This window comes from Neorhizobium descurainiae, from assembly GCF_051400715.1.
Classification (GTDB): Bacteria; Pseudomonadota; Alphaproteobacteria; order Rhizobiales; family Rhizobiaceae; genus Neorhizobium.
Map to the genome: position 1 here is coordinate 110994 of NZ_JBLFFK010000008.1, position 53709 is coordinate 164702.

Consider the following 53709-nt stretch of genomic DNA (forward strand, 5'->3'; position numbering starts at 1 on the left):
CGATGATCGAGGGCAGGAGCGCCACGTAGAACATCATGATCTTCGGATTGCCGAGCGTCACGGTGAGCCCCGCGAAGAACATCTTCAACGCCGAGCGGCTTTCCGGCAGATCTTCGCCGGGACCGGCAGGCTCGGCGAACCACATCTTCCAGGCGAGGTAGAGCAGATAGGCGACGCCGATCCATTTGATCGCCATGAAGACGAGGTGAAAGCTTTCGGCGATCGCCGCAAGACCCGCGACCGCAAACGACAGCCACACGGCTTCACCCACCCACATTGCCGCCAGAAACGGCAGCACGTCGCGATAGCCCTTGGATAGCACGCGGGCGACAAGCGCGGCGATGCTGGGACCGGGCGAACCGGCCGCGACGAACAGTGCAGCCGCAAAGACGAGTATCGATGTGAGCGTCATCGGAACCTCCCCATTCCGTCGGATAGCGTAATCAAAACGGCAGCTTCATACCGGGCGGGATCGGCAGGCCGGCGGTCAGTTCCTTGGTCTTTTCGGCGGCGATCGCTTCGGCGCGTTCCTTGGCCGCCTTGTGGGCCGCGACGATCAGGTCTTCGAGAATTTCGACATCGTCTTCCTTGAAGAGCGAAGGGTCGATCTTGAGGCCGAGCATCTCGCCCTTGCCGTTGAGCCGCACGGTCACGAGGCCGCCGCCGGAGGTGCCCTCGACGTCGAGGGCGGCGATATCCGCCTGCATCTTCTCCATCTTGGCCTGCATTTCCTTGACCTTGCCCATCATGCCCATGATGTCGCGCATCTTTTCTGTCCTCTTCCTTATAGTACGATGTCGTCGCCGGGCAGGATATCGCCCTCTTCGGATTCCGCCGCTGCCGGCGCCGGCACTTCCTCGGTTTCGGTTTCTTCCTCCGCGGCGCGGATGCGCACGTCGGTGATCTTGGCGCCCGGGAATTGGGCGAGGATCGCCGCCACGTCCGGATCGGCGCGGGCATCGGTCAGCCTTGCCTCGCGGGCGGTGTTGTCCGCTTCGACCAGCGTGGCCTCGCCCGCTTCACGGGACAGGATCACCATCCAGCGGATGTCGGTCCATTCTTCCAGCCGGCGCTGCAGATCGTTCACCAGCGAGCGCGGCGCATCGCCGGAGAGGTTGATCTCCAGCCGCCCGGGCTCCAGCTTCACGAGCCGGACGAAATTTCTGAGCAGGGCTTTCAGCTTCGGGTCGCGATTTTTCGAGCAGAGATCGGCGATGTCCGAGAGCGAGTTGACCGGCACTTTCGGCACCGGCTTTTCGGCCGGGTGCTCCTCCGCGCGACCCACCGGCATCTCGTGCGGCTCCGGGTTCGGCACGGCCTGCAGCAGGGCGGTCGGCCCCCGCCCTGAAACTTCGACCGGAACGCGTGGCGCCGGCATTTCGGTGCCGCGAGCATTGACCGGCGACGGTGGCGGCGAGACCGGCCGGCCGCCGCCATTGTTGGATGACGGGACAGGACGCTGGCCATCGCCATTGGAGAAATCGGCAAGCCGGCGCGCGGCGTCCTCCGGCGAGGGAAGATGGGCGGCATGGGTGAGCCGGATCAGCACCATTTCGGCAGCACCGGCGGGCCGCGAGGAGTTTTCCGCTTCCGGAATGCCCTTGAGCAGCATCTGCCAGATGCGCGACAGCGTGCTGACGGCAACGCTGTCGGCGAATTCCCGGCCGCGCACGCGCTCCACCTCGCTGAGGGAAGGGTCGTTCGCCGCATCGGGAATGTATTTGAAGCGGGTGACGAGATGGGTGAAATCGGCAAGGTCGGTCAGCACGACGACCGGATTGGCGCCGGCCTCGTATTGCGCGCCGAATTCCGAGAGCGCCGCTTTCACGTCGCCGCGCACGATATGCTCGAAGAGATCGACGATGCGGGCGCGGTCGGCGAGCCCCAGCATGCCGCGCACGGTCTCGGCCAGCACGCTTCCGCCGCCATGGGCGATCGACTGGTCGAGCAGCGAAAGCCCGTCGCGGGCAGACCCTTCAGCCGCGCGGGCGATCATCGCAAGCGCTTCCGGCTCGGCCGGAATGCCTTCCTTCTCAAGGATGGTCGTGAACAGGCCGACGAGGTCGGCGGAGCTGATGCGGCGCAGGTCGAAACGCTGGCAGCGGGAGAGGACGGTGATCGGAACCTTGCGGATTTCGGTCGTCGCGAAAATGAACTTCACATGCTCCGGCGGCTCTTCGAGCGTCTTCAGGAGGCCGTTGAAAGCCTGCGTCGAGAGCATGTGCACTTCATCGATGATATAGACCTTGTAGCGCGCCGAGACCGGACGGTAGCGCACCTGCTCGATGATCTCGCGGATGTCGTCGATGCCGGTATGCGAGGCGGCGTCCATTTCGATGACGTCCACATGCCTGCCTTCCATGATCGCCTGGCAGTGCTCGCCGGGGATGCGCAGGTCGATGGTCGGCTTGTCGATCTCGGGCGTCTTGTAGTTCAGGGCGCGGGCAAGGATGCGGGCGGTCGTCGTCTTGCCGACCCCGCGCACCCCGGTCAGCATATAGGCCTGCGCGATGCGGCCGGTTTCGAAGGCGTTGGTGAGCGTTCTCACCATCGGCTCCTGGCCGACCATCAGGTCGGAAAAATCCTTGGGGCGGTATTTGCGGGCAAGCACCCGGTATCCGTTGCCGCCAGAGATGCTGGAAGTGGGGGTGCTCGTCTGTGTGGGCCCGGTATCGCTCATTCAGTCCTGCCAGCCTGCGCGGGCCATTCCAGCCACTTGACCGGACCGGAAGCTGACCAAGATGGTGTCACGTATTGAGGTGGGAGGCTGGCACGGCGACCCGTGCCGGGCTCGTTAGGGCTGCTTCCTTCCGGACCTGACCCGGTTGGCGAGTGGCTCGTCCACCACCAACCTCCCGCCGCACATATCGGCAATAACGCTTCCAAATGCAAGCCAACCCTGTAAAAAACTGCTATCGATTACAAAAACACAGGAGGAAAAGCTTGAGCGATTTCGAACTGGACGAGAGGCTCGCTCGGGATTCCGACCTGGTGACGGTGCTCGGCCTGTGTCAGCTGCGCATCCTGAAGGACAGCCGCTGGCCCTGGCTGATGCTGGTGCCGCAGCGGGGCGGCATGACCGAGATCTTCGATCTGACGCCGCTCGACCAGGCGCTTTTGACCTTCGAGACGAACATGGTGGGGGCGGCGCTGAAGAAGGCGACCGGCGCGACCAAGGTCAATGTCGGTGCGCTCGGCAATATCGTCCGCCAACTGCATGTGCATATTATCGCCCGGTTCGAGGGTGATCCGAACTGGCCCGGTCCCATCTGGGGCTTCGGTCAGCCGGTCCCCTATGACGAACAACGGAAGCAGGATTTCCTCAAGAAACTCGTTGAAGCCCTCTGATCATGACCAAGACCCTTTTCGAGACGGACGCCCCCCATCCAGAGCCCAGCGATCTTACTGCCTTTTCCGGCAACAAGCTGGACCGGCAGGCCGAGTACCGTGAGGACGATTGCCTCGAGAAGGCGCTTGCGGTCGAGGGCATGCATATCTTCGCATTCACCGGCAGTCGGCTGATCCTGAAGCATGACGGTCAGATCCTTGATCCGCTCTTCGCGCCCTATGAGCTTGCCGAACTGAATCCCGATTTCGACAACGCCATCCTGCTCGGCTACAAGGAAAACGGCGAGCCGCGCATCGCCGTGCCCGTCCTCATTCCCGCGGAGGAATTGGCAAGCCAGTACAAGCCGACGGAGGCGCGTGCGCTGTTCCGTGATTCGCTGATCGAAGGCGAACTGCAGGGCGAGATCGCCCAGGCCGTCGCGCTTTTGAACTGGAACGCCGCCAACAAATTCTGCGGCCGGTGCGGTTCTCCGACCGAAATGAAGATCGGCGGCTACAAGCGCCTCTGCACCAACTGCCAGCATCAGATGTTTCCGCGCACCGATCCGGTGGTGATCATGCTGGCAGTCGATGTCGAGCGCGACCGCTGCCTGCTCGGCCGCAGCCATCATTTCCAGGAGGGCATGTATTCCTGCCTTGCCGGCTTCGTGGAGCCTGGAGAGACGATCGAGAACGCCGTGCGCCGCGAGACCCTTGAGGAATCCGGCATCGAGATCGGCCGCGTGCGCTATCACGCCTCGCAGCCCTGGCCCATGCCGCATTCGCTGATGATCGGTTGTTATGCCGAGGCGATATCCACCGAGATCAGGATCGACCCGCAGGAAATGCAGGACGTCCGCTGGTTCGGGCGTGCCGAGGCCGCCGCCATGCTGGATGCCGGACCGGACAGTCCCTATTTCGCGCCGGTCAGGGGGGCGATCGCCCATCGCCTGCTGCGCGACTGGATCGAGTGGGGTGAGGAGCGGTCAGGCAAAGCCTGAGCAGCCGATCCGGTGAATCGATTGCTCCGGCTTTGCCTGACCATTCCTTACCCCTTCTGCAGCGCCCCGCGCATGGGGTGGCCCTTGTAGGTCCCAAGAATCCGCACTTTTTCGGAGAAGAACCGCAGTTCCTCCAGTGCGCGGCGCACCGGCGGATCGTCCGGATGGCCCTCGATATCCGCATAGAACTGCGTCGCCACGAACTTGCCGCCGAGCTGGTAGCTTTCCAGCTTCGTCATGTTGATGCCGTTGGTCGCAAACCCGCCCATCGCCTTGTAGAGCGCGGCCGGAATGTTGCGGACATTGAAGACGAACGTGGTGACGATCACGTCCGAAGGCTGGCTGCGCTGCACCCATTTCTCGTCGCGCGAGAGCACCACGAAACGGGTGACGTTGTCGTCCCGGTCCTCGACGTTCTCCGCCAGGATTTCGAGGCCATAGAGATCGGCGGCAAGACGTGGGGCGAGCGCCGCCATCGTCCGGTCGCCCTTTTCCGCCACCATCTTTGCCGAGCCGGCCGTATCGCCTGCGACGACCGCCTTCCAGCCGTTCGACCGGATGATCTTGCGGCACTGGCCGAGCGCATGGATATGGCTGTGGACGGTGCGGATCTCCTCGCGTTTCACGCCGGGCAACACCATGAGCTGGAAGCGAATCGGCATGAAGTACTCGCCGATGATGTGCAGCCGCGATTCCGGCAGAAGGTGATGGATGTCGGCGACGCGGCCGGCGATCGTGTTCTCGATCGGGATCATCGCGAGATCGGCATCGCCGCTTTCGAGCGCCTGGAAGGCATCCTCGAAGGTCGGGCAGGGCAGCGGCTCCATGGTCTGGAACATGTCGCGGCAGGCCATGTCGGAATTGGCGCCGAAGTCGCCCTGGAAGGCGATGCGATTGGTGAGAGCGTTCATGGGAAACATCCGTTAGGAGGCACGGGCGGAAAGGATTGCGCGGGCCTTTTCAAGGTCGGCGGGAGTATCGACACCGAGCGGCACCGAGTCAACGATCTCGGCGTCGATGCGCATGCCCGCTTCCAGCGCCCGGAGCTGTTCAAGCGATTCGCGCTTTTCGAGCACGGAAGGCCCGAGCGAGACGAACTTTTCGAGCGCTGCCCGGCGATAAGCATAGAGGCCGATGTGGTGATAGAGCGGGCCGTTGCCGTAGGGCGCGGTCGCGCGGGTGAAGTAAAGCGCCTTCAATCGTGTGGCGGAAAGCGGCGAGCCGACGATCTTGACCACGTTAGGGTTGGTCTTTTCGTGTTCGTCGGTGATCTCGACGGCGAGCGTCGCGATATCGGTCGAGGGGTTTTCGAGCGGGCGTAGAGAGGCGCGCACCGCCTCCGGCTCGATCGTCGGCAGGTCGCCTTGCACGTTGATGACAAAGTCCATCCGGGCGTCCGGATCGGCTTTCTGCACCGCCTCGAAAATGCGGTCGGAGCCGGATTGGTGGTCCTGCCGGGTCATCACCACGTCGAACCCTGCCGCCGCCACGGCGTCATGGACGTCCTGGTGGTCGACTGCGACGATGATTCGGCCTGCCTCGGCTTCCTGGGCGCGTTTTGCTACCTGGACGATCATCGGCAGGCCGGCAATATCAGCCAGAGGTTTCCCCGGCAGCCGCGTCGAGGCCATTCGGGCCGGGATCAGCACCAGCGTCCGGTCGAAAGCCGTGTTCTTCATGGAGAGACCCTTCTATTCCCGCCTGTACAGTGTCAAAAAGTCTCACGCGCGGAACGATTATCGTGTTGCAACAACAATGCAAAAGACATAGGTTCCGCGCAATTTCAAGATGCCCGCCCTGTGACGGCGGTGTGACAGGCGGTTGCGAAGGAGCGGTTGCGGATGAACCCCTATGTAAACATGGCGGCAGGCGCCCTGCTTGCTACGGTCTTCGTCATGATGTCGGTGTCGATTGCCTCGGAAGGCATCTTCCATTCGGAAGCTCCCGAGAAGGAAGGTTTTGCGATCGTTGCGGCTGAGGAGCCCGCCGCCGGTGCAGGGGGTGAGGCAGCCCCGGCGGCGGTTCCGATCGCTCAGCTTCTTGCCAGTGCCGATGCGGCTGCCGGCGCGACCGTCTTCAAGAAGTGTCAGAGCTGTCATTCGATCGAAAAGGGCGGCCCGAACAAGGTCGGCCCGGATCTCTGGAGCCTCGTCGATCGCCCGGTCGCCGCGCATGAAGGCTTCGCCTATTCCGCAGGCATGAAGGAATTTTCCAAGGGTGGCGAGGAAAAGTGGACCTTTGACAACCTGAACCACTTCCTGACCGCCCCCAAGGCTTTCGTGAAGGGCACCGCCATGGGCTTTGCCGGTTTGAAGAACGACACCGAGCGCGCCAACCTGATCGCCTATATCCGCGAACAGGCCGACAGCCCGGTTCCGCTTCCGGATCCGGCTGCAGCCGAGCCGGCCCCGCCGGCGACGAACTGATCGCGGTTCGGAACATCTCAAGCGGAAATGCCCGGCTTTCGACCGGGCATTTTTGTTTCTGGCGGATGCGGGTTGCGATCGCTCAGCTCAGAAGCCAGGCCCAGAAGCCGACGGTGAAGACGCCGAAGGCGGTGGTGATGCTGATCACCGATGCTGCGAGGCTATGGCCCGAGCGGAAGCGCTGCGCGATCAGCCAGGCGTTGATTCCGGTCGGTACCGAAGAGGTCAGGACGAGAGCCGCCGTCCAGTCCCCGGGAAGGCCGAGGAGATGGCTCATCAGGAAGACGACTGCCGGCAGCAAGATGAGCTTGAGCACTGCCGCAGTCCCCGAAAGGCCGATGTCGCCCCGGATCGGATATCTTGTCAATGCCATGCCGATCGACAGCAGCGCCACCGGACTTGCGGCCGCCGAGAGCTGATCGACGACGGTGGCGAGGGCGGGGGTCAGGTGCAGCCCCAGGAAATTGAAGATCAGACCGACGATCAGCGCAAGGACGAGCGGGTTGCGGGCGAGATTGGAGCCGACCTGTTTCAGGATGGCCGGAAGGCTGCGTTTCCCTCCGCCCTCTACCTTCGAGGTGGCGCCTTCCATGAGGATCGTGCCCGCCACCATCATCAGCGGCAAGTGGATGGCGAGCAGGATGGAAATTGCGACCAGTCCGTCCTTTCCCACGATATGGGCAACCAGCGGCAGACCGATGAAGACGTTGTTGGCGAACGAGGCGGACATGCCGGCGATGACGCCGATTTTTGCGTCCCGCCGAAATATATGCGTGGCGATGAGATGGCCTGTCCCCCAGGTGATCGCAACGCCGAGGAAATAGGCCGTCCAGAGCCGGAACGGAGAGGCGCCCTCGAAATGCGCGTCCGCCAGCGTCCGGAAGATCAGCATCGGCACGGCGATCTTGAAAACGAATTCGCCGAGCGCGTCGCCGGTCTCCTCCTTCAATATCCCGGTCTTGGCTGTCATCCAGCCGATCAGGATCAGGATGAAGACGGGCACGACGTTCACGAAGACGGAGGACACGGGAGGCAGGCTTTCGATAAGGGCTTTGCATGCGTCTAGCGCATGTCGGGGGCGACGACAAATGCGCTTGCTGCAAAAGAGACCTTCTCGAGCGGGGAACGTGGCGATCCGGCCAACAAAAAAGCGGGGCTGTTCCCCGCTTTCCCACCTGGTCTCGTCCAGGCACCCGGTGGTCAGCCGCCAGTTCATCCGTGGTCGGCAACACAACCGGATCGGTAAAGTGTATAACCTCGGATCGTGACAGCGAAATGACGGCCGGCAGAGGCCCCTGTTTTGCAGGCATTGCCCTTATTTCCGCTTCCAATCGGATCAAAACCCGAATACCGGTTTTCTCCTCAAACCTATTCGAGAGGATCAAGACCGGATGCCCAAATTCGACGTGCTCGCCATCGGCAACGCCATCGTGGATATTCTCGCCCGCTGCGAAGACAGCTTTTTGAGCGAGAACGCAATCAACAAGGGTGCGATGAACCTGATCGATGCCGAACGCGCTGAGCTCCTTTATTCCAAGATGGGCCCGGCCGTGGAAGCCTCGGGTGGTTCGGCCGGCAACACGGCGGCCGGCATTGCCGGTTTCGGCGGCAAGGCGGCCTATTTCGGCAAGGTCGCGGAAGACCAGCTCGGTGAGATTTTCCAGCATGATATCCGTGCCCAGGGCGTGCATTATCAGACGCGGCCGGAAGGCACCAACCCGCCGACCGCCCGTTCGATGATCTTCGTGACGCCGGACGGCGAGCGTTCGATGAACACCTATCTCGGCGCCTGTGTCGATCTCGGTCCGGAACATGTCGAGGAGGATGTCGTCGCGGAAGCCAAGGTCACCTATTTCGAAGGCTATCTCTGGGACCCGCCGCGCGCCAAGGAGGCGATCCGTGAATCCGCCCGCATCGCCCACGCCCATGGCCGCGAAGTGTCCATGACGCTCTCCGATCCCTTCTGCGTCGACCGCTACCGTGCCGAATTCCTCGACCTGATGCGCTCCGGCACGGTCGATATCGTGTTCGCCAACCGGCACGAGGCGCTCTCGCTTTACGAGACCGACGATTTCGAGCTGGCGCTGAGGAAGATCGGCCAGGATTGCAGGCTAGCGGCCGTCACGATGAGCGAGGAGGGCGCGATCATCATTCGCGGCGAGGAACGGGTTCGGGTGCCTGCCTATCCGATCGAGGAACTGGTCGACACGACCGGGGCGGGCGATCTTTTCGCCGCAGGTTTCCTGTTCGGCTATACGCAGGGCCGTTCGCTTGAGGATTGCGGCAAACTCGGCTGCCTGGCCGCGGCGATCGTCATTCAGCAGATCGGTCCGCGCCCGATGGCATCGCTGAAGGAGGCTGCGAAGCGCGAAGGCCTTATTTGAAGGCTTCGCCCGGATAGGCGCCCCAGACCTCGGCTTGCGCAACCCAGCCCTCAGCGCCGCTCGCTTCCGCACGGCACCAGTCGCCGTTGCATTCGTCGATCTTGAAGACGACGCCCGGCTCCAGCTTGGCGACGACGGGGGCGCTGTTTTGCGGATCGCGGCGCATGTTGACGTAGATGTCCTTGCCCTTGCCGCGCATCCACGGCGCGGCAACCGCCGTGCGTTCGCCCGAAAGCAGCGCCTGGTTCACCCAGCCTTCGGTGCCGTCCGCATCGCGAACGCGCCGCCAGTTCTCGTATTCCTGGATGATCTCCATCGGGGTTCCGGATTTCATATACATCCAGGAGACCGCATAATCGGTGCTCGGACCGATGCGGATGTTGACCTTCTTCGACTTGAGGCTGACGAAGCGCGGCAGCGGCAGGCCGCTCGGCCCTTTCGCGCCCTGGGCATGAACGGGCGCCGAAGCGGACAGAGAGGCGATGAGACCGAAGGAAAAAGCGACAAAGGAACGAAGAATGAGGCGACGCATGGGTTTGGGTCCGGCTGGGCTGTCTCGGGCTTTCCGAAACCTCGCGAGGTTTTGTTTGTCTTCGCTGACGGGTCTGGTAGAAAACGCCCTGGATGAACCGAATATCGCGCGACTTGGTTAAGGACCTCCTAAAAGGCGCCGGATAGAGAACCTCATGACGGCAAAGAAAAGACCCAAGGTCTATATCACCCGCAAGCTGCCCGATGCGGTGGAAACCCGCATGCGCGAGCTGTTCGACGCCGAGCTCAATATCGACGACGCGCCGCGCTCGCGGGACGAACTGGCGGCGGCGATGCGGACCGCCGACGTGCTGGTGCCGACGGTGACGGACAAGATCGACGCGGCGCTGATCGCGGAAGCCGGGCCGCAATTGAAGCTGATCGCCAGCTTCTCCAACGGCTTCGACCATATCGACGTGGATGCTGCCGCGAAAAAGGGCATCACGGTCACCAATACCCCGAACGTGCTGACCGAAGACACCGCCGACATGACCATGGCGCTGATCCTCGCGGTCAACCGGCGGCTGGCGGAAGGTTCGCGCATCCTGACCGACAACCCGGGCGACTGGGCGGGCTGGAGCCCGACCTGGATGCTGGGGCGCCGGATCTGGGGCAAGCGCATCGGCATCGTCGGCATGGGCCGCATCGGCACCGCCGTCGCCCGCCGCGCCAAGGCCTTCGGCCTCTCGATCCACTACCACAACCGCAAGCGCGTGAACCCGGCGACGGAAGAGGAGCTGGAAGCGACCTATTGGGACAGCCTCGACCAGATGCTCGCCCGCGTCGATATCGTTTCGGTCAACTGCCCCTCGACGCCGGCGACCTTCCACCTGCTTTCGGCCCGCCGGCTGGCGCTGATGCAGCCGAGCTCGATCATCGTCAACACCGCCCGCGGCGACGTCATCGACGAGGCGGCGATGATCCAGCTTCTCTGCGACAACAGGATCGCGGGGGCCGGCCTCGACGTCTATGAGAACGAGCCGGCGGTGAACCCGAAGCTCGTCAAGCTCGCCAACCAGGGCCGGGTCGTGCTTCTGCCGCACATGGGCTCGGCGACGATCGAGGGCCGGATCGACATGGGCGACAAGGTGATCATCAACATCCGCACCTTCTTCGACGGCCACCGCCCGCCGAACCGGGTGCTGCCCGGCCGCAACTGACATCAGGTTATCCGCTTCTGCATCTCGATCGAGGTGACGCGGGTAAAGCCCGGATGGGAGTTTTCGGCCGTCTTCGTAAAACCCCATCTTGCGAAGGTCGCATGGTTGCCGGCAAGCTCGATGCGGGTTTCGAGCCGGAGCGCCGGCAGGCCATTCTCCTTTGCGGCGTCTTCTGCCACAGCCAGCAAGCGGCGGCCGATGCCCTTGCCCTGATGGGCGGGCGCAATGGCAAGCTTGCCGAGGTAGAGAGAGCCGGGTTCGGGTTTCAGGAAGATGCAGCCGACAAGCCGTCCGTCCTTGTTCGCCGCGAAGGCGATTTCGTCATGGGCCTTCTGCGCCAGCGAAGCGGGCGTCAGCCGATGGGCCGAGGAGGGCGGGTCGATGACGCCGTCCATATAGGCGAAGGAGGAGAGGATGAGGGCGAGCAGCTCGTCCCAGCGGCCGAAATCCTCGCTTATTCGAATGATCTCGATCATTCGGCGGCGGCTCTCGCGGTGCGGCGCTTGTATTTGATGGTGTCGAAGCGGGCGGCAAGCGAATCGTAGAGCATCAGCCGGCCCACCAGCGGCTCGCCGATGCCGGTGATGAGCTTGATCGCTTCCATGGCCATCAGCGTGCCGACGACGCCGGTAAGCGCGCCGACGATGCCGGCCTCCGCACAGGACGGGATCAACCCTTCCGGCGGCTTTTCCGGGAAGAGGTCGCGATAGGCCGGATTGGGAACGCCGTCCGGACCGGTCTCATGGGGTTTCAGCACGGTCAGGGAACCGTCGAAACGGCCGACCGCCCCGGTCACCAGCGGGATTTTCGCCAGCTCCGCCGCATCGGCTGCGGCATAGCGAGTGTCGAAATTGTCGGAGCCGTCGATGAGAAGATCGAAGAGGGGAAGATGCCGCTGCGCCCATGTGAGCGAAAAGCGCTCCTCGAAATCCGCGACGCGCACATGCGGATTGAGACGCGCGATCTTTTCGCGGGCGCTTTTCGTCTTCATTTCGCCGATCGTGCCGGTGTCGTGGATGACCTGCCGCTGCAGGTTTGAGAGAGAGACGCGGTCGTCGTCGACGATGCCGATCGTGCCGACGCCGGCGGCCGCCAGATATTCGAGGATCGGCGCACCGAGCCCGCCGGCGCCGATCACCAGCACGTGGGCGTTCTTCATCTTCTGCTGCCCCGCGCCGCCGATTTCAGGCAGGAGGATATGGCGGCGGTAGCGTTCGATCTCGTCCTGGGTCAGGTTCTGTGGGGTCCGGTTTTCCATGGCTCTCATCTTAGCACCGGGAGCAGGGGCGGGTAAGGAGACTTTCAGCCGTCGATACCGCCCTCGATATTTCCATGCGCGACGGTGAAGAACTGCGCCCGGTCGGCGAGCGCGGAAAACATGCTCCTGTCGGTGCCGGTCATGAAGGACTGGCCGCCGAGGCCGTGGACGAGATCGAAAAGCGCCGCCCGCCGGCCCTCGTCGAGATGGGCGGCGATCTCGTCCAAAAGCAGGATCGGCGCATGGCCGGTCATGTCTGCGGTGAGGCGGGCATGGGCGAGCACGAGGCCGATCAGGAGCGCCTTCTGCTCGCCGGTCGAACAGCGCGCGGCCTCCATGTTTTTTTCGCGGTGGCGCACCAGGAGATCGGAGCGGTGCGGCCCGTCCAGCGTGCGGCCGGCCGCGGCATCGCGATTGCGGCCATTGCGCAGCATTTCCAGATAGTCCTCCTCCAGGTCGGCGGCGGGCCGGTCCATCAGTCCGTCCATGAAGCCCTGGAGCGCGAGCACGGGTGTCGGGAAAGGCGTCTCCCCGGAACCGGCCGAGAGCGTCCGGAGGAGCCCGAGCATTTCCTGCCGCGCGGCCGCCATGGCGATGCCGAGGCCTGCCATCTGCGCCTCGATGGCGGTGAGCCAGGCGGGATCGAAGCGGCCGTCGGAAAGCAGCTTGTTGCGGCTGCGCATGGCGCGCTCGAAATCGCTCGCCCGGCGTCCGTGCGCGGGATCGAGAGAGAGGACGAGACGGTCGAGGAAACGCCGCCGGTCGGAAGAGGGACCGGTGAAGAGCCCGTCCATGGCGGGCGTCAGCCACAGCACGCTCAGGTGATCGGAGAGCTCTTCGGTGGATTTCGCCGTCGTGCCGTTGATCCGCAGCTTACGGGTGACGTTCTCCCCGTCGCCGGGCTCGATGCCGGTGCCGATCGAGACCTCGCCCTCCATCCCGTCAATATCGGCGAAGATCGAAAAGCCGCCCGCGGCGCCGACGCGCGTGACGTCGGTGAGGACCGCGCGGCGGAGGCCCCGCCCGGGAGAGAGGAAGGAGACGGCTTCGAGAAGATTGGTCTTGCCGGCGCCGTTCTCGCCCGTCAGCACCACATGCCGCCCGTCGAGCGCCAGCGCCGCTTCCGCGTAGTTGCGGAAATCGGTGAGCTTGAGCCGGGAAAGGGAGGTCTTCTGCGCCATCGGGAATCTTCAAGTGTCGTTGAACAGGAGCTAAGGTTTCGGAGGCCGGAAGGCAAGCTTTCGTGTTTATGTGCTGGCTGCCCCTCACCCCTCACCCGCTCGCGGGGAGAGGTGAGACAGGGAGAGGGTGGCAGCAGCCGGATGAGGGGCAGATATACGTTCGCCTCCGCGGTGAGGTCATCACCCGGATTTTGGCTGGTCGGAGAGCCCACACGAATGCGGAACCTCATTGAATTTGTATAAGCGGCTCCGCATTCGCGTGACCTTCGGCGTTCTCCCGGGCTTCCGGCCCCTACAGGTGATCATCTCGTCTCGCTGCATGGCTTCGTTCGCGGTCTCCTTCGCGAAACACTCCGACGACGGAAACAGGAGAATTGTAGGCACAGGTTTGGAGGGCGGGATGCCGGCAGGGGCTAATTGCTTGTTTCCGTTGGAGCGCACCGCAATTCCGTCCCCGCGAGATCGGACATGGACCGGTCGGTTCCGGTCGGTTAATGTCGCGCAATTTCCGAAAGGAGACTGCGCCATGACCGACGAGGACCGACCTTCCTGCATCGCCCATTGGGCCGAAGTCGAAAGGCCCGTGGAGAGACATTACCGGGGCGATGACGAACTGATGGGCTTCGGCGCGGCGCTCGCGCGGCATTTCGGCCTGACGCGGCTCGGCATCCATCACCACCGCCTGCCGCCGGGCCGCCGTTCCTCCTTCCCGCATGCGGAGAAGCTGGAAGAGGAATTCGTCTATGTGATCGAAGGCACGCCGGATGTATGGCTGGACGGCGAGATCCATCGCCTGAAACCGGGCGATTCGGTCGGTTTTCCGGCCGGCACGGGAATTGCCCATACCTTCATCAACAACACGGACACGGAGGTGCGGCTGCTTGTTGTCGGCGAGGCTTCCACCCGTGCCAACCGTCTCTTCTATCCCAAGAATATCGAGCTAAAGCCGGTCCGGCCCGACTGGTGGGACGATGCGCCGGCGCGGCCGCTGGGGGACCATGACGGCATGCCCGATGCGGTGCGCGCCCGGAAGGCGGCGAAGACGGAAAAAGAGGAGACCGAACGTGGGTGACGAGGAAAGGCTGGTGAAGCTCGAAGAGCTTGCCGCCCATCAGGTCAAGGTGATCGAGGAACTGTCGGATCAGCTCGCGGAGCAGTGGAAGGTCATCGAGCAGATGCGCGCCAAGCTCGACCGGCTGACGGAGCGGTTCCTGACGCTGGAGGAGGCATCGCTGGAAGCGCCGCCGATTACCAAGCCGCCGCATTATTGAACGATTTTCCAAACGAAAAAGGCCGAAACCCGGGGCTCCGGCCTTCCGCTTGAACGATGACGGGGATCAGCCGTCGAAGAATTCCTTCATCCGGGCAAAGAAGCCGGTGGATTCCGGATTGTTTTCCTTTGACGAGAGGGATTCGAATTCCTGCAAGAGTTCGCGCTGCCGCTTGGTGAGCTTCTGCGGCGTCTCGATCTGGATCTGGATATAGAGATCGCCCGTCTGGCTGGAGCGAAGCACCGGCATCCCCTTGCCCTTGAGGCGGAACTGCTTGCCCGCCTGCGTGCCTTCCGGCACGGTGACGCGGGATTTCGTTCCGTCCAGCGTCGCCACGTCGAACGTGCCGCCGAGCGCCGCCGTCGTCATGGAAATGGGCACGGCACAGTAAAGATCGGCGCCGTCGCGCTGAAAGAACTGATGCGGCTTCACCGACAGGAAGATGTAGAGGTCGCCCGCAGGTCCGCCGCGCGCGCCGGCCTCGCCTTCGCCCTGCAGGCGGATGCGGGTGCCGTCCTCGATGCCGGCCGGGATGTTGACCGACAGCGAACGCTCTTCCGTGACGCGGCCCTGTCCGTGGCACTTGACGCAGGGATCGGTGATCGTCTGGCCACGGCCGTGGCAGGTCGGGCAGGTGCGTTCGACCGAGAAGAAGCCCTGGCTGGCGCGCACCCGGCCCGAGCCCTGGCAGGTGGCGCAGGTCTTCGGCTGCGTGCCGGGCTTGGCGCCCGAGCCCGAACAGACGTCGCAGGTGATCGAAGTCGGAACCCTGATCTGCGCCGTCTTGCCGGTGAAGGCTTCTTCCAGCGTGATTTCCATGTTGTAGCGAAGGTCGGCGCCGCGCTCGCGTCCGCCGGCCGAGCGTCGGGCGCGCCCGCCGCCCATCATTTCGCCGAAGATGTCTTCGAAAATGTCGGAGAAGCCGCCGGCCGACGAGAAGCCGCCGGAGCCAAATCCGCCGCCGCCCATTCCGCCCTGTTCGAAGGCGGCATGGCCGAAGCGGTCGTAGGCCGCGCGCTTCTGGGGATCCTTCAAGGTCTCGTAGGCCTCGTTGATCTCCTTGAACTTCTTTTCGGCTTCCGTATCGTCCGGATTCTTGTCCGGGTGATATTTCATGGCGAGCTTGCGAAAGGCGCTTTTCAGCTCCTTCTCGTCAGCCGATCTGCCGACACCCAGGGTTTCGTAAAAATCTGCTTTTGCCATGGAGGTAACCGGCTCCGGAAAGGGCTCCGGCTGCACGATGGCAGCCGGATACTTGGGTCAACTATGGTCGAGGTCTCGCCATCAGGCAACCGGCTATCAGGCGGACTTCTTGTCGTCCTTCACTTCCTCGTAGTCGGCGTCGACGATATCGTCGTCCTTGCTGCCGCCTTCGGAGGAAGCGCCTTCCGCCTGCTGGGCCTCGTAGATGGCCTGGCCGAGCTTCATGGAGACTTCCATGAGGGTCTGCGTCTTCGCCTGGATGTCGTCGGCATCCGGTTCGGAGGCTTCGACTGCCGTCTTCAGCGAAGCGATCGCATCCTCGATCGCCTTGCGGTCGGTCTCGGAGACCTTGTCGCCATATTCCTTCAGCGACTTCTCGGTCGAATGAACGAGGCTCTCGGCCTGGTTCTTGGCTTCGACGCCCGCACGGCGCTTCTTGTCGGCTTCGGCATTGGCCTCGGCGTCCTTGACCATCTTCTCGATCTCGGCGTCGGAAAGACCGCCGGAGGCCTGGATGCGGATCTGCTGTTCCTTGCCGGTGCCCTTGTCCTTGGCAGAAACCTGCACGATGCCGTTTGCGTCGATGTCGAAGGTGACTTCGATCTGCGGCATGCCGCGCGGTGCCGGCGGCAGACCGACGAGGTCGAACTGGCCGAGCAGCTTGTTGTCGGCCGCCATTTCACGCTCGCCCTGCGAAACGCGGATCGTCACGGCCTGCTGGTTGTCCTCGGCGGTCGAGAAGACCTGGGACTTCTTGGTCGGGATCGTCGTGTTTCGGTCGATCAGGCGGGTGAAGACGCCTCCAAGCGTTTCAATTCCGAGAGACAGCGGGGTCACGTCGAGCAGCAGCACGTCCTTGACGTCGCCCTGCAGAACGCCGCCCTGGATCGCGGCGCCCATGGCGACCACTTCATCCGGGTTGACGCCCTTGTGCGGCTCCTTGCCGAAGAGCTGCTTGACGGTTTCCTGCACCTTCGGCATGCGGCTCATGCCGCCGACGAGTACGACTTCATCGATCTCGGCAGCGGTGACGCCCGCATCCTTGAGGGCTGCCTTGCACGGAGCGACGGTGCGCTGGACGAGGTCGTCGACCAGGCTTTCGAACTTGGCGCGGGTCAGCTTCAGCGTCAGGTGCTTCGGACCGGAAGCGTCGGCCGTGATGAACGGCAGGTTGATTTCGGTCTGCTGCGAGGACGAGAGCTCGATCTTGGCCTTTTCGGCAGCTTCCTTGAGGCGCTGCAGGGCAAGCTTGTCGTTCTTCAGGTCGATGCCGTTGTCCTTCTTGAACTCGGCCGCGAGATATTCGACGAGACGCATGTCGAAGTCTTCACCGCCGAGGAAGGTGTCGCCGTTGGTGGACTTCACCTCGAAGACGCCGTCGCCGATTTCGAGAACGGAGATATCGAAGGTGCCGCCGCCAAGGTCGTAGACGGCGATCGTCTTGCCTTCCTTCTTGTCGAGGCCGTAGGCGAGAGCGGCGGCCGTCGGCTCGTTGATGATGCGCAGAACGTCGAGACCGGCGATCTTGCCGGCATCCTTGGTGGCCTGGCGCTGGGCGTCGTTGAAGTAGGCCGGAACGGTGATGACGGCCTTCTCGACCTTCTCACCGAGATAGGATTCGGCGGTTTCCTTCATCTTCTGAAGGACCATCGCGGAAATCTGCGAGGGGGAATAGGACTTGCCGTGGGCCTTTACCCAGGCATCGCCATTGTCGCCCCTGGTGATCTCGTAGGGGACCAGACCCTTGTCCTTTTCGACGGTCGGGTCTTCATAACGGCGGCCGATGAGGCGCTTGACGGCGAACAGCGTATTGGTGGGGTTGGTGACCGCCTGGCGCTTGGCCGGCTGGCCGACGAGGCGCTCGCCATCTTCCGTGAATGCGACCATGGAGGGCGTGGTACGCGCGCCTTCGGCGTTCTCGATCACCTTTGCGTCCTTGCCGTCCATGATGGCGACGCAGGAATTGGTGGTGCCGAGGTCGATGCCAATTACTTTTGCCATTTCTTCTCTCTCCTTTAAGCGAACTGTCGGAACCCCGAGAGGCATTCCGCTGACAGTTCCTCGACTGGGATGGTTTCGCAGCATCGGCTGCGGTCATGCCGCGTATATAAGGACGGGTTTTTCCGACTGCAAGGCGAGAAATCGCCCGTATCTCAGCAAAAAGAAGACTTTGCCGACTCGTGTTGCGGAACTGGTTTACTGGCCCATGAGGATGTCGAAAAGCGTCGTCTGCCGCGGCTGGCGGGTGGAGCCGGTTCCGCCCACTTCGCCGGGCGGGATCGGGCCTCCGCCGACGTCCGCAGGCGGCACGGGAGCGCGTGAATCGTAGGGGCCGCGATATTCGCGATAGTCCCGGGCCGGCACGTCTGCAGGCGGCACGATATCGCCATAGGGATATCGCCCGACCGAGGCGGAATCCTGATCGGGTGGCCGGGGCGGCGGCGGATAGTCCGGGGGGAGTTCCTCTTCGGCACGGCGGGCGGCGCGGGGCAGGATGCCCGAGATGATGTCGCCGATCGTCGTCGGCGCGGCGTCGGGCTGGGCTGCGGGCGGCGGCAGTTCGAGCGCGCGGCCGGTGCCGAAGAGCGGCGTCGGCGTATAGCCTTTCATGGCGGCGGTCATGTATTCCTTCCAGGCTCTGGCCGGCAGCCCGCCGCCCGTCACCTTTTTCATATAGGCGCCGTCGTCGTTGCCGAACCAGATGCCGGTCGTCATGATGCTGGTGTATCCGACGAAGAGCGCGTCGCGGAAGGACTGCGTGGTGCCCGACTTGCCGGCCGCCTGCCAGCCGTCGATCCTCGCGGCCCTCCCGGTGCCCTCGTCGATCACGCGGTTCATCATGCCGTTCATCGTCGCGGCGACCGGCTCGCTGAGGACGCGCGGCGGGTTGGTGTAGTCTGCCTCGTAGAGCGCCTTGCCGTCCGTGTCGGTGATGCGCTTGACGATATGCGGCGTCGCCTTGTAGCCGCCGTTCATGAAGGACGCGTAGGCCGAGGTGAGCTCGACCAGCGAGACTTCCGACGTGCCGAGCGCGATCGAGGCGTTCGCCTGGATGTCCGACTCGATGCCGAGCCGGTGGGCGAGGCTGACCACGTTTTCCGGCCCCACCTCCATGACGAGTTGGGCGGCAATGGTGTTCAGCGACTGCGCGAAGGCGGAAGCGAGCGTCACCGGCCCCCGGTACTTCTGATCGTAGTTCTCCGGCGACCAGTTGCCGATCCTGACGGGCGCGTCGTTGCGGACGGAATCCGGCCGGTCGCCGGCTTCCAGCGCCGCGGCATAGACGAAGGGCTTGAAGGCCGAGCCCGGCTGGCGCTTCGCCCGTGCCGCGCGGTTGAACTGGCTTTCGGCATAGTCGCGGCCGCCGACGACGGCACGGATCGCGCCCGTGGCGTCGACGGAAACCAGGGCCGCCTGCGAGGCGTTGAGCTTGCCGCCTTCCTTCTTCAGCACGTCGTTCAGCGCCTTTTCGGCGGCTGCTTCGAGACGCAGGTCGATCGTCGTCTCCACGATCACATCGACTTTGGGCTCGCCGATCAGGCTTTTGACCTCGTCCACCACCATGTCCGCCGCATAGTGCTGCGCGCCGGACCAGTAGCTTTTCGCTTGGGCCGGGGTTTGCGACATGGCGGTCTTGAGGTCGCTTTCGGTGATGTAGCCTTCCTCCTGCATGGCGCCGAGCACCACCTGCGCACGGGCTTCGGCGGCTTTGGGATCGCGTGCCGGCGACAGGCGGGAAGGCGCCTTCAGAAGGCCGGCCAGCGTCGCCGCCTCGCCGAGGTTCACGTCGCGCGCCGACTTGTTGAAATAGCGCCGCGAGGCCGCTTCCACGCCGTAGGCATTCGAACCGAAGAAGACCCGGTTCAGATACATGGCCAGAATCTGGTCCTTGGTGAATTTCGTCTCCAGCCAGAAGGAGAGCAGCACTTCCTGGATCTTGCGCTCGAAGGTGCGCTCCGGCGACAGGAACAGGTTCTTGGCGAGCTGCTGGGTAATCGTCGAGCCGCCCTGGAGCGGCTGCCCGGTCAGGTTGTTGATCACGGCGCGCGCCAGTCCGAAGGGGTCGACGCCGAAATGCGAATAGAAGCGCCGGTCCTCGATGGCGATCACCGCCTGAGGCAGGTAGGGCGACATCTCCTCGAGCGCCAGCGCTTCGCCGCCGGTCGAGCCGCGATTGGCGATGACGGAGCCGTCGATCGCGGTGATCTTCATGTTCGGCGGACGGTCGGGAACGGCCCAGGTGCTGGCGGCCGGCATCTGCGCGCCGTAATAGAGAACGAGGCCGCCGCCGCCGATGCCGCCCCAGATGGCGAGCACCACGCACCAGTACACGAGGGTACGCAGCGGACCGAAGAAGCCACCTCCGCCTCCCTGGCGCCGAGACGCCGTCCTGCGGGAGGGGCGAGAACGTTCGGACCATTCCTGGCGTTCGGCGCGGTCGTCTTCCCTTGCGGCTTTCGATGGGCGTTTGGCAGTTCTTCCCGTGCCCACGATGCGTTCGTCCGCGTCGAGACGGAAATCGTCACTCGCCCGTGAACCCTCGAAGGACGGTTCCACGCGCCTGTCTGATCTGCCTCTGGCTGCCATGATGAGCCGGCGTACCCCCGTATCTCGCCTGTCAAAACAGGCTGTTACTCGATTGTCTGATCGCCCAAGCTTTCGCTGGACTCTAAATGCGGCGATTTAAGGAGGGGTAAAAGCAAGTTCTGGCGACGGCCGTATTCCGGAATGACTTGACTTCGGTGATTTTTTATGAGAACAAAAAGTGAACATATGGAGGTATCGATGACCAGAGCAGAACAGGTGATTGAACGTGCCATGACCGCCGTGGCGGCCTCCCGGGCCATCCGCGAGGCGGAAGCAAAGCGCCGGCGCGAGACGTTCCAGAAGATCCAGATCGCCAACCAGCGCCGCCCGAATGTCCCGAAGGGCATTCAACTTCCGCTGGATCTTCATTGAGGTTTTGCCGAAAGACTTGACTGTCGCCTGCAAAGCGAATGCATGCGGATATATTGACAAACGTTCCGATAGGCTGCTTCCCTTTTCTTTGGAAAATCCGATTGGCATGGAACTATGGAGGAAGATCCATGTTGTGTCGGATTCCACCTTGGAGGAGGGAGGAAATGATCAAGATCGTCGAGGCGGTGGTCCGCAATGGGGACCGCCGTATTCCGGTCGGGTTGGTCAGCATCAAGCAGGCGCTTGAAATGCCCGAAAAGGAAACGTTCGAATTCAGTCACCCCGCCTATGAAGCCGGGAAGACCGATATATTCGTAAACCGCGAAACCCTTTCGAAGCTGATGTAGCCGCACCGGGCGAAGAAAACCGGCAGCATGATGGCATCCGAAAACGCAAATTCGTGATTTCGGGTTCATGACGTTGCGGGTTACCTTTCTCCTGCAACCGAAGCGAAGGAGAATGACATGAAGACATTTCTCGTAATCGCCGCCGTACTTGGTCTCACGTCGTCCGCAGCCCTTGCGGAATGCGCCGGCCACGTCACGGCTTCCGCCAAGGTGGATAAGGAAGCCACCACGGCCAGCATCGCCACTCCGGCGCCGGATCAGCCCCGCGAACAGGCTGCCGTCCTGAAGCGCCAGCAGGCCGAAGGACAGACGGAAGCCACGGAATGATCGTTTCGCCCGCGCCGGTCCCCGCCGGCGCGGGTTTTCGTTCCAACCTGCCCGGGTTGCGGAACCTCGCGCTCCGCCTGGGGTTATCTCAAGCAAAGGAGATAGCCATGGCCAGAAAAGCTCTCGATGCCGGGTTCACCGGCGACGTGGCGCAGGAAAAAGGCGTCGCCGCCAAAGCGAAAACCGCAGTTCATCGCGTCAGGGACGAAGCCGGCTCGGTCGCCGCCCATGCGGTCGATCACCCGGCTGCCACCGGCTCGGCGATCGCCGCCGTCGGGCTCCTGAGCTTTGTGGTGGGCTATATGCTGGGTGTGTCTTCCGCCTCGCGCGACCGCCGCTGGTATCACTAGCGCCCTGCCGCCAGTCCACCATATCAGGCCGCCAGTCCACCACATCAGGCGTCCGATTGCGGAACCGACACCGGCTTCACTCGTTCGACTCCTTGAACAGACAGGGAGAAAACGATGCCCAATCGAGATCCTATCCGCAATCCGGGTTCCGAGACGCCCCGCGGTCCCCAGCCCGAAGGCGGCATTCCGGATCGCGTCCAGGAAAAGCCGCCGCTGACCCCGGCACAGGACCCGGGTGACAGCAAGAACCCGCAGGACCCGACCCTCAACCCCGCCCTTCTGCCGACCGGCGATCCGGCCGGAATGGCGTGATTCGATAATCGGCTGTCTCCATGCGGATTCGCGGGCGCGGGATGGGTATCATCCGGCGCCCGCTTAATATTGCATTCCTCCTGTTGCCAATCTATTAGGGAAGGCTCAAACTAGGGACTTGCGGCCGGGAGGCCCTTGGCTCAGGTTCCGGCGAGGCCGGCGCAAGACTGTCGCAATAGAAGCCGTTGACGAGGTCTCCGGCTCGTTGCCAACAGGTCTGCCGATCAGACGCAATACGGTCGGGAGGTTTCATGCCTACACAAATGATCCGCAAACCCGTCAATCCGGAGCAGCTCAGCCTGCTGCAGCAAGTTTTTGACCAGGCCTGCGCAGAACACCGGATCGACAAGGACAGCCCCGATGCCGAGGCGCTCGCGCTGATCCTTGTGAACTCCCTCCAGAAAGGCTCGGACGACAAGGAAAAACTTGCCGCGCTGGCCGAAGCCCTGGCCAAAAGCCGGTAAGGGTTACGTCTCGGAGAGGAACCTATCCCGCCTTCGAAAGTTGACCGATCTCTCGATACGATCAACCAGAAGGAGGCCGGTATGGCAGAACCCGTCAGGAACCTGAAGACACCCGTGAAGTCGGACACGCCGTCTTTCGACGCCGAATCCAGCGAGAACTTCAACAACGAGATCGTGACCCTACGCTCCGAGATCGCATCCCTTCGCGAGCAGCTCGCGCAAAAGACGGGGGCCGCATATGATAAGGTCGCCGAGCGTGCCAGCAGCGCTGCGAACTATGTCCAGCATGAGGCCTCTTCCGTCGCCGGCACGATCCGCGAACATCCGGCCGCCACGACGACCCTGTTCGCGCTGATCGGGGCGATCGGGTTCGCGATCGGCTATGTCGTCGCAACCGCTTCGGCGGAAAGCAAGCAGGCCTGGTATCGCCGCTATCTGAGCGATCGTTTCTAGGCGGCGGTATCGCCGGCCGGCGCGGAATCCTGGCCGACATCGACCCAGGCCGCTCCGGCCAGTTCCGCCATGCGCGCCGGACCGATGCGGACGGCGGCATTGATGGCGCCGGCCGCCGGCACCACTTCCGGAAATTTCTTCAGCGAAACGTCGCAATAGACCGGGATCGGGGAGGGAAGTCCGAACGGACAGACGCCGCCGACCGGGTGGCCGGTGAGCGCCGTGACTTCGTCGCCACCCAGCATGCGTGGCTTGGCGCCGAAACGATCCCTGAACTTCCGATTGTCCAGGCGGATAGTCCCGGACATGACGACGAGCGCCGTCATTTCGCCTGCGCGCACGCAAATCGTCTTGGCGATCTGTTCGGGCGCCACGCCATGGGCGGCAGCGGCAAGCGGCACGGTCGCCGAGCTTTCCTCGGTGACGACGATCTGGATGTCGGGAGCGTGAGCGGCGAAGAAGGCGCGGACGGATTCGAGACTCATGGGAGGAAAATGACCCGGGAAAGGAGGAATCGCAAGCGAGGAGGAGAGCTATGCGATTTTTGCAATGCTGCGCTGCGAAATCATGGCTGTTTTTTAAGCTGTAATCCTGTATGTTCAGATCATCGAAGGCGCACTCCTCCTCCCAGCGCCTTCGATGGGACCAACGACACCTCCTCCTCCCGGTTGTTGGTCAGTTTCAGAAGCCCGGCGCACCTCCTCCCGCGCCGGGCTTTCTGCGTTCTGGGGCTTTGAAATCATTGCCGGTTTCGCCCCGGTAAGCCGCATCTGCTCTCGGCGATCTTGACCTTTCGCCGGTAAGGCCTTAGATGGTTGCCCATCGATATTTGTTTGATAGCCAGCACGACACGCCTACCGGCGTTTGCGACGATCTTTCTTCAAATACGAAACTCAAACGTTCCAAAGCGGCTTTCGTGAGGAACAGTCGGTCATATTTGCAAGGGAAAGGCATCGTTATGGCGACCGGTACTGTAAAGTGGTTCAATGCAACCAAGGGCTATGGCTTCATTCAGCCGGATGACGGTTCGCAGGACGTCTTCGTTCACATCTCCGCTGTCGAGCGCGCCGGTCTCGGCCAGCTCAAGGACGGTCAGAAGATCTCCTACGAGCTCGTCAGCGACAAGCGCTCGGGCAAGGTTTCCGCGGACCGTCTCCAGGCGGCCTGATCTGACGGAGATCGCAGCAGGCGATCATCGCGATCTTTCGAAAGGCCGGTTCGTCCGGCCTTTCTGCTTTTTAGAATGATTTTAAGTTTTCCCCTTGTAAACGAAGACCATCGTCACCATTTACCGGTCAATGGCGTTTCCGACGCACCGCATGGCTGGGCTAAGAAGCCCGGCGGCCATGCGCGTAACGGCAAATACGGGCGACCGTGCCGTTCTGAGGCAGTTTCCATATCCGCGTTAACGGAATGTTTACCGGCCGGCAGGACGATGATCGCTAGAGCCGCGTTGATCCTCAGAAGATCGAAAAGCGGCCGCGTCGAAAACGCTTGTCCCATTTCGAGTGACCACGGATGTACTGGCACCAATGAATGGGGTGGAAAGGTCGGGCGTGCCCGGCCTTTTTGTTTTTCAGGCCCTGTCGCGAAAGCGGCGGGGCCTTTTTGCGTTCGGTCTTGAGGCTTCAGCCCGCGAGCGCCGCCATGATGCGCGCCCAGGAACGGATGCCCTTGTGGAAGGACTTGAGGTCGTATTTCTCGTTCGGCGAATGGACCCGGTCGTCATTCAGGCCGAAGCCGACGAGCAGGGATTCCATGCCGAGCATCTTCTGGAAATCCCCGACGATCGGGATCGAGCCGCCGACGCCGACGACGAGCGCCGGCTTCGACCATTCTTCCGAAAGCGCGGTCTTGGCTTTGGTGAGCACGGGGGAATCGTAGGCGAGCTGGATCGCCGGCGAGCCGCCATGCTTCAGGAACTCGACCGAGCAGTCGGCAGGGATTTTCGACTGAACATAGGCGCGGAAACTCTCGCGGATCTTTTCCGGGTCCTGATGGCCGACAAGGCGGAAGGAAACCTTGGCCGACGCCTTCGATGCGATCACGGTCTTGAAGCCCTGGCCGGCATAGCCGCCGCTGATGCCGTTGATCTCGCAGGTCGGGCGCGCCCAGATGAGTTCGAGCAGCGAGCGTCCCTTTTCGCCGGCAAGTTCGGAAAGGCCCACTTCGCCGAGGAAGTCGTTGCGGCCGCCGGTGAGCGCCTCCCAGGCCGCCTTGATGTTGGAGGGCGTCTCCTCCACGCCGTCATAGAAACCTTCGAGCGTCACGCGGCCGGTCTCGTCGTGGAGACCTGCGAGGATTTTCGAAAGGATCTGGATCGGGTTGGCGGCGGCACCGCCATACATGCCGGAATGCAGGTCGCGATTGGCGGCAGTGACGATGATTTCCTCGCCGACGAGGCCGCGCAGCGAGGCGGTGATCGCCGGCGTATCCGTGTCCCACATGCCGGTGTCGCAGACGAGCGCGCAGTCGGCCTTCAGCTCCGCCGCATTGGCCTCCAGGAAAGGCTTCAGCGAGGGCGAGCCGGACTCCTCCTCGCCTTCGAACAGCACGGTGACGCGCACCGGCAGCTTGCCATGCACGTCCTTATAGGCCCGGCAGGCTTCGACGAAGGTGAGCAACTGGCCCTTGTCGTCGGAGGAGCCGCGGCCGGTGACGATCTTGCGCCCGCCGCCGATATCCTTGACCTTCGGATCGAAGGGATCGTCTTCCCAGAGCTCGATCGGATCGACCGGCTGCACGTCGTAGTGACCGTAGAAGAGGACATGCGGCGCATCGGCGCTCGCCCCGGGATGATGGCCGACGACCATGGGATGGCCGGATGTATCGCGCACCGAGGCCTCGAAGCCGAGGTCCTTGAGTTCCGCCGCCAGCCACTCGGCCGCCTTGCGGCAGTCGGCCTTGAAGGCGGGGTCGGTGGAGATCGACTTGATGCGGACGAGGCCGAACAGCCGCTCCAGGCTTGCGGGAAGGTTCTGGTCGGCGCGGTCGAGGACGGGGGAAAGATCGGTCATGAAAGAAATCCTGTCTTTGAAGTGCGAGACCCTTGGAGCCGGAAGGCAAGAAGCGGCCGGTCGTTCTGCTGCGTAACGTTGTTAGCAAGCCTGGGGGCTCCGGCACAATGGCAAAGAGAGCTGCCGTCGAACGAAGAGCAGGTGGAAATGCTTCCGGCAGCGCGGGACAGCGGTCAGCCGAGACGCGGCCTGTTCGAAATGAGGCTGCCGATGAGGCAGAAGGCGAGGACGGCGATCGCACCCAGCGCCACCGTGATCGCGAGGGACCACATGATGCCGATCCAGGTCATGGAGAGGGCGAGCACGAAGGGCGCTACGGCCGAGGCGGTCAGCCGGGCTGACATCATCCTGCCCTGCAGTTTTCCGTAACCGTCGCTGCCAAAGAGAGTCAGAGGCAGGGTGCCGGTGACGATGCTGAGCAGTCCGTTGCCCATCCCGAAGACCACGGCGAAGGCCATGGCACCCGGAATGGAGGGGGCGGCCACAAGCAGGATCACGACGCCGCCGGGGATGAGGGCTGCGCCGATCATCGCGAGGTAAAGCGACGGCAGATTGCGTCCGAACACCATATTGATAAGCCGGCTAAGAACCTGCGACGGGCCGAACAGCGTCCCGACCAGGGCGGCGGTGGCGCCGAGACCGAGGCCCGAGAGCAGCGGCACCATGTGGACGAGCACGGCCGAGCTGACCAGGGACTGTAGCGAAAATCCGGTCACCATCAGCGCGAACCCGACATGCCTGAGGTCGGGGCTCAGCATCCCGGCGACCGGGCTCGGCGGGGTCGAAGACGTCTGTCTGCTTTTCCTGGCCCCACGGGAGAGCCAGGCATGCAACGGCAGGCAGACGAGGAGATTGAGCGCGGCAAACACCAGATAGACGTCCTGCCAGGAAAGCTGCGCATGGAGGGCCGCGGTGATCGGCCAGAAGATAGTCGAGGCGAAGCCGGCGATCAGGGTCAGATAGGTGATGCTGCGCTGCGCGACCTGCGGCCGGAGCTGCACGAGGAGGGCGAAGGCGGCGCCGTATTGCACCAGATTGGCTGCAACCTCGATTGCGATCAGGGCGATCACGAAGGAGGCTTTTCCGGGCGCCATGGCGCAGGCCAACAGGGCGATTGCGGCCGCCGCGGAGCCGATGGTCATGACCCGGCCCGCGCCGATCCGGTCGAACAGCGCGCCAAGCCAGGGAGCGGTCAACCCGCCGATCAGAAGCGCTGCCGAAAGCGCGCCGAAAATCCATTCGTTGGACCAGGCGAAATGCGTCGCCATGTCCGGCGCGAGGATGCTGAAGCTGTAATAGAGGGTGCCGTATCCGATGATCTGCGTGACGCCAAGCGCCGCAATGGCCGCGACCGGCACCCGTTCAGACAAGGCGTCTGCCTTCCGCGTCCAGAACCTGCTCGCCGTCCTCTTTGGCGAACGGGCCTTTATGCGTGTCGGGGAGAATGTCGAGCACGACTTCGGAGGGCCGCGCCAGGCGGGTGCCGAGCGGCGTGATCACGAACGGCCGGTTGATCAGGATAGGGTCCTTCAGCATTGCATCGAGCAATTGATCGTCCGTCAGGGCCGAATTGTCCAGACCCAATTCCGCGTAAGGCGTGTCTTTCTGGCGGATCGCCTGGCGCACGGTGAGGCCTGCATCGGCGATCATCCTGACGAGCCCGTCGCGGGTCGGCGGGGTCTTGAGGTATTCGATCACGGTCGGCTCGATCCCGGCATTGCGGATCATGGCGAGGGTATTGCGAGACGTGCCGCAATCGGGGTTGTGATAGATGGTGACGTCCATGGTCATTCGGCGCCTTTCATGTTTTCGAGCGGGCGGGCAAGCGGCGTTTTCTCCGCCAGAAGCCAGCCGGTGAACAGCAGAGCCGCCAGCCCGCCGGCGGCCTGGGCCAGGATAAAGCCGGGCAGATCGGCGGGGCGGATTCCGGCAAAAGTATCGCTCAAGGCGCGGGCAATGGCGACGGCTGGATTGGCAAAGGATGTCGAGGCGGTGAACCAGTAGGCGGCGGTGATATAAAGGCCGACCAGCCCGGGGATCGCCTCGGAGCGGAAGCGCAGACCAAGAAGGATCGTGAGCAGCAGGCCGAAGGTGGCGACCGCCTCCGCCAGCCACTGGCCGGGTCCGGTCCTGATGGTCGCCGAAGCCTGCAGAAGCGGCAGATCGAACATCGCGTGGGCGAGGATCGTGCCGGCAATGCCCCCCGCCACCTGTGCGGCGACATAGGAAAATGCCGCGCGGGCGGCAATCTCCCGTTTCAGGGCGAACACCAGCGTGACTACGGGATTGAAATGCGCGCCGGATACCGGGCCGAAGAGCGTGATCAGGACGATGAGGATCGCGCCGGTCGGAATGGTATTGCCGAGAAGCGAGATCGCCATGTCCGAAGACAGCCGGTCGGCCATGATGCCGGAGCCGACCACGGTCGCCACCAGCATGGAAGTGCCGAGGGCTTCCGCCGTCAGTCGGCGGGAAAGATCGAACATCGCCGTCAGCCTGCCTTCGGCAATTCGCGGCCGATTTCGTCGAGACGCTTCTGCAGCGCGAGCTTGTCGAGCGTTGCCATCGGCAGGCTGGTGAAGATGGAAATACGGTTGTTCAGCATGCGATAGGTTTCCGCGAATGCGAACCGCCGCTCGGGCTCTTCCCCTTCGGCGGCGGCCGGATCCGGCACGCCCCAATGGGCCGTCATCGGCTGGCCGGGCCAGGCCGGGCAGGTCTCATGGGCGGCGTTGTCGCAGACGGTGAAGACGAAATCCATTTCCGGTGCGCCCGGCGCGGCGAACTCGTCCCAATCCTTGGAACGGGCAAACGCGGTGCTGTAGTTCAGGCCTTTAAGGAGGTCGATGGTATAGGGATGCACCTCGCCTTTCGGGTGGGAACCCGCGGAATAGGCCTTGAACTTTCCGGCGCCGACGCGGTTGAGGATCGCTTCGGCGATGATCGAGCGGGCGGAATTGCCGGTGCAGAGAAACAGGACATTGTAGACGCGATTTGTCATTGCAGGTTCTCCTTGACCAGAGGGGTGCAGCAGGCCGCGACGGCTGCTGCTGGGGCGCAGATTTCCGGGTGTCCGGCGCAGCAGTCCTCCATCAGGAAGCGCACCAGCTCGCCGAGGGCATCGTAGTTGGCGCTGTAGATGATCGAGCGGGACTCCCGCTCCTGGGCGATCAGACCCGCGTGTTCCAGTTCCTTGAGGTGGAAGGACACGTTGGAGGGAGAGACTTCCAGCTTCTCCGCGATCGCTCCGGCCGCCATGCCGGCAGGACCGGCGACGACGAGCATGCGGACGATCTGCAGGCGGGTTTCCTGCGAGAGCGCACCGAAGGACGCCAGGGCTTGACGTTGATCCATAATTCAACAATCCTTGAAATATTGAAATAAGGAGTAGCGGAAATGAACGCGATTGACAAGCAGCTTGTGAAGGAGGACGTCAGCCTGGGTTTTCTTCTCGATGCGCTCGGAAGCGCCGGGGACCTGCCGCTGGTGTTCCATTACGACGGGCAACCGGTAAAGCCCGGCTATCATGTCACCGAAGTGAAGGCCGGGCATTTCTCGGCGCTCGATTGCGGCGCTAATCCCGAAGCCTGGTCGGAGATCTTCGTGCAGCTCTGGGATATCGAGGAAGGCGATCGTACCCATATGCCGGCCGGCAAGTTCGCGGCGATCATCCGCAAGGTATCCGAGCATGTCGAGCTTGACGGCACCGCCAGACTGACGTTCGAGGTGAGCGACGGCGTGCGGCCGATGCAGCTCTATTGCGCCTCGGCTCCGGTCCCGCAGGGTGGCGCCGTGCATGTGCATCTTGCGGCGCGGCCGGCAAGCTGCAAGCCGCGTGATCGCTGGCTGGTTGAGGAGACGGCAAGAACGGCCGCCTGCTGCGGCCCGTCCGTCGGAAACAGCGCATGCTGCCCGTGACCGGAATGGCCCTTTCGGCGCCGGAAACAACCATGAGAAAACGGCACGTAATCAGAGCTTCCGGGCGTTTTCGACGATCATCCGCATGTATTCGATCATCAGTTCGCGTTCGAAGCGTTTGAAACCGGCAAACAGGGCGGCATCCGCTTCGGCCGCCGCTTCCAGGGCCTGGGCTTCAAGGGCGCGACCGAGCGAAGTGAGCGTGATGACCTGCGCGCGCCGGTCGCTGGGATGAGGACTGCGCTCGATGAGCCCGTCGCGCTGCATGCGTGAAAGCGTGTTGGCGAGGGTGGCCTGCTCCACCTCCAGCTTGTCGAGGAGTTGTTTCTGTGTGAGCCCGTCCTCCTGCCAGAGTTCCAGGAGTACGGGGAATTGGCCGGGAGAAAATCCGAGTGCCGACGACCGCCTCTGCAAAGAGCGCGCGAAACCCTTGGCCAACTGACCGGCAAGGTAGGTGGCCGAATGCGAGCGGTCGAATCCCATGGCTGGTCTCCATCCCTCCCTGAACGAGCCTTTGCGGGCATTGTCTTGCAGATATATCGCACGCCATGCTTTCGCCAAGCGTGTGCGAAGACATTCGGGATGACAAGCCTTTTTGCGCTGAAAAAAGTAAAACCGCCATGGCCGGGAGGGGGACGGCCATGGCGGTTCTGATGGAAGGGCAAAGACCCGGAGAGGGGGATAGGTCTTTGCCCGGTCTGGCGCGGCGGGGGACAGGCCAGCTACCAGACTGCGGCGTGATCAATTCGCCGGTACTGCTGAAATGTGGGGCCGAATGCGGCATTTCAAGGGACGCGCTTATTACAAATCGGTAACGTTCCGGTGAGACGTCCGACACGCCATGAAGGCGAAGTTTTCATGGACGGATCAAGTGCCCCACGCTATTGATTTGGCCCATGAAAAAAGGCGATCATCTTTTCCTTGTCGACGGTTCCGGCTTCATCTTCCGCGCCTTCCATGCGCTGCCGCCGCTCACCCGCAAATCCGATGGCCTGCCGGTAGGGGCCGTCTCCGGCTTCTGCAACATGCTGTGGAAGCTTCTGACCGATGCGCGCGATACCTCCGTCGGGGTGACGCCCACGCATTTCGCCGTGATCTTCGATTATTCGGCCAAGACTTTCCGCAAGGACATCTACGACGCCTACAAGGCCAACCGCTCTGCCCCGCCGGAAGAGCTGATCCCGCAATTCGGCCTGATCCGCGAGGCGACCCGCGCCTTCAACCTGCCCTGCATCGAGACGGAAGGTTTCGAGGCCGACGACATCATCGCCACCTATGCGAGACAGGCCGAGGCGGCCGGCGCTGACGTGACGGTGGTCTCTTCCGACAAGGACCTGATGCAGCTCGTGACGCAGAACGTCCACATGTACGACAGCATGAAGGACAAGCAGATCGGTATTCCCGATGTCATCGAGAAATGGGGCGTGCCGCCGGAAAAGATGATCGACCTGCAGGCCATGGTCGGCGATTCGGTGGATAACGTACCCGGCATTCCGGGCATAGGGCCGAAGACGGCTGCTCAGCTTCTGGAAGAGTTCGGCGATCTCGACCAGCTGCTCGCCCGTGCCGAGGAGATCAAGCAGGTGAAGCGGCGGGAGAATATCGTCGCCAATGCCGATCTCGCGCGCCTGTCGCGCCGGCTCGTGTCGCTTCGCACCGACGTGCCGCTCGATCTCGATCTCGACGCGCTGGTGCTCGAAATCCAGAACGGCCCCAAGCTGATAGCCTTTTTGAAGGCTATGGAGTTCACGACCCTGACGCGCCGTGTGGCGGCTGCCTGCGACTGCAACGCCGACGAGATCGAGCCTGCCGTCGTGAAGGTCGAATGGGGCGAGGCCGCCCGCGGGCCGGACCTCGATACAGGTGCTGCAGCGCCCGTCGATACCGGCGAGGCCGCTGCCGAGGCGCCCGCCAACCTGCCCAAGGCGCCGGTCGCGAAGGGCGCGGAGGCCGCTACGCCCGCGGGACTTGCCCGAACGCGCATCGAGGCCTTTGCGAACGCCAAGCTCGATCCGAGCTGCTACGTGACCATCCGCGATGTCGAAGTGCTGGACGACTGGATCCGGGCGGCGCAGCAGACGGGTCTCGTCGGCTTCGATACGGAGACCACCTCGCTCGATCCCATGCAGGCGGAACTGGTCGGCTTCTCGCTGGCGATCGCGGATAACATGGACAATCCCTCGGGCCTCGACGTTCGCGCGGCCTACGTGCCGCTGACGCACAAGACGGGTGTGGGCGACCTGCTCGGCGGCGGGATGGCGGAAAACCAGATTCCGACGCGCGAGGCGCTAGCTCGACTGAAGCCGCTGTTGGAGGACCCGTCGGTCCTGAAGGTCGCCCAGAACCTGAAGTTCGACTATCTCCTGATGAAGCGCCACGGCATCGCCGTCGAGAGCTACGACGACACGATGCTGATGTCCTATGTGCTGGAGGCCGGCAAGGCCAATCATGGCATGGACGCTCTTTCGGAGCGTTGGCTGAACCACAAGCCCATCACTTTCAAGGATGTCGCCGGCAGCGGCAAGGCGGGCGTCACCTTCGACTTCGTCGATATCGACAAGGCGACCGCCTATGCGGCGGAAGATGCTGACGTGACGCTGCGCCTCTGGATGGTCCTGAAGCCGCAGCTCGCTGCGGCGGGCCTCACGCGCATCTACGAGCGGCTGGAGCGGCCGCTGGTCGCGGTGCTGGCGCGGATGGAGGAGCGCGGCATCACGATCGACCGGCAGATCCTGTCGCGGCTTTCCTGCGAGCTCGCGCAGAAGGCGGCCGCCTTCGAGGACGAGATCTATCAACTGGCGGGCGAGAAGTTCACCATCGGTTCGCCGAAGCAGCTCGGCGACATCCTGTTCGGCAAGATGGGCCTGCCGGGTGGTGCCAAGACCAAGACCGGCCAGTGGTCCACCTCGGCGAGCGTTCTGGAAGACCTCGCTGCCGCCGGCCACGAGCTGGCGCGCAAGATCGTCGACTGGCGCCAGCTCACCAAGCTGAAATCCACCTATACGGACGCCCTGCCGGGCTACGTTCATCCCGAGACGAAGCGTGTCCATACCTGCTATTCGCTGGCATCGACCACCACCGGCCGTCTGTCGTCCTCCGAGCCGAACCTGCAGAACATCCCGGTCCGCACGGCGGAAGGCCGCAAGATCCGCACGGCCTTCATCTCGACGCCCGGGCACAAGCTGGTCTCGGCGGACTACAGCCAGATCGAGCTGCGCGTGCTTGCCCATGTGGCGGATATTCCGCAGCTCCGCCAGGCTTTTGCCGACGGCATCGACATTCACGCGATGACCGCTTCGGAAATGTTCGGCGTGCCGGTGGAAGGCATGCCGAGCGAGGTGCGCCGCCGCGCCAAGGCGATCAATTTCGGCATCATCTACGGCATTTCGGCCTTCGGTCTCGCCAACCAGCTGTCGATCGAACGGTCCGAAGCGGGCGAATACATCAAGAAATATTTCGAGCGCTTCCCCGGTATCCGCGACTATATGGAAAGCACCAAGAGTTTTGCGCGCGAGAACGGCTATGTGGAGACGATCTTCGGCCGCCGGGCGCATTATCCGGAGATCAAGTCCTCCAATCCGTCCGTCCGCGCCTTCAACGAGCGCGCCTCGATCAACGCGCCCATCCAGGGTTCGGCGGCGGACATCATCCGCCGTGCCATGGCGAAGATGGAACCGGCGCTTGCAAAGGCGCGGCTTTCGGCCCGCATGCTGCTGCAGGTGCATGACGAACTGATCTTCGAGGTCGAGGACGACGAAATCGAGCGGACGCTGCCGGTGATCATCTCGACCATGGAACAGGCGGCGATGCCCGCGATCGCCATGAAGGTGCCGCTGAAGGTGGATGCGCGGGCGGCCGCCAACTGGGACGAGGCCCACTGAGCGCGATTGCCCTCGATCCCTTTGGGCTCAGGGGTTATCTTGCCGTTGGGATGCAGTTGCGGAGGGCCGCGACCATCGCCTGGCCGGCTGCCTCGATCGAACCGCTGTTGTCGATCGTCACCACCCGATAATCGCCGGAGACGGTGAGCGAACTCCGCTCGAGCCGGCGGAGGATTTCCTCGCGCGTTTCCCGGCCGCGAGCCTCCAGCCGGGTGGCGAGAACGTCCGGACGGGCGGTGACGTTGATCACGACGAGGCACGGATAGGCTGCCTTGAAATGCGGCAGGGCGGAACGGGAGCCGTTGGCGACGACGAGCCGGCCTTCGGCGACGGCTTCCTTCGTCTCGGCAGGAATGCCGTAATGCAGCCCGTGGGCGCCCCAGGACACGGCGAAACGCCCGGCCTTTTCAAGCGCTTGGAATTCCGCTTCCGATACGCCGTCATGGTCTTCGCCGCCGGCTGCAGCGTCGCGGGTGATGATCCTGCGGACGAAGACGACATCGTCGCGGCCTTCGAAGAACCGGGCGGCATGCGCCATCAGCGTGTCCTTGCCGGCGCCGCTCGGGCCGACCACGGCGACCATGCAGCCACCTGAGGCCGGTTTCGTCTCTGCCGGTCCCGGATCCATCAGGCGACCCGCCGGCCTTCGCGCCAGACGGCACGGGCGACCGGGACGCCCTGAACGCGGTGGACGCGGACGAGATCGGCGCGCAGGCCCGTTTCGATCCGGCCGCGGTCGTTAAGGCCGACGGTGCGGGCCGGCGTCGCGGTGACCATGGCGAGCGCCCTCGGCAGCGAGATGCTCTCCACTTCGTCGGCCAGCACGAAGGGCGCGTGCAAGAGGCTCAGCGGCACGTAGTCCGAGGAAAGCACGTCGAGCACGCCGCGTTCTGCGAGATCGCGGGCGGCGATATTGCCGGAATGGGACTTGCCGCGCACGATGTTCGGCGCCCCCATCAGCACGCTCATGCCCGCTTCGTGCGAGGCCTTGGCGGCATCGAAGCTGGTCGGGAATTCCGCCAGCCTGACGCCGTTCCCGATCGCTTCGTCCACATGGTTGAGCGTGGCGTCGTCATGGCTTGCGACGGTGATGCCGCGCTCGGCGCAGACCTGCGAGATCGCGATGCGGTGCGGGGTCGAGTTGCGGGCCGATTCTCCCTGACGCTTGGCCACGAAGGCGGCGAAAGCCTCGTCGCTGAGGCCGCGCTTCTTTTGATAATAAAGGGTGTATTGGTCCATCGTCTGGAACTGACGCTGGCCGGGAGCATGATCCATCAGCGAGACGAGCCGGACATGCGGGTCGTTCTCGAAATCGGCGAAATGCTCCATCACGTTGTCGGCGGAGACTTCGCAGCGCAGGTGGATGAAATGCTCGGAGCGCAGGCGGCGCTCGCGGCCGGCGGCCTGAATGGCATCCGCCATCTCGCGCATCTCGCCCCTTTCGAAACCCCCGTCCTCGTCGGCGCCCATGCGCAGGCAGTCGAAGACCGTGGTGATGCCGGATGTCGCGACCTGGGCGTCGTGGGCCTGGATCGCGGCCGTGGTGTTCCAGCGCACGCCAGGGCGCGGCGAATAGTGCTGTTCCAGATGGTCGGTATGCAGTTCGACCAAGCCGGGAATCAGGTAGTCGCCCTCGAAGTCTTCGCCGGTCCGGACGCTGCCTTCGCAGATGTCGGCGATCCTGCCGTCGCGGATCTGGACGGAGCCGTGGATCGTGCCGTCCTCCAGCACGATGCGGGCGTTGGTGAGCACGAGTTCGGCGGTCATGATGCGATCTTTCTATTTTCGGAAGCAGGCGCAAGCGCAAGCCAGCGATGGACGATGAAGGGCGCGCCCCGTTCGGGTTCGATGAAGAGGGCCAGGCCGTCGATGGCAAGCGGCGCGTTCGTGAAGGCTGAGAAGCGGCGGTCGAGCTCCCGGCGCATGACGGGCGCCTGTTCCGCCGGCACCTGGCCGGTCAGCGTCATATGGAAGCGGAACTCGTCCATGACATAGGGGTAGCCCCAGCGCTCGAGATTGGCGCGATGCTCAGCACTCAGGTTCTCCGGCTTGCGGCGCGCAATATCCGCTTCCGATAGCGGCGCTCGGAAAGGTTCGAAATCCTTAACGACGCGCGCGGCGAAATGCTGAAGCTCCGGATAGACCGTATCGGGAACGAGCGCGAAGAAGCGCCCGAGCTGACCGACGATCATATTCGGAATATCGAAAGCGGAGGTTTCGACCGCAAAACGCTCGAATGCGGCGATGAGTTCCGCCTCGGTCCGGTCCGGATTGAGCTCGAAGGGCGCCTTCAGGGTCGCGTGGAAACCGTAGCGGCGCGGATCGTCGGTCAGCTCATGGACGATGTCGCTGGCAAGCCCCTCGACATCGGGTGTCGGAAACGTTTCGCCGGTGAAGGCGTCGCGGCCGAGCCAATGCGTTGCCGCTTTCGTCAGCGGATGGTTTTCAGCGGGCGAAAAATACAGAGCGTAGCGCAAGACAGGATTCCGGAATCAAGAGGGGCCGGTGGAAGAATAGCCTCCCGCCGCACGCCGAAACAGGACCTCCGGCTAAAAGATTTCCATGACAGAATGATGATGGAAACGGCTTCTCAGTGGCTCTTTCTTCCGATGAGGCGGGAGCGCAACGCATTGGACATATTGTCGAACACGAAAACGACCAGAAGGATGAGGAGCACCATATAGGCGACCTTGTCCCAGTCGGCGTTCGTCTTCATCGATTCGAGCAGCTTGAGGCCAATTCCACCGGCGCCAACGGCGCCGATGACGGTCGCGGAGCGGGTATTCGACTCCCAGAAATACAGCGATTGAGAGACGAAAACCGGCAGAACCTGCGGCACGGTGCCGTAACGCTGGACGATGACGGGAGAGGCGCCAACGGATTTTACGCCCTCGCGCTGCTTGTCGTCCGCATTTTCCAGCGCTTCGGAATAGACTTTGCCGAGAGCGCCGGTATCGGTGAAGAAGATCGCCGCGATGCCGGGGATCGGTCCGGGGCCGAAGGCGCGGGTGAAGAACAATGCCCAGATCAGCATGTCGATCGACCGCAGGAAGTCGAAGACGCGCTTCATGCCCCAGTTGACCGGCTTACTGCGGGTGATGTTGCGCGCCGCGATGAAGGCGAGCGGGAAGGCGATCAGCGTCGCGAACAGCGTGCCGACAAAGGCCATGACCAGCGTCTGCATCAGCTTAGAGAGAATGTCGGCATGCTGCCAGCTCGCATTGTTCAGGAAGTTGTCGAGCGCCAGGGATGCGTTGGACTGGTTCGGGTCGAGCCGCTCTCCGGAAAACATCAGCCCTGCGACTTCGGGAAGGCTGCGGCCCCAGAAGGGCGATTGCGTATCGAAGAAGAAATTCGCCCAGCCGAGGAAACGACGCTGGATATAGACCTGGCTGGAGCGGATTTCCGCTTGGCCCTCGAAGCCGAAATAGACCATCACCTTGTTGCCGTCCTGCTCTATCGCCGCCGGTGCGCCGGGCGGGAGGACGGCCTGGTCGGAGGTTATCTCGATAGGATAGGATCTGCCGTCGAGATAGACGTCGACGCGGGCGGGGGTGATGTCGAGCCGGTCGCTGCCGCCGAAGGAGACGGTGTAGCCGCCACCCGGCATCGGCTGCATCCATGGGATATTCGCCCCTTGCGGATATTGCCCGCGGCTCGTCCACTGCGGTACGACCTGGCCGTTCTGGAAGCGCAGGCGCGGCTGGGCGCGCCAGGAATACCAGTCCTGCAGATAGATCGACGCGCGATCCCAGTTGCCGTTCACGAAGGTCGGAATGACGTTGAAGAACGCGAAGCAGAAGGCGAGATAGACGACGACCACGGCGGCAGAGATGGCCAGCCCCCAGCGCTGCATGAAGCTGCGGTGGAAGACTTGCGGATAGGCTGCCAGAAGGCGGTCGCGCTCAGCGGCGTTGATGGTCGGAACGGATGACATCAGGCTGCTCCTCGGCCGAATTCGAAGGATTGGTGACCGATCAGCCGGCGGCGCAGCCAGGCGGAGAACTGATCGACGCAGATGACGGTGATCAGGAGAAGGATGATGATCGCATAGGTCTTGGCCGCATGGTCGCGGCCGATCGACAGGCTGAAGACCTCGCCGATGCCGCCGCCGCCGACCGCACCGATGATGGTCGAGGCGCGCACGTTGATCTCGGTTCTGAGCAGCGTATAGGAGACGAAGTTCGGCAGAACCTGCGGCAGGATCGCGAACCGCACGCGCTCCACCCAGCTCGCACCGGCTGCCCGCAGGCCCTCGTCGGGCTTCATGTCGGCATTCTCGACCACTTCGAAGAACAGTTTCCCGAGCGCCCCGACCGTGTGGATCCAGACGGCGATGATCGCCGAAATCGGGCCGATCGAAAGGATGGCCGCGAGAAGTCCGGCGACGACGATCTCCGGGAAGGCGCGCATGATTTCCATCACGCGGCGGACGAACCACCGCACTGCCCGCGACCCGACCATGTTGGACGCGGCGAAGAAGCAGAGCACGAACGCGCCGCTGGCGCCGAGAATGGTCGAGACGATCGCGATATTGATGGTGATCGCCAGCTGATAGAAGAAATTCGGGATGTAGAAGCTGTCGGTGATCCAGATACGGTCGCTGGTATAGTCGTATTTGATCGATCCGTCGGCATAGGGCGACGGCAGGTCGAACATCGCGCGGAAGATTTCCAGCGGACTGTCCGGCACGAAGCTCTTCATGAAATCGAAAAGATAGGGAAGCCGCTCGAAGAATTTGCCGGAGTTGGCGCTATTGGCAAAATCGAGCGAGGCGCCGAGCACGATCAGGAAGACCACGATCGAGACGATGGTATAGATGCGCCGGGTCCGCACCTGGCTCTGGTAATGGTCGAGGATGGTGCGGGAGCTTGCCTGTAGCCCGCTCGGGTGATCGGCTCCGGCCGCGTGCGCCATGTGGGGCTTCCTTCTTAAACGAGCGGCGGCATCGTCATGATGCCGCCGCAGGAGTGTTCAGGTGAAAGATCAGCCGCCGATGACCGACTTACGGGCGTCGATGATCGTCTGGTAGAAGCTCTGGTCGACCGGCGCCCAATCGACATAGCCGCCGCCCGTGAAGTTGTCGAAGCAGGCCTTGTCCGTCTTCGGCAGTTCGGCGAAATAGGCGGTGACCTTCTTCTGGATGTCGGCCGGCAGCTTCTGGGAAACCATCAGCGGGCCGTTCGGGATCAGCGGCGACTTCCAGACTTCGACGATATCGTCCATGTCGAGCAGGCCCTTGGAGACCATGATGTGCAGGTTGCCGGAGGAGTAGCCCTGCGACCAGTCGCCGGTGCCGGAGCCGAACGTGGTGCCGACGTCGAACTTCTTGTCGAGAACGCCGAGAACGAGGTTTTCATGGCCGCCGCCGAAGTCGGACGAAGCGAAATACTGCTTGACCGGCATGCCGATGTCCTTGGGCAGCGAGACGTTCGGGACGAGGTAGCCCGAGGTGGAGTCCGGATCGGCGAAGCCGAGCTTCTTGCCCTTGGCGTCGGCGAGCGTCTTGATGCCGCTATCCTTGCGGGCGACCATGATCGAGTAGTAGCCGGTCGAGCCGTCGGCCTGCTTGGTGGTCAGGACCGGGGTGACGGCGTTCGGGTCCTTGAGGTAGATCGAGGCGTAGGAGGAAGCGCCCATGACGGCGAGGTCGATCGTGCCGCCGAGCAGGCCCTGGATGACGCCGTTGTAGTTCGGCGACGGGAAGAGCTGGACTTCGGAAACGCCTGTGGCCTTGATGAGGCCCGGCTTGACGCACTCGGTGCGGCGAACCTGGTCGGCTTCGTTTTCACCGCCGTCGAGGCCGATGCGCAGGACCTTGACGTCCTGGGCGGCAGCGTTGCCGGCGAGAGCAGCGACAGCGATCGTCGCCATCAGGATCTTGCGGAATGCAGACATGGAAGTCTCCTTTAGTGACATGGTTTTGTCAGTGTTACGGCCGTCGTCCCCCTCGGCCGTAAAGGGGTCAGCGCGCGACGGCTGCTTCGGCCATCGCGCCGGAAAGAACGACATCGGCGCGCTTCGTCGAGGCGAGACTGGTCGATGTCATGGACTCGTCGATACCAGCCCCGTCTTTGTCGGAACCGTAGATTTCACGGACGGCCGTGGCATCGAGAGCCTGCGGCGGGCCGTCGAAAACCACGCGGCCGCCGGCCATGCCGATGATGCGCTCGCAATAGTGCCTGGCGGTATCGAGCGTGTGCAGGTTGGTGATGACGGTGATGCCTTCGCGTTCGTTGATGTCGCGCAGCGCATCCATGACGATCTTGGCATTGAGCGGATCGAGCGAGGCGATCGGCTCGTCGGCGAGCACCATTTTCGGCGCCTGCATGAGGGCGCGGGCGATCGCGACGCGCTGCTGCTGGCCGCCGGAAAGCGTTCCGGCCGGCTGCAGCGCCGTCTGCTCGATGCCGAGCCTTTCGAGCGCGGCCATCGCCATGACGCGTTCGTCGCGGCTGAAGATTTTCAGGAGGCTCATCACTGTCGAGCGGTGATTGAGGCGGCCGAGCAGCACATTGGTCATCACGTCGAGGCGCGGCACCAGATTGAACTGCTGGAAGATCATCGCGCAGTCGCGCTGCCAGTTGCGCAACGAGACGCCTTTCAGCGCCGAGACCTCGACGCCGCCGAAATGGATGGAGCCGGCGCTCGGCTCCTGCAGGCGGTTGATCATGCGCAGGAGGGTGGATTTACCGGCGCCGGAACGGCCGATGACGCCGACCATCTGGCCTTGGGGAATCTCGACGTTCACGGCGTTGACCGCGATACGATCGCCGAAGCGGCGGGTGACATTCCTCAGCTCGAACTTCATGCTCTCTTGCCCGTCCAATCCTGTTATACCGTTTCGATTAGCGGGGCTTCGTGAAGCCTGAATGTCGGTTTTATGTCGGTATTGTTACAATCCCCCGATGTTCGTAACGGTTATGTTACGACGCATGGCGCGACAGGAATTCCTCCGCCGAAAGTGCCCGGAAATCCTCAAGGGCAGCCCTCAATTTCCGATGGTCCCAATCCCACCAGGCGAGCCTGTCCATCGCCTCGCCGACCGCTTTTGTGAAACGCTCGCGGATGAGCTTTGCCGGCACGCCGCCGACGATCGTATAGGGGGCGACGTTCTTCGAAACGACAGCGCCGGCACCGATCACCGCGCCATTGCCGACGGTGACGCCCGGCAGCACGGTCGCGCCGTGGCCGATCCAGACGTCATGGCCGATGACGACGCGATGGTCTCTCCGCCATTCGAAGAAGCTCTGCTCGTCTTCGGCATCGTCCCAATAGTTCGCGGCACGATAGGTGAAGTGGTGCAGCGTTGCGCGCCAGGTCGGATGGTTGGTGGCGTTGAGGCGCACCGAAGCGGCCATGTTGACGAACTTGCCGACCGTCGCGCACCAGATCGAGCCGTCCTGCATGATGTAGGAATAGTCGCCGATCTCGGCCTCGGAGATACGGCAGCGCTCGGCGACTTCCGTATAGCGGCCGAGCGTGGAATTGGTGACGCTGGCGCTCGGATGGACCAGCGGCTCGATGCCAAGTTTCTTGCTCATGCCGCAACCGCCTTTCGGGGAGAAAACTGCGCCACGTCGAGAATGCGGTCGGCGACGGCCTCGCGCACTTCCTCGTCGTGGAAGATGCCGAGGAGGGCGACGCCCTCGCGCTTCTTTTGCGTGATCATCTCGACGACGACCCGCCGGTTGACGGCGTCTAGCGAAGCGGTCGGCTCATCGAGAAGCAGGATACGGTGGCTGGTGATGAAGCCGCGGGCGATGTTGACGCGCTGCTGCTCGCCGCCGGAAAAGGTCGCCGGCGGCAGCGACCAGAGCTCCCGGGGCAGGTTGAGTTTCGCGAGCAGTCCGGAGGCTTTTTCCCTTGCCTCCGGAGCCTCGACGCCGCGGGCGACGAGCGGCTCGGCGACGACATCGAGGGCCGCGACGCGCGGCACGGTGCGCAGGAACTGGCTGACATAGCCCATCGTATGCCGGCGCACGTCGAGAATGGTGCGCGGATCGGCGCCGGCGATGTCGACGAGCCGTTCCTTGTGGTCCACGAGGATCTGGCCGGCGTCGACGGCATAGTTGCCGTAGAGCATTTTCAGGATCGAGCTCTTGCCGATGCCGGAGGGGCCGCCGAGAACGACGCATTCGCCGCTGGCGACGGAGAAATTGACGTCGTTGACGACCGGCAGCCGGATGCCGTCGCGCAGGTGCATGATGAAGCTCTTGAAGACTTCCGAGACGACGAGGGGGGTGGCCATGACGATATCTCCCTCAAACCTGCAGGATCGAAGACACGAGAAGCTGGGTATAGGGCTCGCGGGGGTCGTCGAGCACCCGGTCGGTAAGCCCGTGCTCGATCACGTGGCCGTCCTTCATCACCATCATCCGGTGCGATAGCAGGCGCGCGACAGCGAGATCGTGGGTGACGACGATCGCCGACAGGCCGAGATCGTTGACGAGGCCGCGCACCAGGTCGAGCAGGCGCGCCTGGACCGACACGTCGAGGCCGCCGGTCGGTTCGTCCATGAAGACGAGGCGCGGGCCGGTGACGAGATTGCGGGCGATCTGCAGGCGCTGGCGCATGCCGCCGGAAAAGGCGCGCGGCTGGTCGTCGATACGGTCGGTGGAAATTTCCACCCGGGTGAGCCAATCGCTCGCCGTCTTGCGGATATTGCCGTAATGCCGGTCGCCGATCGCCATCAGCCGCTCGCCGACATTGGCGCCGGCTGAAACCGTCATGCGCAGCCCGTCGGCCGGGTTCTGGTGCACGAAGCCCCAGTCGGTGCGCATCAGGAAGCGGCGCTCCGCCTCGCTCATATGGTAGAGGTCGCGGAAATTGCCGTCGCGCATGCGGTACTCGACGCTGCCGGCCGTCGGCATGAGCCGCGTGGAAAGGCAGTTGAGCAGCGTCGTCTTGCCCGAACCGGATTCGCCGACGATCGCGAGCACCTCGCCCGGCCAGAGCTCGAAGGACACGTCCTTGCAGCCGATGCGGTTGCCGTAGAATTTCGAGACGCCGCCGACTTTGAGAAGAGGGGTGTCGGTCATGGCAAGGCTCTCTTTGTCGATTGGCGTCCAAAAACCCCCTCTGGCCTGCCGGCCATCTCCCCCACAAGGGGGGAGAGGACCCGCGGCCCGGCCCTGTCTTTTTTTTTCGCAAGGCGGCGCGGCTGGTTAAGCCCCTCCCCCTTGTGGGGAGGGGTTGGGGAGGGATTTTTGCAAGAAGATAACCTCATTCCGCAGCCTCCCTGCTCGTCGCAAGCATCTCGCCAATATGACCCTCTTCCCGGCGTTCCTCGCAATGGTCCGTATCGGAGCAGACGAACATGCGGCCGCCCTTGTCGTCGAGAACGACCTCGTCGAGATAGACGCCGTGTGCGCCGCAGAGCGCACAGGGCTGCTCGAACGTCTGGATCTCGAACGGGTGGTCTTCGAAGTCGAGGCTGACGACGTCGGTATAGGGCGGCACGGCGTAGATGCGCTTCTCGCGGCCGGCGCCGAAGAGCTGCAGCGCCTCGGACCTGTGCATTTTCGGATTGTCGAACTTCGGCGTCGGCGAGGGGTCCATCACATAGCGGCCGGCGACCTTCACCGGATAGGCATAGGTCGTGGAGATCCGTCCGTTGCGGGCGATGTCCTCATAGAGCTTCACATGCATGAGGCCGTATTCTTCCAGCGCATGCATCTTGCGCGTCTCGGTCTCGCGCGGCTCCAGGAAACGCAAAGGCTCCGGGATGGGCACCTGGTAGACGAGCACCTGGCCTTCGCCAAGCGTCTGTTCCGGGATGCGGTGGCGGGTCTGGATGATCGTCGCATCCTTCGTGCGGGTGGTGACGGCGACATCGGCCACCTTCTGGAAGAAGGCGCGGATCGAGACCGCGTTGGTGGTGTCGTCGGCGCCCTGGTCGATCACCTTGAGCACGTCGTCCGGGCCGATGATCGAGGCCGTGACCTGCACGCCGCCGGTGCCCCAGCCGTAGGGCATCGGCATTTCGCGCGAGGCGAAGGGAACCTGGTAACCGGGGATGGCGATCGCCTTCAGGATCGCGCGGCGGATCATCCGCTTCGTCTGCTCGTCCAGATAGGCGAAGTTGTAGGTGGCGAGATCGGTCACTCGGCGGCCTCCTGCATGTCCTTGCCGCTGCTGCGGGCGGTCTCGATGTCGGCGCGCATCCTGCGGACAAGCGCGAGTTCGGCCTGGAAATCGACGTAGTGCGGCAGCTTCAGGTGTTCGACGAAGCCGGTCGCCTGCACGTTGTCCGAATGGGAGATCACGAATTCCTCGTCCTGCGCCGGCGCTGTGATGTCTTCGCCGAGTTCCTCGGCGCGCAGCGCGCGGTCGACCAGCGACATCGACATCGCCTTTCGCTCGCTCTGGCCGAAGACGAGGCCGTAACCGCGGGTGAACTGCGGCGGCGCCTTGGACGAGCCCTTGAACTGGTTGACCATCTGGCATTCGGTGATGCGGATGCGGCCGAGCGGGACGGCAAAGCCGAGTTCGGCGACCTCCAGTTCCACCTCCACCTCGCCGATGCGGATTTCGCCGACGAAGGGGTGGGTGCGGCCGTAGCCGCGCTGGGTGGAATAGCCGAGCGCCAGCAGGAAACCCTCGTCGCCGCGCGCAAGCGCCTGCAGGCGCAGATCCCGGCTCATCGGGAATTCCATCGGCTCGCGGGTGAGGTCGCCGGCCTGGTGGTCTTCGGCGAACTCTCCATCGGGCTCGATCAGGCCCTCATGGGCGAGAATGTCCGACACCCGCATGATGCCCTCGTCCGAGGCTTCCTTGCGCATCGGTTCCTCGACCTGTTCGTCGGCCAGAAGCGAAGGATCGAGCAGGCGGTGCGTATAGTCGAAGGTCGGCCCGAGAAGCTGGCCGCCGGGCAGATCCTTGTAGGTCGCCGAAATTCTGCGCTCGATTTTCATGGCCGTGGTGTCGAGCGGGACCGAGGTGCCGAAGCGCGGCAGCGTCGTGCGATAGGCGCGCAAGAGAAAGATCGCCTCGATCAGGTCGCCCCGCGCCTGGCGGACGGAAAGGGCCGCAAGCGCCCGGTCGTAGAGGGAGGCCTCGGCCATCACCCTGTCGACCGCAAGGCCCAGTTGCTCGACGATCTGCCCGATGGTGACGGAGGGAAGCGAGCGCTCTCCCCGGCGCCGGTCGGCCAGCAGCCGATGAGCGTTGGTGATGGCGGCCTCGCCACCCTTGACGGCAACATACATCCTTCATTCTCCTGCCCTTGTATCCCGCGTCTCTTGCAGATGCCGGAAAGGGGTGGTCACTTTGGTCCAGGACCGAAAATCAGCCCCGGTTCACTGGATCGCGATTCTTGTCGTCCGAGGCAGGCACAACAGGTTCTTGCCGGCGGTCAGGATGACGTCGACGCCGCGCGGGAACAGCGCCCGGTTGTCGGCCCAGAGCCGCGGGAAGACTTCGGGCAGGCCTTTCACCTCGACGGTCGTCGCCTGCTGGATGCCGGGGCCGGTCAGCGTGAGCGCCTGGCCTTCGCCGAGTGCGGCGATTTCGATGACGAGCGTCGTGGAGCGGTCCGGATATTCCTGCGTACCGGCCGCAAAGAGACCGAAGGAGACGAGTGCTGCGCCTGCCTCCACGAAAGCAAAGCGGGCTTCCGCCTTCTCGCGGGTGATCGGCGCTCCGGTGTGGAAGCCGATCCACTCGCCGGCGGCAGACTTCGCAAGGCCGGCGCTGAGCCATACCGGGGTCTCATGGTCGCAAAGCGTGAGCGCGATCGCTCCGGCCGCTCCTCCAAGCGGCTCGGGCTGACCGGCGTCGGGAGCCACTGTGCGGATCGTGCCTGGGCGCGCCATGCCGTCCATCAGCATGCGGAAAACGCTCTGGGATTCGAATACCGGCGTTCCGAACCCGCCGGAAAGGGCCTGCGCCTTGATGTTCATCAGTCCTCCCCCCGTACCATCGTGAAGAAATCGACGCGGGTGGCCGCCGTTTCCTCTGCCTTTTGCCGATCCTCCGCCGCGATGCGCGCCTCGATCGCGCCGAGCAAGGCGGTCTCCACGAAATCGCACGTCTCGGTTTCCTGCCAGAGGGCGTCGAAAACGGCCGCGAGCCGCACTTTTTCCTTGTCGGTGCCGAGCGCATGCGCGTGTCCTGCCGTGCCGGAGGCAAGCAGCACCGTCGCGCGCGTCACCGTCGCCTCGCCGAGGTTGAAAGGCGCTCCGCCGCCGCCGATGCGGCCACGCACCATCACGAGCCCGGTTTCGGGTCCGCGAACCGGTTTCACATCCGGTTTTGTCGGAAGCCTGTCCCATGCGGCTTGCAGCTCGCCGGTCGTCGCGCGCGCAAGAAGCCCCGCGGCGCGGCGGCGACCGGCGGTGTCTGTGTTCGGCCCGATTTGTTCTGCCAGGTCCATTGCCAAGCCCTCAAATGTCTATTAATATAGACAACCATACAAATCACATTATTCATAACTCTCGGATATAACAAGCGTGTGACATGGACGCGGGACAGATAAACGTCCAACGGCAGAACGGAGTGGCTCTCTGGCGGCAGATCGCCGACCGCATCCGTACGTCGATCTCCGACGGTGAATATGACGCCACCGGCAAGGTACCCCCGGAATTCACGCTTGCGGCGCAGTTCGGCGTCAACCGCCACACTGTGCGGAGCGCGCTTGCCGCCCTGGCCCAGGAAGGCATCGTCCGCCCGGTGCAGGGACGCGGCACGCTGATTGTCCGCAAGGAGCGTCTCAATTTTCCGATTTCCCGGCGCACCCGGTTCAGCCAGGGGATCGGCGATCAGGCACGGGAGAAGGAGGGGCTGCTCCTCCGTTCGGCGGAAGAGCCGGCATCGGCCGATCTTGCGGCGCGCCTCAATATTCCCGAGGGCGCCGTGGTCATCCGGCTGGAGGCGCTGAGGAAGGCGGACCGGCGCCCGGTCTCCCGCTCCACCAACTGGTTTCCGGCCGAACGGTTTGCCGGCATCAAGGAGGCCTATCAGGCGAGCGGCTCGATCACCGTCGCGTTCCGGACGCTGGGCCTTTTCGATTACCTGCGTGTTTCGACTGAGATCACCGCGACTCATGCCGATGGGGCGGATCTCGCCGATCTGCAATTGTCGCCGGGCGCCATCATTCTCGTGGCCCGCGCGCTGAACACCGATCCGGAGGGCGTTCCGGTGCAATACGCCGTCAGTCGTTTCCCGGCCGATATGGTTCAGTTCACCATCGAGAATTGATCAGTCACTCGGTGGCCATTGGCGCGCAGTGTGGATGACATTGAGGATGCGCACAGCATCCTCCTTGACGTCATAGATCAGTAAATAGCTGGGATGGGCGAGCAGTTCGCGCGTATCTGTGACACGGCCTGCGCGGCCGGATAGCGGATGGCGCGTCAGTTGATCCGCTGCTTTCCTGAACTGATGATCCATGGCAACGGCTGCGATCGGATTTTCACGTCGGATGTAGTCAAAGATAGCTCGACGGTCGAGACGGGCTTGCCGTGTCCAGAAAAGCTTCATTGAGCAGAGGACTTTCGCACCTCTTCGCGTAATGCAGCGAACTCGGCTTCAACGTCCTCTCCCGAGATCAGGTCGCCGGCATCGGCTGAAGCAATCGCCTTCTGTACCTTTTGGTGAAACCATTTATCGTATTCTGCAGCTTGCTGCCGCTGGACATAATCACGCATGAAAGCACGCAACAATTGTGCGTCGGTTTGATCCTGTGCTTTCGCTGCTTCGCTGAATGCCGCCTTCAGCTCTTCCTCGACGCGAAACGTGAATGTCGCTTCAGCCATAGCTCGATCCATGTATTTGTAGTGCCTAAACACGATAACACATGGATCGTTCAAAGCTAAGATTCAATGCGCGCCGGACATGTCGCCGAGGACGTCCTTGGAGACGACGGTCGAGTCGGCGTTGAGTTTGTAGACCATCGGTACGCCGGTCGCGAGGTTGAGCTTGAGGATCTCCTCCTTGCTCAGCCGATCGAGCACCATCACCAGCGCGCGCAGCGAATTGCCGTGAGCCGCGACCAAGACCTTCTGGCCGCGCAGCACGCGGGGCAGGATTTCCGTCATGTAATAGGGCCAGACGCGGGCGCCGGTGTCGCGCAGGCTTTCGCCGCCGGGCGGCGGCACATCGTAGGAACGGCGCCAGATATGCACCTGCTCCTCGCCCCACTTGGCGCGTGCGTCGTCCTTGTTGAGGCCGGAAAGGTCGCCGTAGTCGCGTTCGTTGAGCGCCTGGTCGCGGATCGTCTCGAGGTCCGGCTGGCCGACCTTTTCAAGCACGATGCGGCAGGTCTCCTGGGCCCGCTTCAATGCGGAGGTGAAGGCGATGTCGAATTTGATGCCGGTGTCGGCGAGCGCCTGGCCGCCCGTCTCTGCTTCCCGGATGCCGAGGGGGGTGAGCTCCACGTCACGCCAGCCGGTGAACAGGTTTTTCAGGTTCCAGTCGCTCTGGCCGTGGCGAACAAGGACAAGGGTTCCGCTCATGCGATCAATTCCTCCGGGATGATGTTCAGGAAAGCCCGAGCACGTCGAGCATGGAATAGAAACCGGGCTTCTTGTCGCGTGCCCAGAGCGCCGCCGCCACCGCGCCGCGCGCGAAGATCGAGCGGTCGCGCGCGCTGTGCGAGAGCGTCACGAGCTCTCCCTCCGCCGCAAGCATGACGGAGTGGTCGCCAACGACCGAGCCGCCGCGCAGCGTCGCGAAGCCGATCGTGCCGGCGGGCCGCGGACCGGTATGGCCGTCGCGCACGCGAACGGATTGGCTGGCGAGATCGATGCCCCGCCCCCTGGCCGCCGCTTCGCCGAGGAGCAGCGCGGTGCCGGACGGCGCATCGACCTTGTGCTTGTGGTGCATTTCCACGATCTCGATGTCCCATCCCGCAGCAGGCAGGGCTTTCGCTGCCTGTTCGACGAGCACGCCGAGCAGGTTGACGCCCAGGCTCATATTGCCGGATTTGACGACGCGCGCATGACGGGCGGCCGCCTTGAACTTTTCCTCGTCCTCCGCCGAGCAGCCCGTGGTGCCGATCACGTGCACGATACGCGCCTGCGCCGCAAGGCCGGCAAAGGTGACGCTGCCCGCCGGCGCGGTGAAATCGAGCACGCCTTCGGCATCGAGGAACGCCTTGAGCGGATCGGTGGTGACGGGAATGCCGAGCGTTCCGACGCCGGCAATCTCGCCCGCGTCCTTGCCGACGAAGGCTGATCCTTCTCGTTCGATGGCGGCGTGCAGCGTCACGCCGCCCGTTTCGTGGATCACGCGGATGAGGGCCTGGCCCATCCGGCCCGCCGCGCCAACCACCACGAATTTCATGTCATTTGCGGTCATGTCCGGCGCAGTCCTTATGTTCGTCAGGCGCTCTCTTCGGGCGATTGCAGATTGTTGAGACGAGCGTAAAGACCGTCCTTGCGCTGCGCAAGCACCTCGTGGGTGCCTTCTTCCACGACGCGGCCCTCATTCATGACGATGATCTTGTCCGCCTTGACGACCGTCGAGAGGCGATGGGCGATGACGATCACGGTCCGCCCGCGCATGGCGGTGTCCAGCGCCTTCTGCACGGCGGCTTCCGACTCGTTGTCGAGGGCGGAGGTCGCTTCGTCAAGGAGCAGGATCGGCGCGTCGCGGACGAGCGCCCGCGCGATCGAAAGACGCTGGCGCTGCCCGCCGGACAGCGTCACGCCGTTCTCGCCGACCGGTGTGTCGTAGCCCCACGGCTGAGCGAGGATGAAATCATGCGCGTAAGCCAGCCGCGCGGCTTCTTCGACTTCCGCATCCGTCGCATCCGGACGGCCGTAGCGGATGTTGTCGCGGATCGTACCTTCGAAAAGATAGGGTTGCTGCGAGACATAGGCGAGCTGGTGGCGCAGCGATGCCTTGGTGACGTCCGCAATGTCCTGTCCGTCGATCAGGATCTGGCCTTCGGTAGCATCGTAGAAGCGCGGGATGAGGTTGATGATCGTCGATTTGCCGGCGCCTGATGGGCCAACCAGTGCCGTCGTCTTCCCGCCCTCCGCGATCATATCGACGCCGTGCAGGATGGGGCCGCCGCTGGCGTAGGAGAAGACGACGTTCTTCAGTTCGATGCGCGCATGAGTGACGACGAGGTCCTTCGCATCGGGCTTTTCGCGCTGGTGCGGCTGCATGTCGAGCAGCGCGTAGATCATCTGCGCATTGACGACAGCGCGGTCGAGCTGGACCTGCAGCTTGGCAAGCCGGCGGGCCGGGTCGTAGGCCATCAGAAGCGCGGTGACGAAGGCGAAGAAGGCCCCCGGCGGCACGTCGTTGTAGATCGACCGGAAGGCGGCGTAGGCAAGCACGCTGGAGATCGCCAGCCCCGCGAAGGTTTCGGTGAGCGGCGAGGTGCGTTCCGAGAGACGGGCGATACGGTTGGCACGCCGCTCGGCCGTGCTGATGATGCCGTTGACCTTCCGCTCGAGCTCGTTCTCCATGGTGAAGGCCTTGACGATGGCGATTCCCTGGGCCGTTTCCTGCATCGCGCCGAGCACGCGGCTGTTGACCTCGACCGCTTCCCGGGTTGCGGCGCGCAGGCGACGCGAGACGTAGCGCAGCGCATAGAGAAGCGGCGGAGCGACCGCGAAGACGATCAGCGACAGGATCCAGTCCTTGGCGACCATCACCCCGATCAGCGAGATCATCGTCAGGAAGTCGCGCGCCGTCGAGGTGACCGTCAGATTGAGCACGTCGCGGATGCCGTTGACGTTCTGGCTGATCTGTGCGGCCAGATGCGCCGATCGTGCCTCCGCGAAAAAGCCGACCGAAAGCGTCATCAGATGCGAATAAAGCCGGCGCTGATAGCGCGCGACGATGTTGTTGCCGATCTTCGCCAGCGTCACCGCCTGCCCGTAGGTCGCCAGGCCGCGCAGGATGAAAGCGGCGAGGATCGCTCCGCAGATCAGCCAGACGACATCGGCGCGCCGGTTGGCGAAGGCTTCGTTGACGACGGATTCCATGATCCAGGCGGTGAACGCCGTGGTGCCCGCCACAACCACCAGACAGAAGATTGCGAAGGCATATCCACGGATGTGGTCCCGGCCGTTTTCGGCGATCACCCGCTTCAATACGGCAACGACCGTGTTCGGATCGACTTGTCGCTTTTTATCCTTGGCAGCTCTCAAAAGGGTTTCCCGTTTCGGCACGGACGCCGACATTTCCTTGTGCGGCGCGTATTAAACGCTGAAAGACGCTTTTGAAAGCCGCCAGGACCAAGATTCGGGATAGCTGTTGCATTCCGGCATGGGTAAGACAGGGGTTGGGACTTTCCAATCTCGATTACCGCTCGCCTTCCTGGTTACGAACCGCGGAGAACTTTGGCCATGGTGGTGGTGAGTTCGCCCTGGCTGAAACTCTGCACGTCCTTATAGGTCAGGCGGCCGGAAGCTATGGCATTGTAATACCGCTGGCAGACGATCCGCGGATTTTTGGTGTCGGTGGCATTTGCAAACCATCCGAGCGCCTCGCGCATTTCGGCATTCCAATCGAGCGGCTTGCCGACGCAATCTTCAATCGCTTTCGCTCGCAATGTCGGGTTCGATTTCAATGCCGCTACGATATCCTTGAACTCTTTTTCAGTCGTGCAGCTCGCAAAGCCTGCGCAGATCGCGACAATGCCTAGCGCACGAAAAATATTAGAAAACATGCGGATAGCCCCTTGATGATGGGGAACCGTGTCCACCAAAAAGGCCGGAAAGGCAAGAGGTTACTTGAGCCAGCGGCGGCCATCCATCGCGATCCCGTAGGCTGCGGGCGTTCGGGCAAAGCTTGCGAGGCCGGCGAGTGCTGCCTGCGGATGGGTCACCACGAAGGTCGGGATCGTGCCCATCAGTTCCGTATGCGGCGCCTTGTCCTCGAAGGCGGCGCGGAACTCGGGGCCTTTGAGGGCCGGGATGATCTTCTGGGAAATGCCGCCGGCGAGATAGACGCCGCCGCGCGCCATGAAGATCAGCGCCATGTCGCCCGCCACGCGGCCGAGATAGGTGGCAAAGAGCGCAAGCGTTTCGACGGCCTGCGGGTTCGCGCCGCTGAGGCCATGCGCGGTGATGTCGGCAGGATCGGAAAACGCCGGCGCCAGCCCGTCGGCGGCGCAGACGGCCTGATAGATGTTCACGACACCGCGGCCGCTGAGGATCTCTTCGGCGGAAACGCGGCCTTCTATTCTTCTGAGATGCGGAAAGATCTCGAAATCCCGCTCCGAGCGCGGACCGACATCCACATGGCCGCCTTCGCCGGGCACCGGGAACCACATGTGCCGGGCATAGACGAGGCCGGCGACGCCGAGGCCCGTTCCCGGCCCGAGAACGACGCGGGAGGCCATGTGCGGCTCGCTGTTCTTGCCGAGCGCCTCGCGGTATTCGTCCGGGAGCGCTGCGACGGCAAGCGCCTGCGCCTCGAAATCGTTGACGACCAGCACGTCCTCGAAGCCGAGGTCCGCGATCATCGCCTTCGGCCGTACGATCCAGTCGCAATTCGTAAGGTCGATCTCGTCTCCGTCGATCGGTCCGGCGATGGCGAGAATGGCAGACCGCGGCTGCACGGAGGTCTTGTCGAGCACCACGTTCTGGATCGCTTCGTCGATCGTGGGGTAATCGGCGGTCCGGACATTCGGGAACGGCTTCGGCTCCGCATAGGCGTCGATGAGGATGGAGAAGCGGGCATTGGTCCCGCCGATATCGCCGATCAGGATCGGAAAGGGCAGCTTTTCGGTCTTCATGCCATCGGCCATCGGGGAGCTCAGTCCTTCTGAAAGTCGATCAGTTTCTCGGCGGTGGCGCGGTTGAGCGCCATCGGTATGTCGTAGACGGTCGCAAGCCTTGTCAGCGCCTTCACGTCGACGTCATGGGGAAGCGCGCTCAACGGGTCGATGAAGAAGATCAGCATGTCGACCTCGCCGGTGGCGATCATCGCGCCGATCTGCTGGTCGCCGCCGAGCGGTCCGCTCTTCAGCCGCGTGACTTCAAGCTCCGGACAGGCATCCTGGACCCGCCCGCCGGTCGTGCCGGTCGCGACGATGCGGAAGCGCGACAGCGCCGCCTGGTGGTGGCGGGCGAAATCCGCCATGTCGTCCTTCTTCTGGTCGTGCGCGATGAGCGCGATGCAGGGCTTGGCCGACATGTCCTTCGTGTCCTCGCCAGGAACGGTTTCAATCGATTTGCACTGCTTCTAGCGTGCCGCTTCGTCCTTGGGAAGGTGGCGGAGAGGCCGGCGCTTTCAACAGCCGGCCTAAATCGTGATTATTGCAGCGGGCGCGGTGTCGGGATCGGCACGGCCATGGATGCCGACAGGGGCTCGCCGATGATCGCCTCGATATTCTCTGCAGGGGAAGGCGCGGCAGGCTGGGACGTATAGGCCATGGCGCTGCCGCCGAATGTAGCATCCTCTTCCGGGCGGGAAGGGGCGGCCAGCACGGCCGCGCAGGCCTTCGGCAGATCGGACAGCATCACCGGACGCGGCTTGACCGGCTTCTTGTTGGGGTCGGGCTTCGGCGGCGCCCAGGGCTCCTTGGTGAACCACCAGGCGAGCGACTTGTCGCAGCCGTCGCCCTTGGCGACCGGAGCCTGCCGCTGGCAGTTCGCTGCGCCTGCGGGGCAATGGATGCGGATGTGGAAATGCTCGTCGTGGCCGTAGATCGGCCGCACCTTGCCGAGCAGGCTGCGGTCGCCGGTCCAGGTCTCGCAGAGCTTCTTCTTGATCGCCGGATTGACGAAGACCCGCTCCACCTGCGGGTAACTTGCTGCCTGCATGACGACATTGGCATGGGTATTCGTCCAGCGCCGCGGATCGACGGTCAGGAATTTGCTTTTGTCGAGCATGGAGGTGAAGGGCAGGTCCTCGCGCTGCTGTGCGGTCAGGGGCTGGGCGGGCTTCGGCGTGAACCATATGTCCGCATCGAGCCCGATTTGATGCGAGGCATGGCCAGTGAGCATCGGACCGCCGCGCGGCTGCGAGATGT

Annotated in this window: 62 protein-coding genes and 1 other RNA gene (2 of these 63 running past the window's edge); 18 read left to right on the forward strand and 45 right to left on the reverse strand. The window is 63.4% G+C overall.

The annotated features are described in order from the left end of the window. From ACMGE0_RS15890 to ffs, 4 genes are all read right to left on the reverse strand, one after another. Window positions 1-412, reverse strand: partial view of a LysE family translocator gene (locus ACMGE0_RS15890; RefSeq protein WP_436816841.1) — the 5' portion only. It extends 200 nt beyond the left edge of the window; only the first 412 of its 612 coding nucleotides appear in the window; it begins with the start codon at window positions 410-412; the stop codon falls past the left edge of the window. Window positions 413-443: 31 nt separating this feature from the next. Continuing rightward, a complete protein-coding gene (locus tag ACMGE0_RS15895; protein WP_436816842.1) occupies window positions 444-767 on the reverse strand; it encodes a YbaB/EbfC family nucleoid-associated protein in 324 nt (107 codons plus the stop codon). Between the two features lie 17 nt (window positions 768-784). Then, window positions 785-2680 (reverse strand): DNA polymerase III subunit gamma/tau, encoded by a 1896-nt coding sequence (locus ACMGE0_RS15900; protein ID WP_436816843.1) that lies wholly within the window; start codon window positions 2678-2680, stop codon window positions 785-787. 79 nt (window positions 2681-2759) lie between these two features. Next, an RNA gene (ffs, locus tag ACMGE0_RS15905) (signal recognition particle sRNA small type) lies at window positions 2760-2856 on the reverse strand. 30 nt (window positions 2857-2886) lie between these two features. On the opposite strand from ffs, the gene ACMGE0_RS15910 reads away from it, so the two are divergent. After that, window positions 2887-3348 carry an HIT family protein gene (locus ACMGE0_RS15910; protein ID WP_436816844.1) on the forward strand — a complete coding sequence of 154 codons (462 nt, stop codon included), beginning with the start codon at window positions 2887-2889 and terminating at the stop codon, window positions 3346-3348. Window positions 3349-3350: 2 nt separating this feature from the next. Further along, complete coding sequence (gene nudC / locus ACMGE0_RS15915; RefSeq protein ID WP_436816845.1) at window positions 3351-4328, forward strand: NAD(+) diphosphatase; 978 nt, start codon at window positions 3351-3353, stop codon at window positions 4326-4328. A gap of 47 nt (window positions 4329-4375) precedes the next feature. On the opposite strand, the gene ACMGE0_RS15920 is transcribed toward nudC, so the two are convergent. Together ACMGE0_RS15920 and ACMGE0_RS15925 are read right to left on the reverse strand one after the other, a co-directional pair. Further along, window positions 4376-5239 carry a prephenate dehydratase gene (locus ACMGE0_RS15920; RefSeq protein ID WP_436816846.1) on the reverse strand — a complete coding sequence of 288 codons (864 nt, stop codon included), beginning with the start codon at window positions 5237-5239 and terminating at the stop codon, window positions 4376-4378. A gap of 12 nt (window positions 5240-5251) precedes the next feature. Beyond that, entirely contained in the window at window positions 5252-6007 is a 756-nt protein-coding gene (locus ACMGE0_RS15925) for a 3-deoxy-manno-octulosonate cytidylyltransferase (protein WP_436816847.1), read from the reverse strand. Between the two features lie 162 nt (window positions 6008-6169). On the opposite strand from ACMGE0_RS15925, the gene ACMGE0_RS15930 reads away from it, so the two are divergent. Continuing rightward, on the forward strand, window positions 6170-6754 hold the full coding sequence (locus tag ACMGE0_RS15930; protein ID WP_436816848.1) for a c-type cytochrome: 585 nt from the start codon (window positions 6170-6172) through the stop codon (window positions 6752-6754). A gap of 82 nt (window positions 6755-6836) precedes the next feature. Here the strand turns inward: ACMGE0_RS15930 and ACMGE0_RS15935 are convergent, their stop codons facing one another. Beyond that, a complete protein-coding gene (locus ACMGE0_RS15935; RefSeq protein WP_436816849.1) occupies window positions 6837-7781 on the reverse strand; it encodes an AEC family transporter in 945 nt (314 codons plus the stop codon). 364 nt (window positions 7782-8145) lie between these two features. On the opposite strand from ACMGE0_RS15935, the gene ACMGE0_RS15940 reads away from it, so the two are divergent. Then, window positions 8146-9138, forward strand: coding sequence for an adenosine kinase (locus tag ACMGE0_RS15940; protein WP_436816850.1), 993 nt, complete (start codon window positions 8146-8148; stop codon window positions 9136-9138). Here the strand turns inward: ACMGE0_RS15940 and ACMGE0_RS15945 are convergent. Beyond that, the gene (locus tag ACMGE0_RS15945) at window positions 9131-9670 is read right to left on the reverse strand and encodes an SH3 domain-containing protein (RefSeq protein WP_436816851.1); all 540 of its coding nucleotides are present in this window, start codon (window positions 9668-9670) and stop codon (window positions 9131-9133) included. The two genes, ACMGE0_RS15940 and ACMGE0_RS15945, sit on opposite strands and share 8 nt — an antisense overlap. Before the next feature lie 154 nt (window positions 9671-9824). Between ACMGE0_RS15945 and ACMGE0_RS15950 the strand changes: the two genes are divergently transcribed. Continuing rightward, window positions 9825-10829: a 2-hydroxyacid dehydrogenase gene (locus tag ACMGE0_RS15950; RefSeq protein WP_436816852.1), complete on the forward strand. Its 1005-nt coding sequence runs from the start codon at window positions 9825-9827 to the stop codon at window positions 10827-10829. Window positions 10830-10831: 2 nt separating this feature from the next. On the opposite strand, the gene ACMGE0_RS15955 is transcribed toward ACMGE0_RS15950, so the two are convergent. Genes ACMGE0_RS15955 through recF form a run of 3 tightly spaced genes read right to left on the reverse strand, consistent with a single transcriptional unit; the run spans window position 10832 to window position 13268 of the window. Further along, a complete protein-coding gene (locus ACMGE0_RS15955) occupies window positions 10832-11302 on the reverse strand; it encodes a GNAT family N-acetyltransferase (protein WP_436817002.1) in 471 nt (156 codons plus the stop codon). Next, window positions 11302-12087, reverse strand: coding sequence for a molybdopterin-synthase adenylyltransferase MoeB (moeB, locus tag ACMGE0_RS15960; RefSeq protein ID WP_436816853.1), 786 nt, complete (start codon window positions 12085-12087; stop codon window positions 11302-11304). Before moeB ends, ACMGE0_RS15955 begins: the two co-directional genes overlap by 1 nt. Before the next feature lie 44 nt (window positions 12088-12131). Next, window positions 12132-13268 carry a DNA replication/repair protein RecF gene (gene recF / locus ACMGE0_RS15965; protein ID WP_436816854.1) on the reverse strand — a complete coding sequence of 379 codons (1137 nt, stop codon included), beginning with the start codon at window positions 13266-13268 and terminating at the stop codon, window positions 12132-12134. A gap of 526 nt (window positions 13269-13794) precedes the next feature. Between recF and ACMGE0_RS15970 the strand changes: the two genes are divergently transcribed. Together ACMGE0_RS15970 and ACMGE0_RS15975 are read left to right on the forward strand one after the other, a co-directional pair. Continuing rightward, on the forward strand, window positions 13795-14340 hold the full coding sequence (locus ACMGE0_RS15970) for a cupin domain-containing protein (protein ID WP_436816855.1): 546 nt from the start codon (window positions 13795-13797) through the stop codon (window positions 14338-14340). After that, window positions 14282-14539, forward strand: a complete 258-nt coding sequence (locus ACMGE0_RS15975; RefSeq protein ID WP_436816856.1) for a SlyX family protein — start codon at window positions 14282-14284, stop codon at window positions 14537-14539. Before ACMGE0_RS15970 ends, ACMGE0_RS15975 begins: the two co-directional genes overlap by 59 nt. 66 nt (window positions 14540-14605) lie before the next feature. Here the strand turns inward: ACMGE0_RS15975 and dnaJ are convergent, their stop codons facing one another. The 3 genes from dnaJ to ACMGE0_RS15990 form a co-directional block, all read right to left on the reverse strand. Next, complete coding sequence (gene dnaJ, locus ACMGE0_RS15980) at window positions 14606-15742, reverse strand: molecular chaperone DnaJ (protein ID WP_436816857.1); 1137 nt, start codon at window positions 15740-15742, stop codon at window positions 14606-14608. A 96-nt stretch (window positions 15743-15838) separates the two neighbouring features. Then, window positions 15839-17743 (reverse strand): molecular chaperone DnaK, encoded by a 1905-nt coding sequence (dnaK, locus tag ACMGE0_RS15985; protein ID WP_436816858.1) that lies wholly within the window; start codon window positions 17741-17743, stop codon window positions 15839-15841. Window positions 17744-17938: 195 nt separating this feature from the next. Next, window positions 17939-20329, reverse strand: coding sequence for a transglycosylase domain-containing protein (locus ACMGE0_RS15990; protein WP_436816859.1), 2391 nt, complete (start codon window positions 20327-20329; stop codon window positions 17939-17941). A 198-nt stretch (window positions 20330-20527) separates the two neighbouring features. Here ACMGE0_RS15990 and ACMGE0_RS15995 point away from each other — a divergent pair, with 198 nt between their 5' ends. The 7 genes from ACMGE0_RS15995 (at window position 20528) to ACMGE0_RS16025 (ending at window position 22954) form a co-directional block, all read left to right on the forward strand. Beyond that, window positions 20528-20701 carry a hypothetical protein gene (locus tag ACMGE0_RS15995; RefSeq protein ID WP_436816860.1) on the forward strand — a complete coding sequence of 58 codons (174 nt, stop codon included), beginning with the start codon at window positions 20528-20530 and terminating at the stop codon, window positions 20699-20701. 164 nt (window positions 20702-20865) lie between these two features. After that, window positions 20866-21048 (forward strand): hypothetical protein, encoded by a 183-nt coding sequence (locus ACMGE0_RS16000; RefSeq protein WP_085421921.1) that lies wholly within the window; start codon window positions 20866-20868, stop codon window positions 21046-21048. A gap of 117 nt (window positions 21049-21165) precedes the next feature. After that, window positions 21166-21375, forward strand: a complete 210-nt coding sequence (locus ACMGE0_RS16005; protein ID WP_436816861.1) for a hypothetical protein — start codon at window positions 21166-21168, stop codon at window positions 21373-21375. A 107-nt stretch (window positions 21376-21482) separates the two neighbouring features. Then, window positions 21483-21725, forward strand: a complete 243-nt coding sequence (locus ACMGE0_RS16010; RefSeq protein WP_436816862.1) for a hypothetical protein — start codon at window positions 21483-21485, stop codon at window positions 21723-21725. 114 nt (window positions 21726-21839) lie between these two features. Next, on the forward strand, window positions 21840-22037 hold the full coding sequence (locus ACMGE0_RS16015; RefSeq protein ID WP_436816863.1) for a hypothetical protein: 198 nt from the start codon (window positions 21840-21842) through the stop codon (window positions 22035-22037). Window positions 22038-22300: 263 nt separating this feature from the next. After that, window positions 22301-22501: a hypothetical protein gene (locus ACMGE0_RS16020; RefSeq protein WP_436816864.1), complete on the forward strand. Its 201-nt coding sequence runs from the start codon at window positions 22301-22303 to the stop codon at window positions 22499-22501. A gap of 81 nt (window positions 22502-22582) precedes the next feature. Next, the gene (locus ACMGE0_RS16025; RefSeq protein ID WP_436816865.1) at window positions 22583-22954 is read left to right on the forward strand and encodes a hypothetical protein; all 372 of its coding nucleotides are present in this window, start codon (window positions 22583-22585) and stop codon (window positions 22952-22954) included. On the opposite strand, the gene ACMGE0_RS16030 is transcribed toward ACMGE0_RS16025, so the two are convergent. Further along, complete coding sequence (locus ACMGE0_RS16030; protein ID WP_436816866.1) at window positions 22951-23439, reverse strand: YbaK/EbsC family protein; 489 nt, start codon at window positions 23437-23439, stop codon at window positions 22951-22953. The genes ACMGE0_RS16025 and ACMGE0_RS16030 overlap by 4 nt on opposite strands. Window positions 23440-23912: 473 nt before the next feature. On the opposite strand from ACMGE0_RS16030, the gene ACMGE0_RS16035 reads away from it, so the two are divergent. Further along, window positions 23913-24122, forward strand: a complete 210-nt coding sequence (locus ACMGE0_RS16035; protein WP_085421927.1) for a cold-shock protein — start codon at window positions 23913-23915, stop codon at window positions 24120-24122. Between the two features lie 460 nt (window positions 24123-24582). Here ACMGE0_RS16035 and ACMGE0_RS16040 read toward each other — a convergent pair whose 3' ends face one another. The 6 genes from ACMGE0_RS16040 to ACMGE0_RS16065 all read right to left on the reverse strand — a co-directional run bounded on the left by ACMGE0_RS16040 (window position 24583) and on the right by ACMGE0_RS16065 (window position 29325). Then, complete coding sequence (locus tag ACMGE0_RS16040) at window positions 24583-25971, reverse strand: dipeptidase (protein ID WP_436816867.1); 1389 nt, start codon at window positions 25969-25971, stop codon at window positions 24583-24585. Window positions 25972-26144: 173 nt separating this feature from the next. After that, window positions 26145-27341 carry an arsenite efflux MFS transporter ArsK gene (gene arsK / locus ACMGE0_RS16045; protein ID WP_436816868.1) on the reverse strand — a complete coding sequence of 399 codons (1197 nt, stop codon included), beginning with the start codon at window positions 27339-27341 and terminating at the stop codon, window positions 26145-26147. Continuing rightward, window positions 27334-27762, reverse strand: a complete 429-nt coding sequence (gene arsC, locus ACMGE0_RS16050) for an arsenate reductase (glutaredoxin) (RefSeq protein WP_436816869.1) — start codon at window positions 27760-27762, stop codon at window positions 27334-27336. Before arsC ends, arsK begins: the two co-directional genes overlap by 8 nt. Further along, a complete protein-coding gene (locus ACMGE0_RS16055) occupies window positions 27759-28457 on the reverse strand; it encodes an aquaporin (protein WP_436816870.1) in 699 nt (232 codons plus the stop codon). The genes arsC and ACMGE0_RS16055 overlap by 4 nt, the downstream gene beginning before the upstream one ends. A gap of 5 nt (window positions 28458-28462) precedes the next feature. Beyond that, window positions 28463-28972, reverse strand: a complete 510-nt coding sequence (locus tag ACMGE0_RS16060; protein ID WP_436816871.1) for an arsenate reductase ArsC — start codon at window positions 28970-28972, stop codon at window positions 28463-28465. After that, window positions 28969-29325 carry an ArsR/SmtB family transcription factor gene (locus ACMGE0_RS16065; protein ID WP_436816872.1) on the reverse strand — a complete coding sequence of 119 codons (357 nt, stop codon included), beginning with the start codon at window positions 29323-29325 and terminating at the stop codon, window positions 28969-28971. Before ACMGE0_RS16065 ends, ACMGE0_RS16060 begins: the two co-directional genes overlap by 4 nt. A 42-nt stretch (window positions 29326-29367) precedes the next feature. On the opposite strand from ACMGE0_RS16065, the gene ACMGE0_RS16070 reads away from it, so the two are divergent. Continuing rightward, entirely contained in the window at window positions 29368-29889 is a 522-nt protein-coding gene (locus tag ACMGE0_RS16070; protein ID WP_436816873.1) for a DUF6428 family protein, read from the forward strand. A gap of 51 nt (window positions 29890-29940) precedes the next feature. On the opposite strand, the gene ACMGE0_RS16075 is transcribed toward ACMGE0_RS16070, so the two are convergent. Continuing rightward, window positions 29941-30372 (reverse strand): MarR family winged helix-turn-helix transcriptional regulator, encoded by a 432-nt coding sequence (locus tag ACMGE0_RS16075; RefSeq protein WP_436816874.1) that lies wholly within the window; start codon window positions 30370-30372, stop codon window positions 29941-29943. A 413-nt stretch (window positions 30373-30785) separates the two neighbouring features. Here ACMGE0_RS16075 and polA point away from each other — a divergent pair, with 413 nt between their 5' ends. Next, window positions 30786-33770, forward strand: a complete 2985-nt coding sequence (gene polA, locus ACMGE0_RS16080; RefSeq protein WP_436816875.1) for a DNA polymerase I — start codon at window positions 30786-30788, stop codon at window positions 33768-33770. A 34-nt stretch (window positions 33771-33804) separates the two neighbouring features. Here polA and phnN read toward each other — a convergent pair whose 3' ends face one another. The 14 genes from phnN to phnG form a co-directional block, all read right to left on the reverse strand. Then, window positions 33805-34353: a phosphonate metabolism protein/1,5-bisphosphokinase (PRPP-forming) PhnN gene (phnN, locus tag ACMGE0_RS16085; RefSeq protein ID WP_436816876.1), complete on the reverse strand. Its 549-nt coding sequence runs from the start codon at window positions 34351-34353 to the stop codon at window positions 33805-33807. A 44-nt stretch (window positions 34354-34397) separates the two neighbouring features. After that, complete coding sequence (locus ACMGE0_RS16090; protein WP_436816877.1) at window positions 34398-35537, reverse strand: alpha-D-ribose 1-methylphosphonate 5-triphosphate diphosphatase; 1140 nt, start codon at window positions 35535-35537, stop codon at window positions 34398-34400. After that, a complete protein-coding gene (locus ACMGE0_RS16095; protein WP_436816878.1) occupies window positions 35534-36247 on the reverse strand; it encodes a DUF1045 domain-containing protein in 714 nt (237 codons plus the stop codon). Before ACMGE0_RS16095 ends, ACMGE0_RS16090 begins: the two co-directional genes overlap by 4 nt. 113 nt (window positions 36248-36360) lie before the next feature. Continuing rightward, complete coding sequence (phnE, locus tag ACMGE0_RS16100) at window positions 36361-37707, reverse strand: phosphonate ABC transporter, permease protein PhnE (RefSeq protein WP_436816879.1); 1347 nt, start codon at window positions 37705-37707, stop codon at window positions 36361-36363. Continuing rightward, window positions 37707-38687: a phosphonate ABC transporter, permease protein PhnE gene (gene phnE, locus ACMGE0_RS16105; protein ID WP_436816880.1), complete on the reverse strand. Its 981-nt coding sequence runs from the start codon at window positions 38685-38687 to the stop codon at window positions 37707-37709. The genes phnE (ACMGE0_RS16100) and phnE (ACMGE0_RS16105) overlap by 1 nt, the downstream gene beginning before the upstream one ends. A 69-nt stretch (window positions 38688-38756) precedes the next feature. Beyond that, window positions 38757-39668: a phosphonate ABC transporter substrate-binding protein gene (gene phnD, locus ACMGE0_RS16110; RefSeq protein ID WP_436816881.1), complete on the reverse strand. Its 912-nt coding sequence runs from the start codon at window positions 39666-39668 to the stop codon at window positions 38757-38759. A gap of 67 nt (window positions 39669-39735) precedes the next feature. After that, window positions 39736-40581 carry a phosphonate ABC transporter ATP-binding protein gene (phnC, locus tag ACMGE0_RS16115; protein WP_436816882.1) on the reverse strand — a complete coding sequence of 282 codons (846 nt, stop codon included), beginning with the start codon at window positions 40579-40581 and terminating at the stop codon, window positions 39736-39738. Window positions 40582-40696: 115 nt separating this feature from the next. Next, complete coding sequence (locus ACMGE0_RS16120; protein ID WP_436816883.1) at window positions 40697-41314, reverse strand: DapH/DapD/GlmU-related protein; 618 nt, start codon at window positions 41312-41314, stop codon at window positions 40697-40699. After that, window positions 41311-42021 (reverse strand): phosphonate C-P lyase system protein PhnL, encoded by a 711-nt coding sequence (phnL, locus tag ACMGE0_RS16125; protein WP_436816884.1) that lies wholly within the window; start codon window positions 42019-42021, stop codon window positions 41311-41313. Before phnL ends, ACMGE0_RS16120 begins: the two co-directional genes overlap by 4 nt. Before the next feature lie 13 nt (window positions 42022-42034). Next, window positions 42035-42811, reverse strand: a complete 777-nt coding sequence (phnK, locus tag ACMGE0_RS16130; protein ID WP_436816885.1) for a phosphonate C-P lyase system protein PhnK — start codon at window positions 42809-42811, stop codon at window positions 42035-42037. A 184-nt stretch (window positions 42812-42995) separates the two neighbouring features. Further along, on the reverse strand, window positions 42996-43877 hold the full coding sequence (locus ACMGE0_RS16135) for an alpha-D-ribose 1-methylphosphonate 5-phosphate C-P-lyase PhnJ (RefSeq protein ID WP_436816886.1): 882 nt from the start codon (window positions 43875-43877) through the stop codon (window positions 42996-42998). Beyond that, window positions 43874-44980: a carbon-phosphorus lyase complex subunit gene (locus ACMGE0_RS16140; RefSeq protein WP_436816887.1), complete on the reverse strand. Its 1107-nt coding sequence runs from the start codon at window positions 44978-44980 to the stop codon at window positions 43874-43876. The genes ACMGE0_RS16135 and ACMGE0_RS16140 overlap by 4 nt, the downstream gene beginning before the upstream one ends. A 90-nt stretch (window positions 44981-45070) precedes the next feature. Beyond that, complete coding sequence (phnH, locus tag ACMGE0_RS16145) at window positions 45071-45673, reverse strand: phosphonate C-P lyase system protein PhnH (RefSeq protein WP_436816888.1); 603 nt, start codon at window positions 45671-45673, stop codon at window positions 45071-45073. Next, on the reverse strand, window positions 45673-46146 hold the full coding sequence (phnG, locus tag ACMGE0_RS16150; RefSeq protein ID WP_436816889.1) for a phosphonate C-P lyase system protein PhnG: 474 nt from the start codon (window positions 46144-46146) through the stop codon (window positions 45673-45675). Before phnG ends, phnH begins: the two co-directional genes overlap by 1 nt. Window positions 46147-46229: 83 nt before the next feature. Between phnG and phnF the strand changes: the two genes are divergently transcribed. Next, the gene (phnF, locus tag ACMGE0_RS16155) at window positions 46230-46970 is read left to right on the forward strand and encodes a phosphonate metabolism transcriptional regulator PhnF (RefSeq protein WP_436816890.1); all 741 of its coding nucleotides are present in this window, start codon (window positions 46230-46232) and stop codon (window positions 46968-46970) included. Here phnF and ACMGE0_RS16160 read toward each other — a convergent pair whose 3' ends face one another. From ACMGE0_RS16160 to mepA, 9 genes are all read right to left on the reverse strand, one after another. After that, window positions 46971-47252 carry a type II toxin-antitoxin system RelE/ParE family toxin gene (locus ACMGE0_RS16160; protein ID WP_436816891.1) on the reverse strand — a complete coding sequence of 94 codons (282 nt, stop codon included), beginning with the start codon at window positions 47250-47252 and terminating at the stop codon, window positions 46971-46973. Next, complete coding sequence (locus ACMGE0_RS16165) at window positions 47249-47527, reverse strand: CopG family ribbon-helix-helix protein (protein WP_436816892.1); 279 nt, start codon at window positions 47525-47527, stop codon at window positions 47249-47251. Before ACMGE0_RS16165 ends, ACMGE0_RS16160 begins: the two co-directional genes overlap by 4 nt. Before the next feature lie 63 nt (window positions 47528-47590). Continuing rightward, the gene (locus tag ACMGE0_RS16170) at window positions 47591-48226 is read right to left on the reverse strand and encodes a 2,3-bisphosphoglycerate-dependent phosphoglycerate mutase (RefSeq protein WP_436816893.1); all 636 of its coding nucleotides are present in this window, start codon (window positions 48224-48226) and stop codon (window positions 47591-47593) included. A gap of 25 nt (window positions 48227-48251) precedes the next feature. Further along, window positions 48252-49070: a 4-hydroxy-tetrahydrodipicolinate reductase gene (gene dapB / locus ACMGE0_RS16175; protein ID WP_436816894.1), complete on the reverse strand. Its 819-nt coding sequence runs from the start codon at window positions 49068-49070 to the stop codon at window positions 48252-48254. 23 nt (window positions 49071-49093) lie between these two features. Then, window positions 49094-50911, reverse strand: coding sequence for an ABC transporter ATP-binding protein (locus tag ACMGE0_RS16180; protein ID WP_436816895.1), 1818 nt, complete (start codon window positions 50909-50911; stop codon window positions 49094-49096). 140 nt (window positions 50912-51051) lie between these two features. Further along, window positions 51052-51435 carry a hypothetical protein gene (locus ACMGE0_RS16185; RefSeq protein ID WP_436816896.1) on the reverse strand — a complete coding sequence of 128 codons (384 nt, stop codon included), beginning with the start codon at window positions 51433-51435 and terminating at the stop codon, window positions 51052-51054. A 24-nt stretch (window positions 51436-51459) separates the two neighbouring features. Further along, on the reverse strand, window positions 51460-52482 hold the full coding sequence (locus tag ACMGE0_RS16190) for a glucokinase (protein WP_436816897.1): 1023 nt from the start codon (window positions 52480-52482) through the stop codon (window positions 51460-51462). Between the two features lie 8 nt (window positions 52483-52490). Continuing rightward, entirely contained in the window at window positions 52491-52871 is a 381-nt protein-coding gene (locus ACMGE0_RS16195) for a methylglyoxal synthase (RefSeq protein WP_436816898.1), read from the reverse strand. A gap of 119 nt (window positions 52872-52990) precedes the next feature. Then, on the reverse strand, window positions 52991-53709 hold the 3' portion of the coding sequence (mepA, locus tag ACMGE0_RS16200) for a penicillin-insensitive murein endopeptidase (RefSeq protein ID WP_436816899.1). Its footprint extends 334 nt past the window's final position; the window shows 719 of its 1053 coding nt (coding positions 335-1053); its start codon lies beyond the right edge, outside the window — the gene reads right to left on this strand; it ends in the stop codon at window positions 52991-52993.

Excerpts from the sequence above, each read along its gene's own strand:
- ACMGE0_RS15970 (WP_436816855.1), top strand. The coding sequence starts at position 13,795 with ATGACCGACGAGGACCGACCTTCCTGCATCGCCCATTGGGCCGAAGTC.
- arsC (WP_436816869.1), bottom strand. The coding sequence starts at position 27,762 with ATGACCATGGACGTCACCATCTATCACAACCCCGATTGCGGCACGTCT.
- ACMGE0_RS16090 (WP_436816877.1), bottom strand. The coding sequence starts at position 35,537 with ATGACCGCCGAACTCGTGCTCACCAACGCCCGCATCGTGCTGGAGGAC.
- ACMGE0_RS15975 (WP_436816856.1), top strand. The coding sequence starts at position 14,282 with ATGCGGTGCGCGCCCGGAAGGCGGCGAAGACGGAAAAAGAGGAGACCG.
- ACMGE0_RS16065 (WP_436816872.1), bottom strand. The coding sequence starts at position 29,325 with ATGGATCAACGTCAAGCCCTGGCGTCCTTCGGTGCGCTCTCGCAGGAA.
- moeB (WP_436816853.1), bottom strand. The coding sequence starts at position 12,087 with ATGGAAAACCGGACCCCACAGAACCTGACCCAGGACGAGATCGAACGC.
- ACMGE0_RS16070 (WP_436816873.1), top strand. The coding sequence starts at position 29,368 with ATGAACGCGATTGACAAGCAGCTTGTGAAGGAGGACGTCAGCCTGGGT.
- ACMGE0_RS16170 (WP_436816893.1), bottom strand. The coding sequence starts at position 48,226 with ATGAGCGGAACCCTTGTCCTTGTTCGCCACGGCCAGAGCGACTGGAAC.
- ACMGE0_RS16190 (WP_436816897.1), bottom strand. The coding sequence starts at position 52,482 with ATGGCCGATGGCATGAAGACCGAAAAGCTGCCCTTTCCGATCCTGATC.
- ACMGE0_RS16035 (WP_085421927.1), top strand. The coding sequence starts at position 23,913 with ATGGCGACCGGTACTGTAAAGTGGTTCAATGCAACCAAGGGCTATGGC.
- phnK (WP_436816885.1), bottom strand. The coding sequence starts at position 42,811 with ATGACCGACACCCCTCTTCTCAAAGTCGGCGGCGTCTCGAAATTCTAC.
- ACMGE0_RS16010 (WP_436816862.1), top strand. The coding sequence starts at position 21,483 with ATGGCCAGAAAAGCTCTCGATGCCGGGTTCACCGGCGACGTGGCGCAG.
- recF (WP_436816854.1), bottom strand. The coding sequence starts at position 13,268 with ATGGCGCAGAAGACCTCCCTTTCCCGGCTCAAGCTCACCGATTTCCGC.
- ACMGE0_RS16075 (WP_436816874.1), bottom strand. The coding sequence starts at position 30,372 with ATGGGATTCGACCGCTCGCATTCGGCCACCTACCTTGCCGGTCAGTTG.
- phnG (WP_436816889.1), bottom strand. The coding sequence starts at position 46,146 with ATGGACCTGGCAGAACAAATCGGGCCGAACACAGACACCGCCGGTCGC.
- phnC (WP_436816882.1), bottom strand. The coding sequence starts at position 40,581 with ATGAAGTTCGAGCTGAGGAATGTCACCCGCCGCTTCGGCGATCGTATC.
- ACMGE0_RS16160 (WP_436816891.1), bottom strand. The coding sequence starts at position 47,252 with ATGAAGCTTTTCTGGACACGGCAAGCCCGTCTCGACCGTCGAGCTATC.
- ACMGE0_RS15995 (WP_436816860.1), top strand. The coding sequence starts at position 20,528 with ATGACCAGAGCAGAACAGGTGATTGAACGTGCCATGACCGCCGTGGCG.
- ACMGE0_RS15900 (WP_436816843.1), bottom strand. The coding sequence starts at position 2,680 with ATGAGCGATACCGGGCCCACACAGACGAGCACCCCCACTTCCAGCATC.
- ACMGE0_RS16005 (WP_436816861.1), top strand. The coding sequence starts at position 21,166 with ATGAAGACATTTCTCGTAATCGCCGCCGTACTTGGTCTCACGTCGTCC.
- ACMGE0_RS15895 (WP_436816842.1), bottom strand. The coding sequence starts at position 767 with ATGCGCGACATCATGGGCATGATGGGCAAGGTCAAGGAAATGCAGGCC.
- ACMGE0_RS15945 (WP_436816851.1), bottom strand. The coding sequence starts at position 9,670 with ATGCGTCGCCTCATTCTTCGTTCCTTTGTCGCTTTTTCCTTCGGTCTC.
- ACMGE0_RS15990 (WP_436816859.1), bottom strand. The coding sequence starts at position 20,329 with ATGGCAGCCAGAGGCAGATCAGACAGGCGCGTGGAACCGTCCTTCGAG.
- ACMGE0_RS16195 (WP_436816898.1), bottom strand. The coding sequence starts at position 52,871 with ATGTCGGCCAAGCCCTGCATCGCGCTCATCGCGCACGACCAGAAGAAG.
- ACMGE0_RS16120 (WP_436816883.1), bottom strand. The coding sequence starts at position 41,314 with ATGAGCAAGAAACTTGGCATCGAGCCGCTGGTCCATCCGAGCGCCAGC.
- ACMGE0_RS15940 (WP_436816850.1), top strand. The coding sequence starts at position 8,146 with ATGCCCAAATTCGACGTGCTCGCCATCGGCAACGCCATCGTGGATATT.
- ACMGE0_RS16030 (WP_436816866.1), bottom strand. The coding sequence starts at position 23,439 with ATGAGTCTCGAATCCGTCCGCGCCTTCTTCGCCGCTCACGCTCCCGAC.
- dnaK (WP_436816858.1), bottom strand. The coding sequence starts at position 17,743 with ATGGCAAAAGTAATTGGCATCGACCTCGGCACCACCAATTCCTGCGTC.
- ACMGE0_RS16040 (WP_436816867.1), bottom strand. The coding sequence starts at position 25,971 with ATGACCGATCTTTCCCCCGTCCTCGACCGCGCCGACCAGAACCTTCCC.
- ACMGE0_RS15920 (WP_436816846.1), bottom strand. The coding sequence starts at position 5,239 with ATGAACGCTCTCACCAATCGCATCGCCTTCCAGGGCGACTTCGGCGCC.
- ACMGE0_RS15930 (WP_436816848.1), top strand. The coding sequence starts at position 6,170 with ATGAACCCCTATGTAAACATGGCGGCAGGCGCCCTGCTTGCTACGGTC.
- phnD (WP_436816881.1), bottom strand. The coding sequence starts at position 39,668 with ATGTCTGCATTCCGCAAGATCCTGATGGCGACGATCGCTGTCGCTGCT.
- ACMGE0_RS16025 (WP_436816865.1), top strand. The coding sequence starts at position 22,583 with ATGGCAGAACCCGTCAGGAACCTGAAGACACCCGTGAAGTCGGACACG.
- phnF (WP_436816890.1), top strand. The coding sequence starts at position 46,230 with ATGGACGCGGGACAGATAAACGTCCAACGGCAGAACGGAGTGGCTCTC.
- ACMGE0_RS16000 (WP_085421921.1), top strand. The coding sequence starts at position 20,866 with ATGATCAAGATCGTCGAGGCGGTGGTCCGCAATGGGGACCGCCGTATT.
- ACMGE0_RS16180 (WP_436816895.1), bottom strand. The coding sequence starts at position 50,911 with ATGTCGGCGTCCGTGCCGAAACGGGAAACCCTTTTGAGAGCTGCCAAG.
- ACMGE0_RS16060 (WP_436816871.1), bottom strand. The coding sequence starts at position 28,972 with ATGACAAATCGCGTCTACAATGTCCTGTTTCTCTGCACCGGCAATTCC.
- ACMGE0_RS16015 (WP_436816863.1), top strand. The coding sequence starts at position 21,840 with ATGCCCAATCGAGATCCTATCCGCAATCCGGGTTCCGAGACGCCCCGC.
- ACMGE0_RS16020 (WP_436816864.1), top strand. The coding sequence starts at position 22,301 with ATGATCCGCAAACCCGTCAATCCGGAGCAGCTCAGCCTGCTGCAGCAA.
- nudC (WP_436816845.1), top strand. The coding sequence starts at position 3,351 with ATGACCAAGACCCTTTTCGAGACGGACGCCCCCCATCCAGAGCCCAGC.
- phnL (WP_436816884.1), bottom strand. The coding sequence starts at position 42,021 with ATGGCCACCCCCCTCGTCGTCTCGGAAGTCTTCAAGAGCTTCATCATG.
- phnN (WP_436816876.1), bottom strand. The coding sequence starts at position 34,353 with ATGGTCGCCGTGGTCGGCCCGAGCGGCGCCGGCAAGGACACGCTGATG.
- ACMGE0_RS15910 (WP_436816844.1), top strand. The coding sequence starts at position 2,887 with ATGCAAGCCAACCCTGTAAAAAACTGCTATCGATTACAAAAACACAGG.
- phnE (WP_436816879.1), bottom strand. The coding sequence starts at position 37,707 with ATGTCATCCGTTCCGACCATCAACGCCGCTGAGCGCGACCGCCTTCTG.
- polA (WP_436816875.1), top strand. The coding sequence starts at position 30,786 with ATGAAAAAAGGCGATCATCTTTTCCTTGTCGACGGTTCCGGCTTCATC.
- ACMGE0_RS16165 (WP_436816892.1), bottom strand. The coding sequence starts at position 47,527 with ATGGCTGAAGCGACATTCACGTTTCGCGTCGAGGAAGAGCTGAAGGCG.
- ACMGE0_RS15950 (WP_436816852.1), top strand. The coding sequence starts at position 9,825 with ATGACGGCAAAGAAAAGACCCAAGGTCTATATCACCCGCAAGCTGCCC.
- ACMGE0_RS15925 (WP_436816847.1), bottom strand. The coding sequence starts at position 6,007 with ATGAAGAACACGGCTTTCGACCGGACGCTGGTGCTGATCCCGGCCCGA.
- ACMGE0_RS16055 (WP_436816870.1), bottom strand. The coding sequence starts at position 28,457 with ATGTTCGATCTTTCCCGCCGACTGACGGCGGAAGCCCTCGGCACTTCC.
- ACMGE0_RS16140 (WP_436816887.1), bottom strand. The coding sequence starts at position 44,980 with ATGTATGTTGCCGTCAAGGGTGGCGAGGCCGCCATCACCAACGCTCAT.
- phnH (WP_436816888.1), bottom strand. The coding sequence starts at position 45,673 with ATGAACATCAAGGCGCAGGCCCTTTCCGGCGGGTTCGGAACGCCGGTA.
- dnaJ (WP_436816857.1), bottom strand. The coding sequence starts at position 15,742 with ATGGCAAAAGCAGATTTTTACGAAACCCTGGGTGTCGGCAGATCGGCT.
- phnE (WP_436816880.1), bottom strand. The coding sequence starts at position 38,687 with ATGGCGCACGCGGCCGGAGCCGATCACCCGAGCGGGCTACAGGCAAGC.
- dapB (WP_436816894.1), bottom strand. The coding sequence starts at position 49,070 with ATGACCGCAAATGACATGAAATTCGTGGTGGTTGGCGCGGCGGGCCGG.